Consider the following 55,941-nt stretch of genomic DNA (forward strand, 5'->3'; position numbering starts at 1 on the left):
GTCAGGCCGCCGCGCCGGTCCGCCGTCCAGGTGGGCGCCGTGTCGTGCCGCCGCACGGTCCAGCCGTCGAGCTGTGGTGTGTCCATCGGGGGTCCTTCCCGTTGCTGAACGTGACGGCACCATACGTCCACTTGTACATGCCCGTCCATGGACGAGCGTGTCTATGTAGCGTTATCCCTGGTCACATATGGTCTTGATCATGGAGGAGATCAAGGACGGGCCCGTCCCGAAGTGGCGGCAACTGGCCGACCGCATCGCCGCGCGCATCGAGTCCGGGGAGCTGGCACCCGGCGACCCGATCCCCTCTGAGACCGCGCTCGAAGCTCAGTACGCCCTCGCTCGCGGGACGATCCGGAAGGCCATCGCCGCTCTGCGCGAGGAGGGGGTCATCGTCACCACGCGCGGCAAGGGCTCATACGTCGCCGAGTCCGTCGGCGACGAGCAGGGGTGACCCGGCGGCCTGAGTTGGGTTGGCCCATACGCAGGTCGGGGGTGTCCAGTGGACACCTCCCCGCCCGGCCGGGGTGTCCATGGCCGTGGACGTCCCCGCGGGCTTTCCGTCACGCTCCCTGACGGAAACCGAGGCACCGGGCCTGGCACCTGGGACGGACCGGGCAGTGCCCGGCGCGTCCCCGCGCGCAGGGGCCGGACGACCCCCCAGGGGTGTCGGTATTAACGACCCCCCCGCCACCGTGCGCACGGGCCGGACCCCTGGACCATGTTCGCGACGCCGCGAAAATGGTCCCCGCCCCCGTGCGCACGGGCCGGACAGGGGCGGGGAGCCCGGCTGAAACCATGGTTTCTCCCCGCCCCCGTGCGCACGGGCCGGACGGCCGTCGACCGTTACCGTGGTAACGGTCTGAGTCCCCGCCCCCGTGCGCACGGGCCGGACCCTCGCCGGCCTGCGGACACGAGAGCGCCCCGGCCGCCGCCGTGGGGGCAGCAGTCCGGGGCGCTCCACAGCCCTCCCCGCGGGAGGTCAGTCGACGGCGCGCAGGTGCGGGCGCTGGCGCCGGGGCTCTGGGAGCGTCTCGCCGAGCAGGTCGGCGATCACCTCCGACAGGCGCTCGATGCGCCGCTCGGCGTCCTCCAGGCGCGCGGCCAGCTCCCGCACGTCCGGGGCGGCCGCCGCCGCGCTCACGCCTCCTCCCGCTCGTCCAGCCACGCGCGCACGCGCTTGATGCACGGCTCGGCGGTCCGCAGCGCCTCGCGCAGCGCCCTGGGGTCGTGGGAGTCGATGGCGTCCTGCAGGCGGTTGATCGTCCGCGTGAGGTCCCGCTCGACGGTCTCGGCCGAGATCGCCACCTCCGCCGCCGCGCGCACCGTGGCGGGCTCACCGCCGGGGTAGGCGCCGGGGGTGGGGTCGGTAGGCTTGTTGCCCATGGCAGGAGGCCCTTCCTGTCCTAGGCCCCGGGGTCGGTGTTCGCAGCACCGCCCGGGGCCGTCCTATGTACACCCTTTGGGGTGTCATGACACCCTGGACTATAACCCTCCTGTCATGACACCCGCAAGGGGCGTTCGCGCTCCGTAGGATGCTGCTCGTCATGACACCCCAGAGAGAGGGCTCGGGATGCCAGGCAAGGGCACGCCACGCCGGACGATCCGCGTGAGCGACGAGCAGTGGCGCAAGGCCAAGGAGAAGGCGGAGAAGGAGGGGCGGGACGTCTCCGACGTCGTCCGTGACTGCCTGGACGAGTACACCAAGGATGACCCGAAGAAGTAGCTCCCAGAGCGCCAGAGAGCCCGCCGCCCGGTCGATGCCGGGGGCGGGCTCTCTCAGTTCCGTCTCAGTTCCGCCGGAGGGTGTCTAGCGTCGTCAGACGTTGACAACCGATGACAGGCAGAACCGCAGGTCAGACGACATGTCGCCGGATCGTCCGAGGTCAGGGAACCGCGTCCCGCTGTACCCGGCTTACAGGCCGACTCGTCCGCCTCCTCTCAGCTTTCGAGCCAGGGGAGGGTGGTGCGGGTGAAGACGATGCCGCCCGTGTCGCCTATCTCGTAGAGGGTGCCGACGGAGCCGTCCGCCAGGACGGCCATGGTGGAGTAGCCGGCGGCGCCGGGCTTGATGAGGGCCTGGCGGGGCCAGCTCGCGCCGTCGTCGCGGCTCACGCGGACGGTCAGGTCCGTGCGGGACGTGGCCGCGTTGTTGCTGTGCAGGGCGATGCTCGTCAGGGACGGGTTGCCCGCGGCCGGGCGCAGGTAGGCGATCTCGTCGCCGTTGCAGCCCGGGTCGATGAGGCCGCTGTTCCAGGACGTCCCGAAGGACGAGGTGACGTCGGGCGCGGTGGCGTACCAGCGGTCGCCGCCGGCGTTGGAGCGCATGTTCTGGGCGACGCGGCCGGTGCCGCGCTGGACGACCTTGCTCTCGTTGACGCCGGTTCCGGCGGTGGTGCCGTTGTGCCAGGTCGCGCCGTGGTCGTCGGAGTAGATGTTGGACGCGTGGTCGCCGGACGAGTCGCGGTAGACGATCGGCTGGACGAGGCGTCCCGAGGCGAGCTGGATGCCGTGCCCGGAACTGGCGAACATGCCCGCCCAGGTCGGCTTGCGGACGTGCGGGTTGAGGTCGACCGGGGCGCTCCAGGTGGCGCCGTCGTCGGTGGAGGTGATGTAGCGGATGTGGGTGTTGGTGGTGGAGGTCTCGGAGGTGTCACCGGGGGTGGAGCCCCAGTAGCCGACGCCAGGCTTGGGGGCGTAGGTGAAGAAGCAGAAGATCTTGCCGGTGGCGCGGTCGACGAGCAGGCTCGGGTCGCCGTAGCCCTCGGACGGGGTGGGCGCGTTCGCGATGATCTTCGGGTGGCTGAAGGTGGCGCCGCCGTCGGTGCTGCGGGTCATCGCGATCCGGATGTCGTTGGTGCCGCCGCCGAGGTCGTAGCTGCCGTCCACGCGGGCGTCCATCGTGGCGACGATCGTGCCGCCGTTGGTGACGGCGAGGGCCGGGATCCGGACGGACTTGGCGGCCTTGCCCAGGCCGTCGATGACCGTGGACGTGGTGAGGACGGTCTGCGCGTTCATCCCGGGTCTCCCGGTGCCGACGCCGCAGCCGGACGTGCCCGAGACCGTCTTGCTCCAGGACCCGGACGTGACGTTGAAGGTGTACGGGGTGCCGTCCGGGACCGTCCAGTAGAGGCCGTCGTTGCCGGTCCCGGCGGGGACGGTCACGGTCCAGGGGGAGTAGGGGCGGCCCGGCCAGGCGACGGTGAAGGTGCGGGCCGCGGGGGAGTCGTTGGCCAGGATGAGGCGCAGCCGGTGCGGGCTGCCGCAGTCCATGCTCGCGCGGACGCTGAGCGCGTCGGTGCAGTCGAGCGTGCCGCTGACGGTCTGGTCGAAGCCCTCGGGGGTCGTGGTGCGGAACGTGTAGGCGGAGCCGGACGGCCGGGTGAAGTGGAAGTGGGCGCTGTCGCCCGCGGCGACCTGGGCGGTCCAGGTGCCGTAGCCGGGCCAGGTCAGGGTGAAGGTGGTCGCGGCGGAGGTCCGGTTGACGACGGTCTCCTGGATGCGGCTGGACGTGCAGTCCGTCGTCACGGTGGCGGATTGGGCGACGGCCGCGTGCGCGGCCGGGACGGCGGCGGTCGCGGCGAGGACGGTGAGCGCGGCGGTCAGGCCCGCGGCGGCGCGGGGGGACGGGGGCATGGCCTCAACCCTCTCGGTAGGACATGGGATGTAGGATGTCCTTCACGGAGGGAAGCTAGACGGGGGCGCCGGGGGCGTCAACCCCTCGGGGGCCTCTTCGGCCCGCGTGGTTTCAGCCCGCGTGGTCGAGCCGGTCGCGGATGCCGCGGAAGTGGGCCGCCATGGCCGTCGCGGCGGCCGACCGGTCGCCGGCGCGCAGGGCCTCGTAGATGTCGCGGTGCCGCTGCGCGACGTCGTCGGCCTCCTGCCGGACCGGGGCGAGGTCGTGCTGGAGGGTGCGGTACACGTCCCAGAACGCGCCGAGGAGCTGGTTGACGATCGGGTTGGCGAGCGGCCGGTAGAGCAGCTCGTGGAAGCGGCGGTCGGTCTCGGGCGTGACGAAGCCCGCCGCGGCCTCCTCGTCCATCCGGCGCATGATCTCGTCGAGCTCGGGGTCGCCGTCGGCGAGGCCGCGGTCGATGACCTGCTCGACGAGGCCGCGTTCGAGGACCTCGCGGACGTCCACCAGGTGCGCGAGGTCGTCGCGGCCCTGCCGCTTGGAGATGCGGGCGTGGAAGGTCAGCTCGTCGACCAGCGCGCCCAGCGACATGCTGCCGACGTACATCCCGAAGCCGTGCCGGATCTCGACGATGCCGACGGCCTGCAGCGCCTTGAGCGCCTCGCGCAGCGAGTTGCGGCTGACGTCCAGCTCGTCCACCAGCTCGAACTCGGTGGGCATCGGGTCGCCCACCGCGAGGCCGCGCTCCAGGATCAGCTGCTTGATCCGCTGCTGAACCTCCTCGGTCCGGCTGCTGCGGCCGCGCGTCGCGCGGCCCCGGGCCCGAGCTGTGGTCATCGGCTCCCCCAATCGTCTGCGGCCCGGCACTTGACCTCGCCGGTGCCGACGCCTACGGTACACCGACGAACGACGTTGGATGTCCTACCTCCCCTGCGACCTGCGGGGAACTAGTCTGCAACCCCCACCCCTCCTCCCTCAGGAGACGATGTGACCGATCTCCAGCCAGGCCGCGGCCTGCACCGCCGCGACTTCCTCCGCTACACCGGACTGCTCGGCGCGGCGGCGACGATCAGTGCCGGCCTGGCCGCGTGCGGCGGCCCCTCGTCCACCGGGTCCGGCGGATCCGGCGGGTCCAAGGACACCATCCAGGCCGCCCTGGCCTACGCCCTGTCCGGCGGCTTCGACCCGATGACGGCCTCCAGCGCCGTCGCCGTGGCCGCGAACCTCCACGTGCTGGAGTCGCTGGTCGACCTCGACCCGATCACCCGCAAGCCCTACAACGCGCTCGCCAAGGCCGACCCCGAGAAGGTCGACGACACCACCTACCGGGTCGCGATCCGCGACGGCGCGAAGTTCCACGACGGCTCCGCGGTCACCGCCGACGACGTCGTGTTCAGCTTCGAGCGCGTCCTGGACGAGAAGAACGCCTCGCTGTTCATCCAGTTCCTCCCGTTCCTGGACGGGGTGAAGAAGGTCGACGCGAGCACCGTCGAGTTCAAGCTCAAGTACGCGTTCGCGCTGTTCGCCGAGCGGCTGTCGGTCGTGAAGGTCGTGCCGAAGAAGCTCGTCGAGGCCGACCAGAAGAAGTTCGACTCGCTGCCGGTCGGATCCGGCCCGTACAAGCTGGCCTCGGCGAGCGCGACCGACGGCCTGTCGTTCGCCAAGTTCGACGGCTACAACGGCCCGCGCCCGGCGAAGGTCCAGAAGATGACCTGGCTGCTGCTGGCCGAGCCGTCCACCCGCGTCACCGCGCTCCAGTCGGGCCGCGTCCAGGCGATCGAGGCCGTCCCGTACCTGAACGCCGAGGAGCTCGGGAAGGCCAAGGCCGTCGAGTCGGTACAGAGCTTCGGCCTGCTGTTCCTGATGTTCAACTGCAAGCAGAAGCCGTTCGACGACGTGCGGGTCCGGCAGGCGCTGCACTACGCGCTCGACACCGACAAGCTGATCAAGACGGCGCTGCTCGGCAACGCCGCCGCCGCGACCAGCTTCCTGCCCGCCGGCCACCCCGACTACGCCGAGGCGGCCACCGTCTACAAGTACGACCCCGCCAAGGCCAAGCAGCTGCTGTCGGACGCCGGCGTCAGCGGCCTGAAGGTCGAGCTGATCACCACCGACACCGACTTCGTCAAGGACTGCGCGCCGCTGATCAAGCAGAGCTGGGACGCGATCGGCGTGTCGACCACGCTCAACGTCGGCCAGTCCGGCGGGCAGTACTCCAACCGCGTCGACACCGGCAAGTACCAGGTGATGGCGGCCCCCGGCGACCCGTCGGTGTTCGGCAACGACTGCGACCTGCTGATGCGCTGGTTCTACGTCGGGACGTGGCCCGAGCACCGCAGCTACAACTCCGGCACGCCCGAGGCCAAGAAGGTCGTGAGCCTGCTGGACGAGGCGGCGCGCGAGGCCGACGAGACCGCCCGCCGCGGGCTGTGGAAGCAGGCCATCGACATCGTCGCCGAGCAGGCCGCGCTGTACCCGGTCTTCCACCGCAAGCTCGTCACGGGCTGGGACCGCGAGGGGCTGCCGGGCTTCAAGCCGATGGCCACCACGGGACTGTCGTTCCTGGACGTCGGCCGCGGCTGACCTCCACCCCGCCGGACAGAACGGACGCCGCCCATGGCAACGATCCTGCGCATGACGGCGGGACGGCTGCTGACCCTCATCCCGATGGTGCTGGGGATCACGCTGTTCGTCTTCGTCGTGCTGCGCTTCTCACCGAACGACCCCGCCTACAACGCGCTCGGCGAGGGGGCCACGCCCGAGGCGCGGCACGCGTACGCGGTCGAGCACGGGCTCACCGACCCGCTGCCCGTCCGCTACGTCCGGTTCCTCGGTGACCTGGTGCGCGGTGACCTCGGGGTCACCGCGCCGCCGAGCCGGTCCGTCACGGACGCGATCGGGACGGCGTTCCCGCTGACGCTGCAACTGACCGTGTTCGCGGTGATCCTCGGCGCGCTGTTCGCGGTGCTGCTCGGCGTCACCGCGGCGCTGTTCCGGGACCGCTGGCCGGACCAGGCCATCCGGGTGCTGTCCATGGCGGGCGTCGCGATGCCGTCGTTCTGGCTCGGCATCCTGCTGATCCAGTGGTTCGCGCTGCGGCTCGGCTGGTTCCCGACGGGCGGCTACGTCAACCCGGCCGACTCGGTGAGCGGGTGGCTGCGCAGCCTCGCGCTGCCCGCGGTCGCGATCGCGTTCCCGGTGGGGTCGCTGCTCGCCCGGGTGGTGCGCACGGCGATGGTCGAGGAGCTCGACCGCGACTACGTGCGCACCGCCGTCGGCGGCGGCCTGCCGCGCGTGGTCGTGGTCGGGCGCAACGTCCTGCGCAACGCCCTGATCACCCCGCTGACCGTGCTCGGCCTGCAGATCGGCTACCTGCTGAGCGGCGCCGTCGTGGTCGAGGCGATCTTCGGGCTGCCCGGCCTCGGCACGCTGATCATGCAGGGCGTCACCGCCGGCGACCCCGCCCTCGTGCAGGGCGTCGTGCTCGGCATCGCGCTGACGTTCCTGGTGGTCAACCTGCTGGTGGACGTCCTGTACCTGTTCGCGAACCCGCGGCTGAGGGGAGCCACCCGATGAGCGGAACCCTGCCCGGCGGAAGACTGCTCGGCGGACCGGCCGGCGCGCTGCGGCGGCTGCGCCCGGCGTCCCGCGTCGCGCTCGGCGTGCTGCTGGTGATCGCGGTGGCCGCGCTCGCCGCCCCGCTGATCGCCCGGCACGACCCGCTGACCACCGGCATCGCGAGCCAGGCGCCGTCCGGCGAGCACTGGTTCGGCACCGACCGGGTCGGCCGGGACGTGTTCGCCCGCGTCCTGTACGGGGCGCGCTGGTCCCTGGCGATCGGTCTCGGCGCGACGCTGCTCGCCCTCGCCGTGGGGGCGCTGCTCGGCGCCCTCGCCGCCACGACCCACCGCGTCGTGGACGAGATCATCATGCGCTGCCTGGACGTCGTCATGGCGTTCCCGGCGGTCGCGCTCGCCGCGGTGCTCGTCACCGTGTTCGGCAAGAGCCTGCCCGTGCTGATCTTCACGATCGCGTTCCTGTACGTCCCGCAGATCGCGCGGGTGGTGCGGGCCAACGTGCTCGCGCAGTACGGCGAGGACTACGTCGCCGCCGAGCGGGTCATCGGCGCCGGGCGCGGGCACATCCTGCGCCGCCACGTCGTGGTCAACTGCGCGGCGCCGATCCTGGTGTTCTGCACGATCGTGGTCGCCAACGCGATCGTGTTCGAGGCCAGCCTGTCCTTCATCGGCGCCGGCGTGCAGGACCCCGACCCGTCGTGGGGAAGCGTCATCGCCTACGGCAAGTCGCTCGTCCTCGCGGGCGGCTGGTGGGCCACCTTCTTCCCCGGCCTGTTCATCCTGGTCACGGTGCTGGTGCTGAACGTCCTGTCCGAGGGCGTGTCGGACGCCTGGGCCGCGCCCGCCGCCCGCGCCGCCGCCGACCCGGAGGCGGACGCGGCGCCCGCCGAGCGCCCGGCGGCCGCCGCCGACCCGGACGGCACCGCCGATCGGCACGGCACCGCCGACTCGCACGGCACCGCCGACCTGCGCGAGGCGGGACGGCGGTTCGCCGAACGGGCCCGCCCCCTGCCCGAGGGGGAGCCGCTGCTGCGCGTCGAGGACCTCACCATCGGGTTCCCCGACCGCTACGGCGACCTCAACGTGGTCGACGGGGTGTCGCTGGACGTCCGGCCCGGCGAGGTCGTCGGCCTCGTCGGCGAGAGCGGCTGCGGCAAGAGCCTCACCAGCCTCGCGATCATGGGCCTGGAGCCGCGCGGCGCGCGGATCGGGGGCCGGCTGCTGTTCGACGGCCGCGACCTGCGCGCCCTGCCCGCCCGCGAGCGGCGCCGGCTGCTCGGCCACGACATGGCGATGATCTACCAGGACGCGCTGTCGTCGCTGAACCCGGCGATGACGATCCGCGCCCAGCTCCGCCAGCTCACCCGGCGCGGCGGCACCCGCACCCCCGCCGAGCTGCTCGAGCTCGTCGGCCTCGACCCGGAGCGGACGCTGCGCGCCTACCCGCACGAGCTGTCCGGCGGCCAGCGGCAGCGGGTGCTGATCGCGATGGCGCTGTCGCGGGACCCGCGGCTCGTCGTCGCGGACGAGCCGACCACCGCCCTCGACGTCACCGTCCAGGCCGCGGTCATGCGGCTGCTGCTGCGCCTGCGCGCCGAGCTCGGCTTCGCGCTGATCCTCGTCTCGCACGACCTGGCGCTCGTCGCCGACGTCACCGACCGGACCGTGGTGATGTACGGCGGGCAGGTCGCCGAGGCGGGCACCACGCCGGAACTGGTCGCCGGGGCCCGGCACCACTACGCCCGCGGGCTGCTCGGCGCCGTCCTGTCGCTGGAGGCCGCCGGGGGCCGCCCCGTGCAGATCCCCGGCGTGGTGCCGGCGCCGGCGCACTTCCCGGCGGGCTGCCGGTTCGCCGACCGCTGCGCCGCCGCGACGGACCTGTGCGCGACGACCCGGCCGGAGCCGTCCGGCGACCCGCACCGGCACGCGTTCGCGTGCCACCACCCGATCGGCGCGGTCCCCGGCGCGGGCGACCCGGTCACGGCCAAGGCGGGAGAACCACGATGAGCGCCAGCAACCCAGTGAGTGCCGGGACCGGGCCGAGCTCCAACGTGATGGAGCTGCGCGACGTCCACGTCCGGCTGCCGGTCCGCCAGGGCAACCCGTTCCGCCGCGCCGCCGTGCACGCGCTGACCGGCGCCGACCTCGCGATCGGGCGCGGCGAGACGGTCGGGATCGTCGGCGAGTCCGGCTGCGGCAAGTCCACGCTCGCGAAGGTGCTCGTCGGGCTGACCCGGCCCACGTCCGGCACCGTGCTGTTCGAGGGCGGCGACCTCGGCGCGCTGCCGCGCCGCGAGCGCGCCGCCCGGCTCGGCGCGTCCGTCGGCATGGTCTTCCAGGACCCGTCGACCGCGCTCAACCGGCGCCTCCCCGTCCGGACGATCCTGCGCGACCCCCTGGACGTGCACCGGCGCGGCACCCCCGCCGAGCGGGACGCGCGGGTCCGCGAGCTGATGTCGCTGGTCGGGCTGCCGGCGCACCTCGCCGGGGCGCTGCCCGGCCAGCTGTCGGGCGGGCAGCGGCAGCGCGTCGCGATCGCCCGCGCGCTCGCGCTGGAGCCGGCGCTGCTCGTCGCGGACGAGCCGACCTCCGCCCTCGACGTGTCCGTCCGGGCGCAGATCCTCAACCTGATGCTCGACCTGAAGGACCGGCTCGGGCTGTCCATGGTGTTCGTTTCGCACGACATCCAGACGGTCCGGCGCATGTCCGACCGCGTCGTCACCATGTACCTCGGCCGGATCGTCGAGGAGGCCCCGGCCGCCGTCGTCGCGGCGGCCGAGACCCGCCACCCGTACACGCGCGCGCTGCTGTCGGCGACGCCGAGCCTGCTCGACCCGATGGAGCCGATCCGGCTGGACGGGCCCGTCCCGTCCGCCGTGCACCCGCCGAGCGGATGCCCGTTCCGCACCCGCTGCTGGCGCGCGACCGCGGAATGCGGGGAGGCCATGCCCGAGGTCGCGCCCGGGCCCGCCGCCGGGCACCGCTACCGGTGCCTGCACCCCGTCACCGATCCGTCCGACCTCGCCCTGTCCACCGTTTCCCAGGAGATTCCGTGACCCCCGCTCCCACCGGCCCCCTCACCGGGGTCGTCCCGCCCGTCTGCACCCCGCTGACCCCCGATCTGGAGGTGGACGTCCCGTCGCTGGAGCGGCTCGTCGACCACCTCGTCGGCGCCGGCGTGGACGGGCTCTTCGTGCTCGGCTCCACCAGCGAGGTCGCCTTCCTGCCCGACGCGCACCGGCGCACCGTGCTGGAGACGGTCGTCAAGCACGTCGCCGGCCGGGTGCCCGTCCTCGGCGGCGCCATCGACATGACGACGCTGCGGGTGATCGAGCACGCCCGGGTCGCGGCGGAGGTCGGCTGCGACGGCGTGGTCGCGACCGCGCCGTTCTACACCCGTACCCACCCCGCGGAGATCGAGCGGCACCTGCGCGACGTCGCCGCCGCCGTCCCGGTGCCCGTCTACGCCTACGACCTGCCGGTCTCGGTGCACTCCAAGCTGGACGGGGGCATGCTGCTGCGCCTGGCGTCCGAGGGCGTCCTCGCGGGCGTGAAGGACTCCAGCGGCGACGACGGCGCCATGCGCGCCCTGATGCTCGCCCTCCGCGACGCCGGCGCGGACCGCTTCAGCGTGCTGACCGGCGCCGAGCTGACCGTGGACGCGGCCTTCGCCATGGGCGTGGACGGCGTCGTCCCGGGCCTCGGCAACGTCGACCCGGCGGGCTACGTCCGGCTCCGCCGGCACTGCCTGGACGGCCGCTGGGACGAGGCCCGCGCCGAGCAGGAGCGGCTGCTGCGCCTGTTCGGCATCGTGGACGCGGGCGCACCGGACCGCATGGGGCGCGGCTCCTCCGCGCTCGGCTCGTTCAAGGCGGCCCTGCACCTCCTGGGCATCATCGACCACCCGGTCACGGCCCCGCCCCAGATTCCCCTGAACGAGGCGGAGACGGACCATATCCGCACGCGCCTGACCGACGCCGGACTCCTATGACCGCCCCGCCACGCCCGCCCGCCGCGGCGGAGGGGGTCTACGCGGCGCTCGACATCGGCGGGACGAAGATCGCCGCCGCGCTGGTGGACGCCGGTGGAACGGTCCGCTCACGGGAGCGCGTGGCGACGCCCCGCACGGGAGGGGCCGACGTCCTCGCGGCGGCGGCCCGGCTCCTGGAGGGACTGGGCGACGCTCCCGTGCGGGCGCTCGGCGTCGGCGCGCCCGGCGTCATCGACCCGGAGACCGGGAGCGTCGCGTCCGCCACCGAGGTCCTGCCCGGCTGGGCGGGGACGCCCGTCCGCGACGCCCTCGCCGAACGGACGGGGCTGCCCGTCACCGTGGTGAACGACGTCCGCGCCATGGCCTACGGCGAGGCCGCGGCCGGCGCCGGCGCCGGCTTCCACCGCGTCCTGCACGTGTCCGTGGGGACGGGGGTCGGCGGCGCGCTGACCACCGGCGGGCGGCTGGAGCACGGGGCGCACGGCACCGCAGGGGAACTGGCGCATCTGCTCGTCCCCGAACGGGGGCCGGTGCCGTGCGGCTGCGGCCGGCGCGACCACCTGGAGGCGGTGGTGTCCGGCCCGGCGATCGAGGCCGCCGGGGACGCCCCGCACGCCGGGGCCGTGCTGGGCCGCGCCCTGGCGGGGCTCCTCGCCGTCCTCGACCCGGACGCCGTGGTGGTCGGCGGCGGCGTCGCGCAGCGCGGCGCCCCGTTCCTGGACGCGGTCGCCGCCGCGTTCCGGGCGGAGGCGCTGCCGCCGCTGCGCGAGACGCCGATCGTCCTCGCTGGCCTCGGCACCGACGCACCGCTCGTCGGCGCCGCACTGCTCGCCAAGAACGTGCAAGGGAGTCCGCTTTGACCTCCGAATCCTTCAGCGAAGCCGTCGCCGGGCGGCTGATCGTGTCGTGCCAGGCGGGGGAGGGGCATCCGCTGCGCGACACCGGCGCCATCGTCCGGATGGCCCGTGCCGCCGTGGGCGGGGGCGCCGCCGCGATCCGCTGCGGCGGGGTCGGCGGCGTTCCCGACGTGGCCGGCGTCGCCGCCGCCGTGGACGTCCCCGTCGTCGGCCTCACCAAGGACGGCAAGGACGGGGTGTTCATCACCCCCACGGTCGAGGCGGCCCGCGCGGTCGCGGCGGCCGGCGCGCACGTCGTCGCCGCCGACGCCACGTTCCGGCCGCGCCCGGACGGCCGTCCCCTCGCCGCGTCGATCGAGGCCGTGCACGACGCCGGGGCGCTGTTCATGGCGGACGTGTCATCTCTGGAGGAGGGCGTCGCCGCCGCCGAGGCCGGGGCCGACGCCATCGCGACCACCCTCGCGGGCTACACCGACCCCGGGCCGCCCCCGGACGGGCCGGACGTGGACCTCGTCCGCGCGCTGCGCGCGGCCCTGCCGGACGCCCTGCTCGTCGCCGAGGGCCGCTACCACTCGCCGGCCGCGGCGGCGTCCGCGATCGAGGCGGGCGCCACCTGCGTCGTCGTCGGGACCGCGATCACCGACCCTCAGTGGATCACTTCGCGGTTCGCCGCCGCCGTGTCCGCCCCCTGACCCGCGGTCTCCGCCCGACCCACGGTGAGGAGTCCGCGCAGGTCGGCGGCGGCCTGCCGGGCCGCCTCGTCGGCGGTCGCGGAGACGCCGCCGAGCCCGAAGAACCCGTGGTTCAGCGTCGGCCACTCGCGGTGGACCACCGGCACGCCCGCGTCCCGCAGGGCCGCCGCGTAGGCGTTGCCCTCATCCCGGAGCACGTCGAACCCCGAGGTGTGGACGGCCGCCGGAGCGACCCCGGCCAGGTCGGCCGCGCGCAGTGGCGACACCTCCCAGCCCTCCCCGCCGCCGGGCGGGGCGTACAGCTCGGCGAACCAGCGCATGCCCTCCAGCGTGAGCCCGTACCCCTCCGCCCGCTGCGCCCTCGACGGGTAGCGGGCGTTCACGGCGGCGTCGGCGTACCCGCCGAGGACGTCGGTGACCGGGACGATCAGCAGTTGCGCGGCGAGCGGCACGCCCCGGTCGCGGCAGGCGATCGCGACGGACGCGGCGAGCTGGCCGCCCGCGCTGTCGCCCGCGACGGCCGTCCGCCCGGACCCGGCCGCGGCGACGTGCAGCGTCGCGGCCAGGCAGTCGTCGAAGGCCGCCGGGCACGGGTGCTCGGGCGCCAGCCGGTAGTCGACGCCGACGACGGTCGAGCCCGTCTCCACGGCGAGCCGCCGCATGTGCTGCAGGTGCGTGTCGAGGTCGCCGGCGATCCAGCCGCCGCCGTGGAAGAACAGCACGGTCGCGTCGGTGAACCGGGTCGCGGGCTCGATCACCCGGACGGGCACCGGCCCCGCGGCCGTCTCCAGCACCGTGTCGCGCTCCGCCGCCGGGACGGGCGGGTCCGCGAGCAGCGAGCGCGACCGCTCGTTCACCGCCCGCGCGTGGACGCGGGCGCCCGCCACGGACGGGTCGGCCGCCGTCGGGTCGAGGGCGCGCCGCCGGAGCCACTCGGCGATGTCGGGGTCGAAGCCGGTCTCGTCGGACATGCGCCGCCTTTCCAGGTCGTCGGGACATCGGACATCCTATGTCCTGAGGGACCGATCCGGCGAGCGCGCTGCGCCAGGAGACTCCCGCGAATCAGGTCACCGGACACAGAAAGGATGAAACACGGCGCTTACCGTCCTGGTAAGAGCCGATCGCCGTGGACGGCGACGGCGGCGGGGCCGGTGCTGGGCCCCGTGGAAAGGAGCGCTGATGATCGCCATCGTGTTCGTGGCCCTCGCGTTCGCCGGGCTGCTCGGGGGCCTCGTGTACCTGTGGGACTTCTCCCGCGCCAGCAGGCGCGACGCCCTGTTCCTGCCGGCCCCCGACGGCCGCGCCCGCCGCGCGCGCCGCGTGACCGGGATGTACGTACGCGACTACGCGCGCGGCGACGACGAGCTCGTCGGGCGCTGATCGACGACCGCGGCCGGGCGCAGGCCGCATGGGAAGGACCGCCGGGCCGGTGCGTGCACGGCCCGGCGGGTCCGGCCACGGGCCCGCCCGTCGGGGTGGCGGAGCCGGTGGGCGATGTGCGGGCCGTCCGGACGGGGGCGGCCCGCACACCGTTGGAAGGGACGGGGGCGGCGGGACGGGCGGACCCGCCTCGATCGAGGCCGGAACCTCAGGTGAGGGTCGTGTGCGACCCCGGGACCCCCGGCACCTCGTCCGGGACGCGGGCGAACGTGCCGGTGGCGCGGTCGAGGATCTCGACGTCCGCCGACGCCAGGTCCAGGTACAGGCCGACCAGTTCGATCTCCCCGGCCTCGACCCGCTCCCGCAGCCACGGGTAGGTCAGCAGGTTGTCGAGCTGCTGCATCACGTTGATCTTGCAGAGCCGGGTGAGCGGCGGCTCGTCCCAGCCGTCGGGGTCGGTGGACAGGAAGCGGGCGAGGCTGTGGTTGCCGTGCCGCAGCCAGCGCGACAGCCCGGTCAGGTGCTCCACCTCGGTGCCGCCGGCGAGGAGCGCGGCCATCGCGCCGCAGTTGGAGTGCCCGCAGATCGTGATCGTGCGGATGTCGAGGACGCTGGTGGCGTACTCGACGGTGGCCGCCACCGAGTCGTCGGGCGTCTGCGTCCCGTAGCGGGGCACGAGGGCGCCGACGTTGCGGTTGATGAACAGGTCGCCGGGCCCGCTGGCGGTGATGATGTTGGGCACGACGCGCGAGTCGACGCAGGTGATGAACAGATGCTGCGGCTTCTGCTTCATCGCCAGCTCGGACATGATCGGACGGACGAGCGAGGCGGTGCTGTCGTGGTATTCGCGGATGCCTTCGAGCAGCACCGCCGCGGGGGAGGTCTCCGGCGCGTCGAGTTCGGCCTCCGGGCGGCGCCGCCGGTTGGCCCAGGGCGCCCACCAGCGGGCCTGAGGAGCGGTTTTGCGCGGTTGACTCATATCGCCTGTCACCGCCCTTTCATACCAAGCCTCGTGAATCTCGTCGATATCGACCCTGCCTCCCTGGCGTTCATGCCCGATCCGCCACTGGTGGATCGCGTCGAACGCGGCATGGTCCATGAAGTCGACGTTGAGGTCCAGGTCGACGCTCGAACCGGCCGGGATCGCCCGCAGCGCGCGGGCCACCCGCGGGACGCCGAGGAAGGTGAACGTTCCCTCGACGACGACGTGCCACCGGGGCGGGGCGGGCACGTCGCCGGGCACGGGCACGAGCTCCTCCGTCCGGACCGACAGCCGCGTGAGCCGCCGCAGCGCCAGCACCGCGATGATGCCGACGCCGACGAGGACGCCGTGGCCGAGCCCCAGCAGCACGACGCCGGCCAGGCTGCCGAAGTAGGCGGGCACCTCCCGGTGGTGCCGCAGGTCGCGGACGCGGTCGAGGTCGGTGAGCCGGAGCCCGAGCATGATCAGCAGTGCGGCGAGCGCGGCCAGCGGGACCATCTCGATCAGCGGTGCGCAGCACAGCACGAGGAGGAGCACCCACACGCCGTGCAGCACGGGGGACAGCCGGGTGCGGCCCCCGGCCTCGATGTTGGCCGTGCTGCGGACGATCACCCCGGCCACCGGCAGCCCGCCGAGCAGCCCGGACGCGGCGTTCGCGGCGCCCTGGGCGCGCAGCTCCCGGTCGAGGTCGGCGGGCGGGACGCCCGGCGGCCGGACCCGGTCGACCGCCACGGTGCACAGCAGGGACTCGAGGCCCGCCACGAGCGCGACGGACAGGACGGCTCCGGCGATCCCGATCGGCCCGCCCTCCGGCAGGGCGGGGGCCGCCCATCCGCCGAACGGCGCGTCCGGCAGGTCGACGCGCGGCACCGGCAGCCCCAGGCACCAGGCGGCGGCGGTGGCGGCGGCGACGGCCGGCAGCGGCGCCGGGACCAGCCGCAGCACCCCCCAGCGCGGCATCCGCGACCACAGCACCATGACCAGGACGGTCAGCCCGGCCACCAGCGCGGGCGGCAGGCCCGGCCGCATCAACTGGTCGGGCAGCTCCCGCAGGTTGGCGATCGCGGACTGCTGCGGCCCCCCGCCGAGCACGACGTGGACCTGGCCGAGGACGATCACGATGCCGACCCCGGCGAGCATGCCGTGCACGACGGCGGGGGAGACGGCGAGCGCGGCCCGTGCGAGCCGCCCCGTGCCGAGGACGAGCTGCACCAGCCCGCCCAGGACGGTGATCGTGCAGGTGGCGCGCCACCCGTAGGTCTGCACGAGCTCGGCCACCAGCACGGTGAGACCGGCGGCGGGCCCGCTCACCTGGAGCGGGGCGCCGCCGAGCAGGCCGGCGACGATCCCGCCGGCCGCCGCGGCGATGAGCCCGGCCGCGACGGGCGCGCCGGACGCCACCGCGATGCCCAGCGACAGCGGGACCGCGACGAGGAAGACGACGAACGAGGCGAGCAGATCATGCCGCAGGGCGGACACGTTGCGTGGCTTTGGAGTCACACACCGTATATAAGCACGATTAGCGGGGCCACGGGCGGACACAACGCCCGCGCCGCGATGGCGTGTCCCATCGAGGGTCGCCGGAGTGTCGCGGGAGTGCGGAGGGGGCTTACGCGGTGAGGGCCGCCGGACGGTGTCCGGCGGCCCTCACGGTGCGCGATGTGCGGGTGCGCTCAGCGGCGGTAGTTCTCCCAGTCGTCGGCGGGCTGGCGGTTGCCGTACGGAGGGGCGTCGCTCTGCTGGCCGCCCTGGTAGCCGCCCTGCTGCTGCGAGTTCCCGTAGTAGCCGGGGCCGCCGCCGTACGCCTGGGTGGCGTTCGGGTCGGGGTAGCCGCCCGGCGCGCCCTGGTCGTGCGGCGCGGCGAGCGGGTCGGCGCCGCCGTTGTAGCTGCTGCCGCTGAAGTCGCCGTAGACGCCGCCCTGGGAGCCGCCCGAGCCGAGCGGGTCGTCGTAGCGCGGGGACTCGCCGTAGGCGGGGGCCGTCGGGTAGCCGTCGCTCTGCTGGCCCTGGCCGTAGCCGCCGGGCGCGGCGCCGAGGCCCTGGTCGTAACCGCCGCCGGGGCCGCCGGACGGCCACGGGCCGGTGTTCCCCGTGTTCGCGGGCGGCTGGTTCGTCCCGAAGGAGCCGGTGCCGAGCGGGTCGCCCAGCGGGTCGTTCAGCGAGCCGCCGCCGTAGGAGCCGCCGGGGTCGGACGCGGGCGGCGCGCCCGCCGACCGCTGCCGGTCGGACTGGATGCGCTGGAGCAGTTCGTCCACCGTCGGGAGCTTGTGCCCGTCGGTGTCGGAGCCGCCGTGGGCGGCCGGGGCCGGGGCGGGGGAGGGCGCCGGGACGGGCGGGGCCGCCGGGGGCGGCGGCGGGGCCGCGGGCTCCTCGGGGCGGCCGAGGGGCAGGCCGAGCGGGTCGGACACGCGCGGGTCGGCGCCGCGCGGAGCGCCCGGGCCGAGCGGCATGTCGTAGTCGGTGCGGCCGGGGTCGGTGCGGGAGGGCGGCGGGCCCGCGGCCGGGCGGCCGCCGAGCGGGTCGGAGCCGTACTCGCCGTAGGACGGCTCGCGTGAGCCGTACTGGGGCTGCTCGGGGACGCCGTACTGCTCCTGGCCGCCGTAGGCCGGCTCACCGCCGCCGTAAGACGGTTCGCCGCCGCCGTATGAGGGCTCGCCGCCGCCGTAGGACGGTTCGCCGTACGACGGCTCACCGGGCCCGTAGTCGGCCGCCGCGCCGTACGCGGGCTGCGGTTCCGGCCCGCCGTACACCGGCTGGTCGGGCGCGCCCGGGCCGCCGTAGGGCGGCTGCGCGCCACCGGGGCCGCCGGGACCGGCGAGGTCGGCGGGGAGCGGGTCGAGCGCCGTCGCGCCGGGGTCGCTGCCGAAGGGCGCGCCGGCCGGGAACCCGCCGGGCGCCTGCTGGGGGCCGGTGCCCGGCCCGCCGGAGTGGCCGCCGAGGCCGTTGAGGACGGTGCCGTCGGCGCCCATCGAGACGGGCTGGGTCAGCTGGGGCTGCTCGGCGGGGGGCGGTTCGGGCGGGGAGGCCTGCGCGTTCAGCGGGTCGGCGGCGGGGCCGGGCTCGGGGTGCTCGCCCTGGCCGTCGCGGTCGTGCTGCCAGGGGAACTTGGGCTTGTCGAAGGTGATGGTCGCCCAGTAGTCGTCGTCCTCCATCTCGTCCGACGCCGGGCCGCTCGGGGCGGGGGGCGGCGGGGAGGGGGCGGCGGTGGGCGCGGCGAGCGGCCCGCCGGCGACGCGGCGGTCCGGACCGGGTTCGGGCGCGCGGTCGTACCCGCCGTCGTAGCCCTCGTCGTAGCCGTCGTTGTAGCCGGGCCCGTAGTCGTCCTGGCCGCCCGCCAGCTCGTGCGGCGGGGCGGCGCGGCGGCCCCGCGGCTGCGGCTCGTCGTCCATCCAGTCGTCGTCGTCGCGTCCCGCCCTGCTGGCCCGCAGGCCCAAGGCCACGAGGACGACCACGAGGACCACGACCACAATGAGGCCGAAGACCACGATGTAAGAAGTCATGCCACCACCCAATGCCTTGGCCCAGCGGGAGTCGCCGGCGCGGACCGCGGGTCCGTCCCGATTGTCGCAAGCGTCCGGATCGTCACGGGCGGCCGCCCATGCGGCTCAGCACGATTCTGTCCGACCGCTATGACCGTTGTCACACCCTTCGCGCACATTTACCCTCACACGGCGCGCGCCGATCGGCCAACTCCGCCGATCCCCGCACCCCTGTCGGCTCCGGCCCCCCGAGGGGTCCGCGTTGACCCGGTGCTCGCAGGCTCCACGGTCAACGCGCCTGCTCGCCGCCGAAGTTCCCGATGATCCGCCCGCGGCCGATGGTGTGCTCGGCGATGGCGGGGAGCGAGTCCTTCAGTGCGGCGCCGTTCTGGAACGGTGCCGGATCGTCCAGCGCGTAGATGGTGAACCGGTACCGGTGCTCTTCTCCCTTGGGCGGGCACGGTGGCGCGTAACCCGCCTTCTTGTCCGTGGTCAGCCCTTCGACGGTCCTGTCCAGCCTGGCGCCCTCGACGATCTCGTTCACCGTTCCGTCGATGCCCGCGATGACCCAGTGGACGTAGGCGCCGCCGGAGGCGTCCGGGTCGTCCGCCACGATCGCGAACGACTTGGTTCCGGGCGGGCCCGACCACCGGAGCGGCGGGGTCTTGCCCTGCCCGCCAGGGTACGTGCTGCAGCCGTACCGCGGGGGCAAGTCGCCGCCATCGTGGAAGGCCGGGCTGGTCACGGTGAACCACTCCGACAGTTCGGCGCTCTTGTTCTGCGGCTGGCCGATCAGGCCGCAGCCGCTCAGGGCCGCGCTGAGGGCGAGGGCGCCCGCCGCGGCCGCCGCCGGACGCCGGTGTCTGCTCATCATCGATACGCTCCCGGGCGAGATCGTACGCCGCGCACCGCCGGGCCGCCGTGGTCTCGGTCCCGCATCTCGGCCGTGCGTGTCCCGCCGCCGGCGCCCCCTTCCTCGTCCGCCCCAACCTTAGGGCTTCCGCCGGGGTGGGACGGGCGGTTCGGCGCGCCGTCCGCCGGGTCGTCCGGCCGTCCGCCGGACGACGACGATCATGCGTGTTCTGTCCCGTTCCAGCCCGTTTTTTGCGAAGGAGTGGCGGGTTTCACACCCGAGTTGGGCCCCTGGTTTACCGGAACGGGAAGTTCTCGGGTTCTTTCCTGGTTCTCCATTGGTGCAGGGCACGTTCCATCGGGTAGCTTGTGAATGTCTTCACAAGCCGACCGTGATCATAGGAGGGCCGCAATGGCCAGGACCGCCGAGGAGACCTCTGGCGCTCCCCACATCCTCATCGTGGGTGGCGGCTATGTGGGCATGTACACCGCGCTGCGTCTGCAGAAGAAGCTCAAGCGGGAGCTGAGGCGCGGCGAGGTCAAGGTCACCGTCGTTGACCCCAACTCGTACATGACGTACCAGCCGTTCCTCCCCGAGGCCGCCGCCGGGAACATCTCCCCGCGGCACGTCGTCGTCCCGCTCCGCCGGGTGCTGCCCAAGTGCACCGTCCGCAAGGCGCGCGTCACCGAGTTGAACCACGACGAGCGATGGGCGATCGTCCAGCCGCTGGCCGGGCCGCCGGAGCGCATCTCCTACGACTACCTGGTCATGGCCGCGGGCGCGGTGCCGCGGCTGCTGCCGATCCCGGGGCTCGCCGAGAACGGCATCAGCCTCAAGACCGTCGGCGAGGCCATCCACCTGCGCAACCACGTGCTGGAGCAGCTGGAGATCGCCGAGTCGACCGACGACGTCGAGCTGCGCCGCAAGGCGCTGACCTTCGTGTTCGTCGGCGGCGGGTTCGCCGGCGTCGAGGCCGTCGCCGAGCTGGAGGACATGACCCGCGACGCGACCAAGTACATGCGCAAGGTCACCCCGCAGGACCTGCGGTTCATGCTCGTCGAGGCGGCCGACCGCATCCTGCCCGAGGTCGGCCCCGACATGGGCAAGTGGACCGCCGAGCAGCTGCGCGGCCGCGGCATCGCGGTGAAGATGAACACCTACCTGCAGTCCGCCGTCGACGGCCAGATCGAGCTGTCGGACGGCACCAGCTTCCCCGCCGGGACGCTGGTGTGGAACGCGGGCGTCAAGCCGTCGCCGGTCGTCCGGCACGGCGACCTGCCGCTGGACGAGCGGGGCCGCGTCAAGGGCACCGAGTACCTCACGGTCGAGGGCCTGGTGCGGGCGTTCACCGCCGGCGACAACGCCGCCATCCCGGACCTGACGCAGGAGGGCATGTACTGCCCGCCGAACGCGCAGCACGCCGTCCGCCAGGCCAAGCTGCTCGGCGACAACATCGTCCGGTCGCTGCGCGGCAAGACCCTGAAGCCCTACGTGCACGGCAACCTCGGCGCCGTCGCGGGCCTCGGCCTCCACAAGGGCGTCGCGAACCCGATGGGCTTCAAGCTCAAGGGCTGGCCGGCGTGGTTCTTCCACCGCAGCTACCACGGTGCGATGGTGCCGACCTTCAACCGCAAGATCCGCGTCATCGCGGACTGGACGCTCGCGCTGTTCCTCAAGCGCGAGACCGTCTCCCTCGCCACCATCGAGCAGCCGCGCGCCGACTTCGAGCTCGCGGCCCTCGACGAGGCCAGGGCGAAGGCCAGGGCCGGCGACGGGAAGGCCGGCGACGGCAAGGCCGAGAGCGAGGCCGCCGAGTCCGCGGCCTGAGCCGCGCGCCCCGCGCGCCCCGTAGTGCCCCGGACGCCCCGGCGGTCCCCGCGACCGGCCGGGGCGTCCGGCGTCCTGCGGCAGGACCGGCCTGCGGGAGGACCGGCCTGCGGGAGGACCGGCCTGCGGGAGAATCACCGGGTGCGAATCGGGATCCTGGGGCCGCTGCGGGTGCTGGCGGACGGCGGCGCGCCGGTGCCGGTCGGGGGCGCCCGGCTGCGCGCGCTGCTGACGCTGCTCGCGACCGAGCCCGGCGCGGCCGTCCCGACCGAGCGGCTCATCGACGCGCTGTGGGAGGACGCGGTGCCGGCCGGCGCGCCGAACGCGCTCCAGTCCCTGGTGTCGCGGCTGCGCGCCGCGATCGGCCGGGACGCGGTCGAGTCGCCGCCCGGCGCGTACCGGCTCGCCGTGCCGCCCGATGCCGTCGACGCGTACGAGTTCGAGGCGCGGGTGCGGGCCGCGCGCGGCGCCGCCGGCGCGGCCGACCGCTCGGCCGGGCTCCGCGCGGCGCTGGCCCTGTGGCGCGGCCCGGCGCTCGCGGACGCCGCCGGGCTCCGGTTCGCGGACGCGCCCGCCGCCCGCCTGGACGCGCTGCGCCGCGCCGCGCTGGAAGAGCGGCTGGACGCCGACCTCGCCCTCGGCCGCCACGCCGAGGCGATCCCGGAACTCCAGGCGCTGGCGGCGGACGACCCGCTCCGCGAGCCGGTGACCGCCCTGCTGATGCGCGCCCTCTACGCCTCCGGGCGCCAGGCCGACGCGCTGGCCCGTTACGAGGAGGCCAGGCGCGCCCTCCAGGAGGAGCTCGGCGTCGATCCGTCCCCCGAGCTGGAGGCCGTCCACCTCGCGGTGCTCAGGCAGGACCCGTCCCTGCTCCCGGAGGCGGCCGCGGCCCCGCCGCCCGCGCCCGCCGGGCCGCCGCCCGCCGCCGACGAGGGCGGGCTGCCCGCCCGGCTGACGAGCTTCATCGGCCGCACCGCCGACCTCGCCCGGGTGGACGGCATGCTGGCGCGGGCGCGGCTCGTCACGCTGACCGGGCCCGGCGGGTCCGGCAAGACCCGCCTCGCGCTGGAGGCCGCCGAGCGGGCCGCCGGGCACGCGCCGGGCGGCGTCCGGCTCGCCGCGCTGGCCGCGGTGACGGACCCGGCCGAGGTCCCGGCCGCCGTCGGCACCGCGCTCGGGCTCCGCGAGATGGCGCCGATCGGCGCGCCCGCGCCGGCCCAGGACCCGGTCGGCCGGCTCGTCGCCGCGCTGGCGGAGCGGCGCCTCCTGCTCGTCCTGGACAACTGCGAGCACGTGCTGGACGCCGCCGCGCGGCTCGCCGGGACCCTCCTGGAGCGCTGCCCCGGCGTCCGGATCCTCGCGACGAGCCGGGAGCCGCTCGGCATCACCGGCGAGACGCTCTGGCCGGTCGAGCCGCTGGCGCCGCCACCGCCGGACGCCGGTCCGGAGGAGGCCGCCGCGTCCCCTGCTGTCCGGCTGTTCGCCGACCGCGCCGCCGCCGTCTCGCCGGGCTTCGCGGTCACCGCCGCCACCGCCGCGCCCGTCGTGCGGATCTGCCGGGCCCTGGACGGGATGCCGCTGGCGATCGAGCTGGCCGCCGCGCGGCTGCGCGCGATGACGCCCGAGAAGGTCGCCGACCGGCTGGACGACCGGTTCCGGCTGCTCGCCGCCGGCAGCCGCACCGCCATGCCGCGGCACCGGACGCTCCGCGGCGTCGTCGAGTGGAGCTGGGACCTGCTGGACGGGCCCGAGCGGACGCTGTGGCGGCGCCTGGCCGTCTTCCCCGGCGGCGCGACCGTGGCGAGCGCGGAGGCGGTGTGCGCGGGCCCCGGCCTGGAGCGCGGCGACGTCCTCGACGTCCTCACCGCGCTGGTCGACAAGTCGCTGCTGGCCGTCGCCGGGCCCGAGCCCCGGTACCGGATGCTGGAGACGATCCGCGCCTACGGCCTGGAGCGCCTCGCCGAGTCCGGCGAGGAGGACGCGGTCAGGCGCGCGCACGCCGAGTACTTCACCGCGCTCGCCGAGGAGGCCGAGCCGCACCTGTACCGCGCCGAGCAGCTGCCGTGGCTGCGCCGCCTCACCGCCGAGTCCGGCAACGCCTCCGCCGCGCTGCGGTGGGCGATCGGCAGCGGGGACGCGCCGCTCGCCATGCGGCTCTGCGCGGCGCTCGGTTGGTACCGGTTCCTGCACGGCCGGCTCGGCGACGCCGCCGCCGACCTGGAGGAGATCCTGGCCCTGCCGGGCGTCCCGGAGGACCGGACCACCGCGCGGGCCCTCGCGCTGGGCGCCCTGGTGTCGCTGGACGAGCCGGGCGGCGGCGAACGGGCCTCGGGCTGGATCGCACGCGCCCGGAGCATCTGCGACGGGCTCGACCGCGCGTCCCTGCATCCCGTGCTGCGCCTGATGCTGGAGACGGCCCAGATGTACGTGGCCGGCTGGGACGACGCGCCCAGCCTGGGCAATGACGTCCTGCTGGACGACCCCGACCCGTGGGTGCGGGGCGTCGGGTACTTCGTCCGCGGGCAGATCGCGCAGAACTTCGGCCGGGTCGGGGAGATCGAGGACGACTTCGCGCGGGCGCTCGCCGCGTTCCGCGAGTGCGGCGACCGCTGGGGCCTGTCGTTCACGCTCACCGCGCAGGCGGAGATCCTCGGCCGGCGCGGGGACCACTCCGGCGCCGCCGCGCTCTACGAGGACGCGCTGCGGCTGGACGCGGAGCTGGGCGGCGGCACCGCCGGGCTCCAGCACGTCCGCATCAAGCTGGCGAACGAGCTCGACCTGATGGGGGAGCGGGACCGGGCCGTCGCGCTCCTCCACGACGCGGTGCGCGAGCCGGGCGCCGTCCGCGGGCCGGAGGAGGAGGCCGCGCTGCACTACCGGCTCGGGGAGATCGCCCGCCGCTCCGGCGACACGGAGGAGGCACTGCGCCGCCTGGAGCACGCCGACGCGCTCACCGACGACCTTCCCGGAATGCCGCACTTCCGCGCCATGGTCTTGTGTGCGCGCGGCCAGCTGGACATGGCCCTCGGGTCCACGGAGGAGGCGGCCGCACGCCTGGACGAGGCGTTGCGCTGGGCCGTCCAGGCGCAGGACTACCCGATCGTCTCCCAGGTGCTGACGGGCCAGGCCGAGCGCGCCCGACTCCTGGGCGACCCCGTCCGCGCCGCAGAGCTGCTCGGCACCGCCGACGCCCTGCGCGGGACGCGGGACCTCTCCCTCGCGGACGCCCTCGACGCCGAGGCGGCCGTCCGGGCCGACCTCGGCGCGGAGGCGTTCACCGCCGCCTACGACCGCGGCCGGACCCGCACGTTCCAGGACGTCGTCCGCGACTTCGCCCTCTGACGGCCCCGGCGGGGGCCCGTCAAGCGCGCTTCTTGAACGCGCGGAGCGACAGGGGCGCGAAGACCACGGAGATGGCGACGCCCCACGCCAGCGCGATCAGGGCGTGCTCGAGGACGGGCCCGCCGACCAGCAGCCCGCGCATCGCCTGCACGAGCTGCGTCACCGGGCTGTTGTCCATGACGAACGCCACCGGGCCGGGGATGCCGTCGGTGTTCGGGATGAACGCGGTGCTGAGGAAGCTCAGCGGGAAGATGACCACGAACCCGAAGATCTGCACCTTCTCCGGCTCGTTCACCTTCATCGCGATGTAGACCGACGTCCAGGAGAACAGCACCGCGAACGTCAGCAGCAGCAGGAACGCGGCGAGCAGCGCGATCACGTTCGTCTCGATCCGGAAGCCGATGGCGAAGCCGACCAGCAGGAGGATCAGCATCGACCACGCCTGCTTGGTGGTGTCGGCGATGATCCGCCCGACGAGCGGGGCGCTGCGCGCGATCGGCAGGCTCCGGAAGCGGTCGAACACCCCCTTGGTGATGTCGGTGTTCAGCCCGAACCCGGTGCTCATCCCGGCGAAGAGCGCGTTCTGCGCGATGATGCCGGGGATCACGACCGGCAGGTACGCCTCGACGCTGCCGGCCATCGCGGGGCCGAACACGTAGGCGAACAGCAGCACGAACATGATGGGCTGGATGGACAGGTCCAGCAGCTCCATCGGGTTGTGCTTGATCTGGACCAGGTTGCGCCAGGCCAGAGTGGCGATGTTGCGCAGCGCCGTGCCGGGCGCGACCCGCCTGGACAGCTCCTGCGGCGCGAGCGAGGCGGTGGTCATGCGGACGCACTCTCCTTGTCGGCCGACTGCGCGAGCCGGTCGGCCTCGGCGTCGATGTCGTCGGTGTGGTGGCCGGTGAGGGCGAAGAACACCTCGTCCAGGCTGGACTTGCGCAGCGACAGCTCGCCGACGGCGACGCCGGCGTCGTCGAGGCGGCGGACCACCGCGGGCATGAGCTGCGGGTCGGTGATCGGCGCGCTGATCAGGCCGTCGCGCACCTCCGGGTCGGTCTCGGCCAGTTCCCCGACGATCGCCGCGACGGTGCCGCCGTCGCTCTCCTCGACCGGGCGCACCTCCAGGACCTGGCCGCCGACCTGCGACTTCAGCGTGTCGGAGGTGCCGTGCGCGATGACCTGGCCGCGGTCGACGACGACGATGTCGTCGGCCAGCTGGTCGGCCTCCTCCAGGTACTGGGTGGTCAGCAGCACGGTGACGCCCGTGTCGGTGAGGCCGCGCACGATGTCCCACAGGCCGTTGCGGCTGCGCGGGTCGAGGCCGGTGGTCGGCTCGTCCAGGAACAGGATCTGCGGATCGCCGACGAGGCTCGCCGCCAGGTCGAGGCGGCGGCGCATCCCGCCCGAGTACGTCTTCGCCGCGCGCTCGGCGGCCTCGGTGAGCTGGAACCGCTCCAGCAGCTCGGCGGCCCGCGCGCGGGCCGCCCGGCGCGGGATGCCGAGCAGCCGCCCGATCAGGATCAGGTTCTCGGTGCCGGTGAGCATCTCGTCGACCCCGGCGTACTGGCCGGTCAGGCCGATGAGCTGGCGCACCTTGTGGGCGTCCCGGACGACGTCGAAGCCGCCGACCTCGGCGGTGCCGGCGGTCGGCTCGATCAGCGTGGCGAGGATGCGGGTCATCGTCGTCTTGCCGGCGCCGTTCGGCCCCAGCACCCCGAGGACCGTCCCCGCCTGCGCGGTGAGCGAGACGCCGTCGAGCGCCCGGGTCTCGCCGAACCGCTTCTCCAGGCCCTCTGCCCGGATCGCGTAGGTCATGTGATCTCCTGGAACTCGTCTGCCGGACGTTCCTGCCCGCCGACCGCGAAGCAAGCCAAACTATGCGTTGTCCGGGATGGTGCGCATTCGGTTTTCCGCCGCCCACGGCCTGGTTCCGCCGCCTGCGCGAGATGTGCCCCCAACATCGCACGCGCCACCGACAAAACGCGGGAGACGGCCGGATCGTGCCGACGGTTTCGGTGGTCCGCGGCCGCCGGACCGGCTGGAGGACGCCTCCGGCGTTCTAAACTCGGCGGTGTGACGACGGTGCGGCGCGGTCACCACACGGACGGCGGGGGCCCGCACCCGCCGCGCTTGCGGCCGCCCGAGCACCGGGTCTCGCCCCGCGCCATCGCGCACTGGGCCATCGAGTCGCTGCTGCTGTGGGGGCTGGCGTTCGGCCTCGCCCTCGGCGTGGCCGCCTGGGCCGGCGACTCCGGCTGGGACGGGATGCCCGGCTGGCTGTCCGGCCGCGCCGGCTGGCTGCCCTACATCGTCGGAGCCGCCGGGCTCCTGATGGTGACCGTCGCGCCCGTCTGGCGCTACCGCGTCCACCGCTGGGAGGTCAGCTCCGACGTCGTCTACACCCGCACAGGCTGGTTCAGCCGCGAATGGCTGCTCGTCCCGGTCGGGCGCATCCAGACCGTCGACAGCAAGCAGGGGTTCCTCGAACGGCTGCTGGGGCTCGCCACCATCGAGGTGAACACGGCCTCGCACACCGGCTCGTCCGAGGTGTCGGGGCTGCCGGTGGCCGTGGCGACCCGCCTCGCCGAGGACCTCGCGCACCGCGCGCACGACCTCCGCGACGACGCGACGTGACCGCGCGGCTGCATCCCCTCACGTTCGTCGTCGGCGCCGTCCGCGAGCTCCTCGCGCTCCTCGCCGCCGGCGCGACGGGCCTGCTCGTCGGCGGCCTTTCCACGGCGTTCTACTTCACGCTGGTCGGGCTCCTGCTCGGCCTGCTCTTCCATGTCGCCGACTGGCTGACGTTCACCTACGTCCTGCACGACGACCGGATCGAGCTGCGCCGCACGCTCATCGGGCGGTCGGTCAAGAGCATCCCGCGCGACCGCATCCGCGGCGTCGACATCAGCGCGAACCTCCCGCACCGGCTGCTCGGCCTGGCGATCGTGCACATCGACGCCGGGGCGGACGGCGGCGAGGGCGAGCTCAACGCCGTCTCCCGCCACGAGGCCGAGCGGCTCCGCCGCGTCCTGCTGGCCCGGGACGCCGAGGTGCCGCCGAGCCGGGTCCTGGGCCGGATGCGGCGCCGCTGGTACGTGTACGCCCCGCTCAGCGGCGCCTACCTGCTCACCCCGTTCGCGCTGGCGGGCAGCCTCCTCGGCACCCTCTACAACCTCGGGGACGACCTCGGGCTCATCACGCGGGAGCGGGTCGAGAGCGTCGGCCATGACGTGGTCGGCCTGCCCACCGCCCTCGTGGTCGCGCTGGCCATCCTCGCGCTGGTCGCCATGCCGGTCATGTCGGTGCTCGCCTTCACCCTCTTCAACTGGGACTTCACCGTCCGCGAGCGGGACGGCTCCATCGTGGCCGAGCGCGGCCTCGCGACCCGCCGCAGCGTCTCCCTGGAGCGCCGCCGGCTGCGCGGCGTGGAGCTGACCGACAACCCGTTCGAGCGGCTCGCCGGGGTGACGCGGCTCGGCGCCCTCATCACCGGTCTCGGCGACGCCGCGCACCGGGGGCGGCTGCTGCCGGCGGCGCCCCGCGCGGTCGCCGAGTCGCTCGCCGCCCGCGTCGTCGGCGCCGTCCCGGGGCCGCTGGCCGCGCATCCCCCGGCCGCCCGGGGCCGCCGCGTCGTCCGCGCCGCCGCGCCCCCCGCGGGGTTCGCGGTGCTCGGCGTGCTCGCCGGGCAGCCGTGGGCCGTGTACCTGGGCGCGGTGCTGGCCGTCCTCGCCGTCCCCCTCGGGCTGGACCGGTACCGCCAGCTCGGCCACGCCACGGACGGGGAGCGCCTCACCGTCCGGTCGGGCTCGCTGCGGCGGCGCCAGGTCGTCGTCGAGCACGGCGCCGTCATCGGCTGGCGCGTCCGCCGCACCCTGTTCCAGCGGCGCCTCGGCCTCGCCACGCTCTTCGCCGCCGTCGGCGCGGGCGACGGCGGCTACTCCTCGGCCGACATGCGGGAGGCGGACGCCGTGGCGCTGGCCGCCGCGATCACCCCCGACTGGGTCGTCCCGTTCCTGGCGGCGCCGCCCGCCGCGCCCGCCGCGCCCGCCGCGCGGCCGGCTACTCCGGGCGGCGCGCCCCGAACATGATCTCGTCCCAGGACGGGACGGACGCGCGCTTGCCCTTGGCCTTGCGCCGCCGCGCCGGCCGCTGCGCCGCCGCGCCGTCGGCCGCGGCGGCGGGAGAGCCGGTGGCGGGCTTGTCCTGGGCGGCGGGCATGGTGGGACGGGTCGCCGGCTTCTTCTTGGCCGGCGGCCGGGCCGGCTGCCGCGGCGCCGGGGGCTTCTTCGGCGGGGCGGGCTCGGCGCGCGCGGGCGCGGCCGCCTCCGGCTCGGGGGCCTCCTTCGCCGCGACTTCCTTCGGCGGAGCCTCCTTCGCCAGGGGCTCCGCCGGGCGGCGCTCCGCCTGGGCCTCGGCCGCCTGGGCGGCGGCGACCTGCGGCTCCGGCTCGGGCTCAGGCGCCTTCTCCGGCTCCGCCGCCTGCTCCGGTTCGCGGGCCGCTTCCGGTTCGCCCGCCTCCGCGGCCTCGTCCGACGCGCGAGTCTCGTCGCCGGTCACCTCGGTCTCGTCGGTCTCGCGGACGGGCTCCGGAGCGTCGTCCTCGGTTCGCGCAACGGCCGCGACCGGCTCCGCCTCCGGGGCGGGGGCCGCGGGCGCGGACTCCTCGGCGGCGTCCTCGGCGGTGTCGCTCCCGTCCTCGTGCGGCCGCGACGCCTCGGCGTCGTCCGCCGACGGCGCTTCGGCGGCCTGATCGGCGGGCTCGTGCTCCTCGTCCGGTTCGGCGACCGCGCCGGACGGGCCCGGAGAGCCGGACGCGGCCTCGCCGGTCGCGGGGGCCGCCGTCGCCTGTGCGGTCTCGCTCGCACGCGGCTCGTCGGCCTCGGACTCGGCGGCGGGCTCGTCCTCCAGAGGGGCGGCGGCCGGCAGCGGTGCGGGACGCTGGCCCGCCTCGGGCCGCCGGGGCGGCTCGCCGGGACGTGCGGCGGACGGCGCGCCGGCCTCGCGCAGGGGCGCCTCGGCCGCTTCGCGGAAGGCGGGCCGCGGGTCGATCATGCGGCCGCGCTCGATGATGTACTCGCGGGGCTCGGCGGCGCGCAGCGGCCCGGCGGGGCCGGGCTGCTCGGGCTCGGCGGGCAGGCCGCGCGCGGCGTCGCGGTCGCCGCCGACGACCTTCATCGCCGGACGGCGCGGGACGAGCGGCGTCACGGTGTCGGAGAGGGCGTCGTCGTCCCACTCCATCGAGGTGAGCCGCGCGGCGATGTCGTCCAGCGGCGAGACGTGCCGGCGGCGCGGGTCGAAGGTCCACTCGGCGGCGTGCGGGCGCCCGCCCTCGAAGAAGGACAGCCGGACGCGCCAGGTGCCGTCCTCGCACTTCCAGGAGTCCCACTCGACCTCTTCGAGATCGACGCCGCCGCGGCCGAGCCGCTCCTCGACGGTCTCGCCGAGCGGCGGCCCGGGGGTGGACTCGCCCGGGCGGCGCACGGTGACCCGCTGCGCCTGCTGGGCCATGTACTCGCGTTCCTGCAGGACCGGTCCCTCGAACCAGCGGACGCGCTCGACCGGGATCCCCGCCGACTCGGCGATCTCCTCGGCGGTCTCACCGGACCGGATGCGGGCCTGGATCTCCTTGGGGCGCAAGGGACTCTCCACTTCGATCTCGAACTGGCCGAGGCGGGAGAAGTGCCCACGGACCGCGGCGCGGAGCCGGTCGTCGACGGGCAGGGTGAACCGGGTGCCTCGGCCCGCGGTGGCCAGGACGAGGTACGTACCGTCCTCGCTGACCGCGACGAGGCGCAGCTCCTGCATGCGTGTCCTTCCTGCCCTGTCTTGACGGCACGGAGGACCCCGGACCGGTCGACCGCGCTGTCACGGTCGGCCGCCCGATGCCCACCGAGGGCGCATGCGTGCCCTTTCCCCCGGAAACCCGAGTCTCTCTTCCCGGACACGCCTGCTGCCAGCACCGTACCCGGCATGTCCGAACATCGCCGCTCTCGAAGCCCTCTTCAGGAGGTCGAAGAGGGCACCTGACCAAGCTTGCCGGGGACGCGGCGGGCGGGGGGTCGCCATGCCTGAATCTTGTGCATCCTTTTCCACACTCTGCCTCACGGCACGGTCCGGTTCCAGGGGCGGACGTTGCGAGCGTCACGTATTGGGGAGGAACACGTAGATCGTCCGGATAGTTGGATTCTGGGGGATTCAGGGTGACGGACAGGAGTGAGTGCGAGCATGCCGCGGAAGCTGCCGGATCTCAGCACGACGCAGCTGATCGCGAGCGCGGTGGCGACGGCGGTCGCCGCCTTCGGGGCGTCCTACCTCGGCGTGTACGGGACGATCATCGGCGCGGCGCTGATGAGCGTGATCTCCACGGCCGGGTCGGCCGTCGGCAAGCACTACCTCGACCAGGGGCGCGAGCAGATCAAGGAGCTGACGCACCTGCAGTCGGCCGTCCGGCGCCGGACGGCGGCCGCGGGCGCGGCGGACGAGGCCACGAGCGCGGACCCGACCCGGACGGCGGTGTGGTCCGGGGACCCGAACGCGACGCGGCTCGACCTCCCGGTCACCGGTGACCCGAACGCCACCCGGTTCGACCCGGGCGGCGATCCCAACGCCACGCGCCTGGACGCCGGCGGCGCGCACCCGGATCCCAACGCCACGCGCCTCGACCTCGGCGCCGCGGGCCTGGACCCCGCGCATGCGGTCGCCGGGTCGCTCGCCGCTGAGGCGGGCGAGGACGCCGTGCGCGAGGTCGCGCGCCGCACGGCATGGCAGAGCACGGTCGCGTGGGCCAAGGCGCACTGGGTGAAGCTGGCGGTCTCCTCGGCGGCGGTGTTCGTCGCCGTGATCGGCGTGATCACGGTGGTCGAGGCGTCCACCGGCAAGCCCATCGGCCGCAGCGACAAGGGCCTCACGGTCACCAACGTGCTGCGCGGCGGAGAGGACGGCGGGCAGCCGGACGGCACGCCGTCGGAGGTGCCGTCCGTTCAGCCGACCGAGCCGGGCACGGAGGCGCCGAGCGGCGAGCCGACGGGCGACGCGCCCACCACAGGGCCGAGCACTCCCGGGCCGGAGCCGACCGACGGTCCGACCGAGGAGCGGCCCACCGAGGAGCCGACCACGACCGGGCCGGAGACCCCGGCCCCCACGGCGCCGGACACGCCGGCGCCGACCGAGGGCCGGCCGGACGGCGGCGGTGGCGCGGAGGTACCGCAGACCCCCGCCGAATGAGCTGAGCATGGCGGCTCCGCCGAATGAGCATGGCGGCTCCGCCGAATGAGCACGGCGGGGCCGCCCGTCAGTCCCCGAAGACCTGACGCGTGTAGGGGTTGGCGAAGCGGCGGTCCGGGTCCAGCTCGTCGCGCAGGGCGCGGAAGTCGGCGAACCGCGGGTAGACCTTCTCCAGGTAGGACGCGTCGCGCGTGTGGAGCTTGCCCCAGTGCGGGCGGCCGCCGACCGAGGTCAGCAGCTCCTCGACGCCGCGGAAGTAGTCCTCGTGCGCGTCGCGGTGGTAGACGTGCACGGCGATGAACGCGCTCCGGCGCCCGTGGGCCATCGACAGCCAGGCGTCCTCCTCGGGGAGCAGCCGGACCTCGATGGGGAAGCTGATCCGCCAGTCCCGCCTGGCGAAGAGCGCGCGGAGCTCGCGCAGCGCGGGGACGAGCTCCTCGCGGGGGATCGCGTACTCCTGCTCCTTGAAGCGGACCGTGCGGGGGCTCGTGAAGACCTTGTAGGACGTGTCGCTGTAGGTGCGGGCACCGAGCGCCTTCGCGGAGACCCGGTTCACGACCGGCGTCGTGGCGGGCGCCAGGTGCGTGACCTGGTTGACGGCGCCGAAGACCGTGTTCGACAGGAACTGGTCGTCGAGCCAGTACCGGAACCTGGACACCGGCTTCGGCGGGCCCTCGACGCGGTTGTTGCGCTTGGTCAGGCAGCCCTCGGTGTGGGGGAACCAGTAGAACTCGAAGTGCTCGTTGGCGGCGTCGAACTCGTCCACGCGCGAGAGGACCTCGTCCCACTTCATCGGCTGCTCCTGCGCGCGCAGGACGAACGCCGGGACGGTCCGCCAGGTGATGGCGGTGACGATGCCGAGGGCGCCGAGGCCCGCGCGGGCGGCGTCGAACAGCTCGGGGCGCTCGTCGGGCGAGCACGTCACGGTGGAGCCGTCGGCGAGGACCAGTTCGAGCGCGGCGACCTGGGAGGCGAGCCCGGCGGCGTCGCGGCCGGTGCCGTGCGTGGCGGTCTGGAGGGCGCCGGCGACGGTCTGCTCCTGGATGTCGCCCATGTTCGCCAGCGCGAGACCGTGCTCGTCCAGGAGGCGGTTGAGCGCGTGCAGCGGCAGCCCCGCCTCGACGGTGACGAGCCCGGTGGCGGTGTCGACCGAGCGGACCGCGGTGAGCGCCGTGGGGCGCAGCAGGACGCCCTCGGCGACGGCCGCGCCGGTGAAGGAGTGACCTGTGCCGGTCATGCGGACGGTGAGGCCGTCGTCCGCGGCCGACCGCACCGCGTCGGCCACGTCGGCGGCGGTCCGCGGCGTCACCGCGCGCCGCGGCGTGGCCTGCTGGTTTCCCGCCCAGTTCTGCCATCTACGGGGGTTCTCGGGGGACATGGGGCGACTCTACTCGGCCGAGGATCGTGAGGAAAGTTCATGTTTTTGATCCGGCCGGATGGGGGAACCGGCGATAACGTACGATCCGGTAACCAACAGCGGGCTAACCGTCCGTAGCCAGACTCGTTGGGACATGTTGTGGCTTCTCCACCAGCATCACGCACCGGCGCCGTCCCGGGGCCGTCCGGCGACGGGGGTGGCGATGGTGAGGCGCCCGCCGCCCGCCCGCCGGGCCCCCGGCCGGCCGCGGCGCGCCCCCGTCCGGAGAAGAAGCGCCGCGATCCGCGCGGCGGCGCCCGGCCGCGGCGGGCCCGCCGGTCGCTGCCGTTCCTCATCGGCGGGATCGCCGTGCTCGCCATCGCCAGCACGTCCGGCGGCGTCTACGCGGCGCTGACCACGGACGAGGCGGAGCCCACCGCCGCGGGCACGCCGCAGGAGGGTCCCCCGAGCGCCGCGCCCGGCCCCACCGGCGACCCGGTCAACGTGGCCACCGGCGGCCAGGTCGCCCCGCTGCGCCGGATCGTGCCGCCGGACGTCCTCGCGGTGGGCGGCGGCTCGATCCCCGCCGCCAAGATCAAGCGGATCGCCGAGCTGAGCCGCGTGAAGGACGTGACGGCCGTCGCGGGCGGCGCCGTGCAGCTCCAGGGCCGCCAGGTGAACGCGTTCGCCGTGGACCCGTCCTCGTTCCGGTCGTGGACGCCGCCCGCCACGGCCAAGAAGACCGAGCTGTGGGAGGCCCTCGCCGGCGGCAAGTTCGTGGTGTCGCCGGCCGCCGCGGAGCAGCTCCAGCTGACCAGGGGCTACCAGTACCCGGTGGTGGGGCGGACGATGCCGAACCTCACCATGGGCGGCTCCGGCCCGCTCGGGCTGCCCGGCATCGACCTGCTGGTCGGCAAGAAGGCCGGCGGCGAGATGGGGCTCGTCCCGAACGTGGCGGTCCTCGTCAACGCGCCCGGGGTGGACCCGGCCAAGGTCGTCAGGGCCGTCACCAGGATCCTCGGCTCCGGCACGGACGTGGTCAACCTGCACGAGAGCAAGTACCAGTCGTCCGGCGGAGAGGGCCGCTCGTCCAGCTACCTGGACCTCTACAAGCAGGCGGCCACCACCTGCCCGGGGCTGTCCTGGACGGTGCTCGCCGCGATCGGCCAGGTGGAGAGCGACCACGGCCGCAACGCCGGCCGGTCCAGCGCGGGCGCGCTCGGCCCGATGCAGTTCATGCCGGCGACGTGGAAGGCGTACGGAGTGGACGGCGACGGCGACGGCAAGGCCGACATCATGAACCCGTTCGACGCCATCCCCGGCGCGGCCAAGTACCTGTGCGCCAATGGCGCGGGGCGCGGCGGCAAGCAGCTCTACCGCGCGGTGTGGCACTACAACCACGCCGACTGGTACGTGCAGAAGGTCCTGAACCTCGCCAAGGCGTACGCGGCCAGGTATGACTGACCCCACGTCCGGCACCCCGGCGCGGCTGGTTGGATGGAGGACATGACCTCGTACGACGCGCTGCTTCTGCTGTCCTTCGGCGGCCCCGAGGGTCCCGAGGACGTGATCCCGTTCCTGGAGAACGTGACCCGCGGCCGCAACATCCCGCGCGAGCGCCTGGAAGAGGTGGGGGAGCACTACCACCTGTTCGGCGGGGTCAGCCCGATCAACCGGCTGTGCCGCGAGCTCAAGGCCGCCATCGAGGCCGACTTCGCGGCCAACGGCGTGGACCTGCCCGTCTACTGGGGCAACCGGAACTGGACCCCCTACCTCGCCGACACCGTCCGGCAGATGAAGGCGGACGGGATCCGGCGCGCCGCCGCGTTCGTCACCTCCGCCTACAGCGGCTACTCGACGAACGACCAGTACCTCAACGACATCGCGCGCGCGCGTGAAGAGGTCCCGGACGCCCCTGAGATCGACAAGCTCCCCGTCTACTGCGACAGGCCGGGCTTCGTCGACCCCTTCGTGGACGCGGCCAAGGAGGCCCTGAGCGGCCTCCCCGACGGCGCCCGCCTGGTCTTCACCGCGCACAGCGTCCCCCTGTCCCAGCCCAACCGCGAGCACTACGTCGCCGAACTGGAGCGGGTCTCGCGGACGGTCGCCGACAGGGCGGCGCCGGGCGCCCCCTGGGACCTCGTCTACCAGAGCCGGAGCGGCCCGCCCACCCAGCCGTGGCTGGAGCCGCAGATCACCGACCACCTGGAGAAGCTGCACGGCGAGGGCGTCCGCGCCGTCGCGGTCGTCCCCGTCGGGTTCGTCTCCGACCACATGGAGGTCAAGTACGACCTCGACGTGGAGGCCGCCGACCGGGCCGCCGAACTCGGGCTGGCGTTCGCGCGCGCCGCCACCCCGGGCACCGACCCGCGCTTCGCCGCCCTGCCCCGCCACCTTCTGGGAGAGACCCCGTGAGCCTTGCCGACGAGCTGCTGGAGCTTGCCGCCGCGACCGCGCGCGAGGCCGGCCGGATGCTGGTCGACAAGCGGCCCGCGGACGGCCCCGACGTCGTGCAGACCAAGTCGTCCCCGACCGACGTCGTCACCCAGATGGACCGCGCCGCCGAGCAGCTGATCATCGACCGGATCCGGGCGGGCCGCCCCGACGACGCGTTCCTCGGCGAGGAGGGCGGCACCCGCGCCGGGGGCAGCGGCGTCCGGTGGGTGGTCGACCCGATCGACGGCACCGTGAACTACCTCTACGACCTGCCCGACTGGGCGGTCAGCATCGCCGCCGAGGTGGACGGCGAGGCCGTCGCCGGTGCGGTGGAGATGCCGCGCCGCGGCGAGTCGTACACGGCGGTGCGCGGCGGCGGCGCCTTCCTGCACACCGCGGCCGGGACGCGCGAGCTGCGCGTCAACGAGCGGGTACCCCTCGCGCGGGCGCTGGTCGCGACGGGCTTCGGCTACGACGCCGGGCGGCGGGCCCGGCAGGCGCAGGTCCTCACCGGGGTGCTGCCGAACGTCCGCGACATCCGGCGCGGGGGCTCCTGCTGCGTCGACCTGTGCTCGCTCGCGGCGGGACGGGTCGACGCGTACTACGAGCGCGGCGTCCAGGCGTGGGACATCGCCGCCGGGGCGCTGATCGTCCAGGAGGCGGGCGGGCGCGTCGAGGGGCTGGACGGGGCGCCCGCGGGCCCGGAGCTGACCGTGGCGGCCGGGCCGGGCACGTTTGAGGACCTGCACGCCCTCCTGAAGCCGCTCGACCCCACGCGCGACTGAGCCGCCGGACGGGGCGGGCCGGGGGGAGACGCCGAGCGGAGGACAGGGCGGCGAGAAGCCCGGGACGGCCGGGTCCCGGGCTTCTCGACTACGGGGTCGCGCCGCCTGGCGTGCGGCGGGTCAATCGCAGCGGGGTGCCTCGACGCCGATGTCGTTGTTCGCTGCGATCCGGCGCAGTTCGCTGATCTCCTCCTGACGGATGTCCGCCAGGTAGGTGTCGCCCTCTGCGTGGGCGGTGCGCAGCGACGCGTACGCGTCATCGAGCCGCTGCTGGATCATGCGTGAGAACTCGCCCATGGGCCTCCTCCCGGATCGTTTCCATGCCCTACCCAGACCTAAGCTGAGAACAAACCTGTTCGCGGATGCAATTTTCGCGGAGTCTTGCGCCGGTTCGGCCGCCGGCCGGCATACGCCGAGTTGAACGCCCGTTTACGAGCGTCTTACGGCGTCCGTGGCATATCTGGGAGCCGGAGGCCGGGCCCGCGCCCGGCCAGGAGGGGGACCTGTGCGAGTTCTAGTCGTCGAGGACGAGCGGGTGCTCGCCGACGCGATCGCCACCGGCCTGCGCAGGCAGACGCTGGCCGTGGACGTGGCCTACGACGGCGCGGGCGCGCTGGAGCGGGCCGGAATCAACGAGTACGACGTGATCGTGCTCGACCGCGACCTGCCCAAGGTCCACGGCGACGACGTCTGCAAGCAGCTCGTCGCGCAGCGCTACCCGGCGCGGATCATCATGCTGACCGCGGCGGGCGAGCTGGACGACCGGGTCGAGGGCCTGTCCATCGGCGCCGACGACTACCTGGCCAAGCCGTTCGCGTTCGCCGAGCTGATCGCCCGGGTGCGGGCGCTCGGCCGGCGCGCCGCGGCGCCGCTGCCGCCCGTGCTGGAGCGCGCCGGGATCACCCTCGACCCGGCCCGCCGCGAGGTCTCCCGCGACGGCCGCCCGGTCGAGCTGACCCGCAAGGAGTTCGCCGTCCTGGAGGTGCTGCTCAGCGCGGACGGCGCCGTCGTCAGCTCCGAGCAGCTGCTGGAGAAGGCGTGGGACGAGCACATCGACCCCTTCACCAACGTCGTCCGGGTCACGATGATGACGCTGCGCAAGAAGCTCGGCGACCCGCCGGTGATCGAGACCGTGCCCGGCGTGGGGTACCGGCTGTGACCGGACCGCGTCCCGGCCCGTCCGAGTCCGGAGCGACCGCGGCGTCCTCCGGCGCCGGCGACACGCGCCCCAACGCCGCGCAGGACAGGACCGCGCAGGACAGGACCGCGCAGGACAGGGCCGCGAGAGACAGGGCCGCGCAGGACGAGGCCGCGCAGGACACCGGCGCGCAGGCCACCCAGCCGACCGCCGTCCCTCCCGGCGGGCCGGGCGGTGCGCCCGGCGGCGAGGGCGGGCGGCGCGGCCGGTGGCGGCGCCCCGGCCCGCAGCAGGTCCCGCCGCCGCCCCCGGCCGCGAAGGGCATGTGGCGCGCGGACGGCTCCCCGATGACCGCGCTGCCGAACCGGATGAGCGTGCGGCTGCGCCTCACCCTGCTGTACGGGCTGCTGTTCTTCATGGCCGGCGCGCTGCTGCTGTTCGTCATGTCGTTCCTGATGGCCAACATCCTCAGCAACGTCAAGGTGATCGGCTACGGCCTCACCGACGCCGCGGCCGCCGAGCTGCAGCGCCAGTTCGTCGAGCAGACGATGAAGCAGCTGGTCGGCCGGTCGCTGCTCGCGCTCGGCGGGGTCGGCGTGATCACCCTGGTGCTCGGCTGGTTCGTCGCCGACCGGGCGCTCAGCCCGCTGCAGCGCGTCACCACGACCGCGCGCCGGCTGTCGGAGAGCACGCTGCACGAGCGGATCGCGCTGGAGGGCCCGGAGGACGAGATCAAGGAGCTGGCCGACACGTTCGACGCGATGCTGGAGCGGCTCGGCCAGGCGTTCGACTCCCAGCGCCGGTTCGTCGCGAACGCCTCGCACGAGCTGCGCACCCCGCTCGCGATCAACCGGACGCTGCTGGAGGTGGCGCTCGGCGACCCCGAGGCGTCGGAGGACCTGCGCACCGTCGGCCGGACGCTGCTGGCCACCAACGCCCGGCACGAGCGGCTCATCGAGGGGCTGCTGCTGCTCGCCCGCAGCGAGCGGGAGCTGACCGCGCGGACCCCGGTCGACATGGCCGAGGTGGCGGCGGCCGTGCTGGAGCAGTCGGCCCGCCGCGACCACGACAACGACGTGGCGGTCCACCCGGAGCTGACGCGGGGGACGGCGCTCGGCGACCCGGTGCTGCTGGAGCACCTGGTGTCGAACCTCGTCGAGAACGCGATCAAGCACAACGAGGCCGAGGGCGGCGAGCTGTGGATCCGCACCGGCATGCTCGACGGCTACGCCACCGTCCAGGTGGAGAACACCGGGCCCGTGGTGCCCGCCTACGAGGTGGAGCGGCTCTTCGAGCCGTTCCGGCGGCTGAACGCCGACCGCGTCGAGTCGTCCAAGGGCGCGGGGCTCGGCCTGTCGATCGTCCGGTCGGTGGTGCTCGCGCACCGCGGCGCGGTCTACGCGGCGCCCCGCCCCGGCGGCGGGCTGATCGTCACCGTCCGCCTCCCGCCGGGCTGACACGCGAACGCCCCGGCGGGCCCTCGGGGGGTCCGCCGGGGCGCGCGCTCACTTCGAGACGGTCCCGTACGCGCTGGCGGTGGAGGCGTAGCGGCTCTGCCGCCACTCCCACCGCAGCGTGGTGCCGCTGGAGTTCGGGATGAACGTGACGTACCCGGCGGCGCACTGCTTCTCGTCCATGCCCGCCATCGGGGTCTCCCGGTACTCGACCTTGCCGTCGTCGTCGGACAGCAGGGACAGGCGCGTGTAGCACTTGTCATGCGTCCCGGACGGGTAGGTGTAGGTCGCGACGCCGGTCGAGTAGATCAGCGAGAACTTGGCCTGGAACTCTTCGGCCCCGGAGCCGGCGCCGGGCTGGTGCCCGTCGCCGGTGAAGTTGCCGACCAGTCCGCCCGTCGCCCGCGGCGTCGGGGTGCCGTCGTCGTCCGGCGGCGTGTAGGTGCTCGTCGGGTACGTCGGGAACGGGTCCGGGTCCGGGTCGTCGCTGTTGGCCCCGATGATCGCCAGCACCACGACCACCAGGATCACGATCAGCGCCAGCGCGCCGCATCCGATCGCGATGATCGGCCCGGCCGACGAGGACTGCTTCGGCGGCGGCCCGTACCCGGGCCCCGGCGGCATCGGCGCCTGCATCCGCTGCTGCGGGGGCTGCGGCGGCGCGCCCTGGTACATCGGCATCGGCGGCGGCGTGATCGGCTGCGGCGGCGGCGTGGCCGGGCCCCCCATCGCGCCCTGGTGCATCGGCATCGGCGGCGGGGTGATCTGCGGCTGCGGCCGGTGCTGCGGCGCGGGCGGCACCGGGGGCGGCGGGGGCAGCTGCGAGGCGATCCGGGTGCCCTGGTTGAGCAGGTCCTCCTGCCCGGCGCCCTGCCCCGCGGGGGCCGCGCCGACGGCGCCGAGCAGGTTCAGCAGGAGCTGCGGGGCCGGCGGGCGCAGCCCCGCGTCCTTGGACAGGCAGCGGCCGATGAGGTCCCGCAGCGGGCCCGCGGGCAGCGCCGACAGGTCCGGTTCCTCGTTGAGGATGCGGTTGATGATGACGGGCAGCGTGTCGGCCTCGAACGGCGACTGCCCGGTGGCGGCGAACACCATGGTCGCGCCCCAGGCGAAGATGTCGACCGCCGGGGTGAGCGGCGCGCCGGTCAGCTGCTCGGGCGCCAGGTAGCCGGGCGTGCCGACCACCATGCCCGTCGCGGTGACGGCGCTCTCCTGGGAGTTGACCGTCCGGGCGATGCCGAAGTCGACGACGCGGGGGCCGTCGGACGCCAGCATGACGTTGTTCGGCTTGAAGTCGCGGTGCACGATCCCGGCTTCGTGGATCGCCGCGAGCGCGGTCGCCGTGCCGATCGCGAGCCGTTCCAGCTCGGCGGCGCCGCGCGGCCCGTCGTGCGCGACCACGTCGTGCAGCGACGGCCCGTCGATGAACTCGCTGACGACGTAGGGCTGGTCGCCCTGGACGTCGGCCTCCAGCACTCGGGCCGTGCAGAAGGGCTCGACCTTCTGCGCCGCACTCACCTCGCGGGTGAACCGGGCACGCGCGGCCGGATCGTTGGCCATCTGCGCGTGCAGCAGCTTGACCGCGACGTACTCTCCACCGGGCGCCTTGCCCAGGAAGACGGCGCCCTGGCCCCCGGCGCCCAGCCGTCCGATGACCTCGTACTGTCCGAGTGCCCTAGGATCGCCCGGCTCCAGCGGAGCGGCATCCGGCATCTGACCCTCCATTGACCCGCAGTGATGTCCGCGACATTGTGCGCCGGACCCACCGCGGGCCCCGTTCCGGCGCCCGAACCGCGGCGCCGGGGTGAAACCTCCGCAGGGGGCCCGCCCCCAACCTCAGGCGGGCACGATATCGCGTTAGTTCAGACGTTTCACCGATCAGTCTGGTTCGGTCTCGCGGCGGCCGGGTCAGGCCGTTTCCCCGGACCGTCCCGCCGCGACCTCCGGCACGCCCCCCGGGACGGGCCGCGGGCGCGCCGCGAAGCGCGTTCCGGCGCCGCGCGCCGCGCGGGCCGGTCGGCGCGCGCAACGCCGCCGGGACCGATATGATCCCCGCCGCCGCGGGTACTCCGGCAGGTGCCCCGGCCCGGCAGCGGGACGTCGGCATCCGCCGGTTTTGTGATGGAAGACGCCGGTTATGTGATGGAAGACACAGTACGAGGAAAGATCCGGGTGACCGGTGTCACTCGTGGGAACGGTCGCGCCTTGTGTGTCGCAGGTCACCAACCGTGACAGAATTTCCCGCCCGGATCGGGCACAAGAACGGCCCCTTGAGCGTTAGATCCGCGCGACGGGGCGCATAAAGCACTGAGGGGGATGGAGATAGAAGATGGCGACCGACTACGACAGCCCACGCAAGACCGACGACGATCTCAGCGAGGACAGCCTCCAGGAGCTCCAGGCCCGGCGGGCCGACAAGGCCGCCAGCATCATCGACGAGGACCTGGACGCCGGTGAGGTCGCCGAGCTGCCCGGCGCCGACCTGTCCAACGAGGAGCTCACCTTCCGGGTGGTTCCGCGGCAGGCCGACGAGTTCACCTGCACGCGCTGCTTCCTGGTGCACCACCGCAGCCAGCTGGCCACCGAGAAGAACGGCCAGCCGATCTGCCGCGAGTGCGCCGCCTGACCGGGAGTGGCCGCGGGTGACGGGAGAGATCGAGAGGCGTCATGACGACGTGGAGCCGGCGCGCGGCGACGGCTCCACGGAACTCGGTGAGCTGATCGGACGGCTCACCGCCGACGAGGACATGGACCGCGAGACCCGCGGCCGCCTGCTGGGGCGGCTGGCCGCACTGCTCGGCCAGAGCGCCCGCAAGGTGGGCGCCGCGGGCGCCGCGCGCGGCAAGTGGCTCGGCGACCTGCTCATCGAGGTCGCGCCGCACATCACCATCCGCGACCTGGAGACCCTGCAGGCGCACCACCGCGGGCTGATGGGGGAGGAGCTCGCCGACCGGCTCGTCAAGGTGGCCAGCAACGGCACGACCGCCGTGGGCGCGGCCGGCGGCGCGCTGGCGGCGGTGCAGTTCACCGCCCCGCCGCTGCTGCTGACGGCGCCCGCCCAGCTCGCCGCCGAGGCGCTCGTCGTCGCGGCCATCGAGGTCAAGATGATCGCCGAACTGCACGAGGTGTACGGCGTGCGCGTCCAGGGCACCGGCACCGCCCGCGGCGCGGCGTTCCTCACCTCCTGGGCCCGGCAGCGCGGCGTCAACCCCCTGGAGGCCGGGTCGCTCACCAGCGCCCTCGGCACCGCCGCGAAGTCGGCCCTGCGCAAGCGGATGCTGCGCACCTTCGGCCGCAGCATGAGCACCCTGGGCCCCTTCCTCACCGGCGCCGCGGCGGGCGCCGCGCTCAACCGCTCGGCGACGAAGGCGCTGGCGCTGAAGGTCCGCAACGACCTGCGCGACGCCGCCGGGATCACGCCCCCGCTTCCGGGGGCCCACCACAAGCCGCTGCGCTGAGCGCCGCACGAGCCGCCGCGCCGAGCACCCCACGAGCGGCTGCGCCGAGCGCCGGCGGAGAGACCCCGGCCGGCGGGCCGCCCCAGGGGGTCGCCCCCCTGGAACGGGACGGCGCCGGTCAGACCTCGGTCTTCAGATGGGACGGCAGCTGACCGGTTCCCTTGGCGTACTGGTGCGCCACGGCTCGGGTGGCGAGCAGGCGGGCCACCTCCATGCCGACGCCCATCACCACGGCCCAGCCGATCGCCTCCAGCAGGTCGACGTCCGGGGACTCGGGATTGGTCGGGGGCTCCTTGCCGGTGCTCTTCTTCCAGATCATCGTGATGGTCTTCTTGGCGACGAACCCGCCCGCGAACGCCGCGGCCCCGGCCATCACCCGCCACCCGATGTCGCCCTTATCCGCCATATTCGTCCTCCACTCGTCTGTCGTCTCCGACGCTACCGGAACGGCCCGCCCCGGGCGGCGGAGGCGATCGCCGCGTCGGCGCCGGTCAATTGGCATGCGATTCCGGCCGATGTCAATACCATTGGCCTATGACAGAGCAGCCGCGTACCGCGCACGTCCCCCAGAAGCCCTCCCTGGACGGACTCGAGGACAAGTGGGTACGCGTCTGGGAGGACGAGGGCGTCTACCGCTTCGACCGCACCCGCCCGCGCGCCGAGGTCTACTCGATCGACACCCCGCCGCCCACCGTGAGCGGGTCCCTCCACGTCGGCCACGTCTTCTCCTACACCCACACCGACACCGTCGCGCGATTCCACCGCATGCGCGGTCGCGCGGTCTTCTACCCGATGGGGTGGGACGATAACGGCCTGCCGACCGAGCGCCGGGTGCAGAACCATTTCGGCGTCCGGTGCGATCCGTCGCTGCCCTACGATCCCGATTTCGAGCCGCCGGCCAAGCCCGACCCCAAGCGCCAGCGGCCGGTCTCCCGGCGCAACTTCATCGAGTTGTGCGAACGGCTCACCGAGGTGGACGAGAAGGCGTTCGAGGAGATGTGGCGCCAGGTCGGCCTGTCGGTCGACTGGAACCACCTCTACACCACCATCGGGGACACCGCCCGCACGGCGTCGCAGCGCGCGTTCCTGCGCAACCTGGCGCGCGGTGAGGCGTACGTCTCCGAGGCGCCGACGCTGTGGGACGTGACGTTCCGCACGGCCGTCGCGCAGGCCGAACTGGAGGACCGCGAGCACCCCGGCGCGTTCTACCGCATCCGCTTCCACGGGGACGAGCGCCCGGTCTACATCGAGACGACGCGGCCGGAGCTGCTGCCCGCGTGCGTCGCGCTGGTCGCGCACCCCGACGACGAGCGCTATCAGGAGCTGTTCGGCACGACCGTGCGCACGCCGCTGTTCGGCGTCCGGGTCCCGGTGCTCGCGCACCGCCTCGCCGAGCCCGACAAGGGCTCCGGCATCGCGATGATCTGTACGTTCGGCGATGTCACCGACGTCACCTGGTGGCGCGAGCTCGACCTGCCGACCCGCGCGATCGTCGACTGGGACGGCCGGCTCGCCGCCGACCCGCCCCCCGGCGTCGCCCCGGAGCCGTACGCCGAACTGGCCGGCAAGACCGTGTTCTCCGCCAAGGAGCGCGTCGCCGAGATGCTCCGCGAGTCCGGCGACCTCGACGGCGAGCCGCGCAGGATCAGCCGTCCGGTGAAGTTCTACGAGAAGGGCAGCAAGCCCCTGGAGATCGTCACCACCCGGCAGTGGTACATCCGCAACGGCGGGCGCGACGAGGGCGTCCGGGCGGAGCTGCTGGCGCGGGGGCGCGAGCTGGCGTGGCACCCCGGCTACATGCGGGCCCGGTACGAGAACTGGGTCGAGGGGCTGAACGGCGACTGGCTGATCTCCCGGCAGCGCTTCTTCGGCGTGCCGATCCCCGTCTGGTACCCGCTGGACGCCTCCGGCGAGCCGCGCTACGACGCGCCGATCGTCCCGTCCGAGGGCGCGCTGCCCGTCGACCCGTCCTCCGACGTCCCGCCGGGCTATACCGCCGAGCAGCGCGGGGAGCCGGGCGGTTTCATCGGCGACCCCGACGTGATGGACACCTGGGCGACCTCGTCGCTCACCCCGCAGATCGCGGGCGGCTGGGAGCGCGACGCCGACCTGTTCGGCCGCGTCTTCCCCTACGACCTGCGGCCGCAGGCGCACGACATCATCCGGACATGGCTGTTCTCCACGGTCGTCCGCGCGCACCTGGAGCACGGCTCGCTGCCGTGGAAGGCCACCGCGCTGTCGGGGTGGATCCTCGACCCCGACCGCAAGAAGATGTCGAAGTCCAAGGGCAACGTCGTCACGCCGATCGACCTGCTGCGGGAGTACGGGTCCGACGCCGTCCGCTACTGGGCGGCGAGCGGGCGGCCGGGCACCGACACCGCGTTCGACACCGGCCAGATCAAGGTGGGCCGGCGCCTCGCGATCAAGATCCTGAACGCGTCCAAGTTCGTGCTCGGGCTGGGCGAGGTGGAGGCCGGCGCGCCCGTCACCGAGCCGCTCGACCGGGCGATGCTGGCGGCGCTGTCCGGCGTCGTCAAGGACGCGACGGAGTCGTTCGAGGGCTACGACTACACGCGCGCGCTGGAGCGCACGGAGCGGTTCTTCTGGGAGTTCTGCGACGACTACCTGGAGCTGGTGAAGGCCCGCGCGTACGGGGACGGCCCGGAGGCGCTGTCGGCGCGCGCGGCGCTGCGCACCGCGCTGTCGGTGCTGCTGCGGCTGTTCGCGCCCGTGCTGCCGTTCGTGACCGAGGAGGTGTGGTCGTGGTGGCGCCGGGGGTCGGTGCACACCGCGTCCTGGCCGGCGGCCGCCGAGCTGCCCGCGGGCGGCGACCCGGCGGTGCTCGCCGCGACGGGCGAGGCGCTCCGCCAGGTCCGCAAGGCCAAGTCGGAGGCGAAGGCGTCGATGCGCGCTGACGTGTCCCGCGCCGTCGTGCGGGGCGCGGAGGTGGCGCACATCGCCCGGCCGGACCTGGCGGCGGCGGGCCGGATCGCCGACCTGACGCTGGAGGCCGCCCCCGCCGACCTGACCGTCGACGTCGAACTCGCCCCGGCGACCTAGCCGGCCCGGCCGCGGCCCGCCCGGGCCCGGCCCGCCCGGGCCCGGCCCGCCCGGGCCCGGCCTGCCCTGCTCGTCCCCCGCTGCGACGCAGGTCACTGCGCGGGGGCGCGCATCGCCCTTGACCCGCCCGCGCCCGCTCCCCATATTGGATCGAAATCCAATATGGGGGAGCGGTCATGGACGAGATCGACGAGCGGCACCCGGTCATCGCCCCGCGGCGGGTGGCGTTCGACTGGACGGGCACCCCGCTGCACTGGATCCCCGGCGAGCCGGTCGCGACGCACTTCATCAACGTGCTGCATTTGCTGCTGCCCGCCGGGGAGCGGTGGTTCGTGCGCGTCTACAAGGAGGCGCTCCCGCTCGTCCGCGACGACGAGCGCCTCTACCGCGAGGTCAAGGGCTTCATGGGGCAGGAGGCCGTGCACGCCTACTCCCACCAGGGCGTCCTCGACCGGCAGATGCGGGAGCGCGGCCTGGACCCGGGCCCGCTGACCGACCGCATCGAGTGGCTGTTCACCCGCATCCTCGGTGAGCGGTGCCCGGTGCCGCTGCTGCCGCGCAAGCGGTGGCTGTTCGTCCGGATCGGCGTCATCGCCGGCATCGAGCACTACACCGCCGTGCTCGGCCAGTGGATCCTGGACGCCCGCGAGCTCGACGAGGCCGGCGCCGACCCGACGATGCTGGACCTGCTGCGCTGGCACGGTGCCGAGGAGGTCGAGCACCGCTCGGTCGCCTTCGACGTCTACCAGCACGTGGCCGGGCGGTACTGGATGCGGTTCATCGCGTTCTTCCTCGGCGTCCTCGCGCTGCCGCTGACCGTCTACGCCGGCGCCGTGTTCCTGTGCCGGGCCGACCCGACGCTGTCGGGCGTCCGCCCCCGGATCCGCGACTACCGGCGCGCCGTGCGGCGCGGGCTGTTCCCGAGCAACCGGTTCATGCTGGCCGCCGGGCGCGCCTACCTGCGGCGCGACTACCACCCGTCCCGGGAGTGCTCGACCCGGCGCGCCCTCGACTACCTCGCGGTCTCGCCCGCCGCGCGGGCCGCCGCCGAGCGCGCCGCGGGCTGACCCGCCTCAGAACGAGCAGGGCAGGTGCTTGATCCCGTTGATGAAGCTGGAGAAGAGCCGGTCCGGCTCGCCGGTGGCGCGGATGTCCGGGACGCGGGTGAACAGCTCGCGGAACATGACCGTGATCTCGCGGCGGGCGAGGTTCGCGCCGAGGCAGAAGTGCGGGCCGGGGCCGCCGAACCCGACGTGCGGGTTGGGGGAGCGCGTGATGTCGAAGACGTCCGGGTCGTCGAAGACCGTCTCGTCGCGGTTGGCCGAGTTGTAGAAGAGCAGGACCTTGTCGCCCTTGCGGTACTCGTGGCCGTTCATCTCGTGGTCGCGGGTGAGCGTCCGGCGGAACTGGATCACCGGCGTCGCCATCCGGACGATCTCCTCGACCGCGCCCGGCATGTGCGCGTCGAAGTCCTCCAGCAGCAGCGCGCGCTGCTCGGGGTTGTCGGTGAACAGCTTGAGGCCGTGCGACATCGCGTTGCGCGTCGTCTCGTTCCCGGCCACCACGAGCAGGATGAAGAACGAGCCGATCTCCTGGTCGGTGAGGCGCTCCCCGTCCACCTCGGCCGCGATCAGCGCGGACACCAGGTCGTCGCCGGGGCGGCGGCGCCGCAGCCGGGCCAGCTTCATCGCCAGGTGGTTCAGCTCGAACCCGGCCGTCAGCACCCGGAGCAGCCCGTACAGCGCGCCGAGCCGGGTGATGCCGTCGCGGCTGTAGTCCCGGCCGCCGCTGTACTCGGGGTCGCCGAGACCGAGGATGATGTTCGTCCGCTCGTACACCATCGGCCGGACGTGCTGGGGGATGCCCATCATGTCGCAGATGACCTGGAGCGGGAGCCGCGCCGCGACGTCGGTGACGAAGTCCGCCGAGCCCTTGGCGACCAGGTCGTCCACGATGCGGGTCGCGGCGGCCTGGAGGTCGGCCTCCATCTTCTCCAGCACCCGGGGGGTGAACGCCCGCGACACGATCTTGCGGATCTTGGCGTGCCGCGGGTCGTCCATGTTGATCATCGACCCGAAGTAGCGGGCCAGGTAGCCGGGCATGTCGGCGATGCTGTTGGAGCACGGCTCGCTGCTGAAGACCTGCGGCGACCGGCTGGCCTCCACGACGTCGGCGTGCCTGGTCAGCGCGTAGAAGCCGGGCCCCTGCTTGACGAACGGCAGCTTCAGCTCCTGGAAGAACGCCGGATGCTCGCGCTGGCGGAGCCTCGCGAACTCCGCCATCCGCTGCTCCGGAGGCAGCGACCAGAAGGGCAGGTCGGCAACGCTCAGCCGGTCGGCGTCCGGCACCGTCGTCGTCACTGCGCACCGTCCTCGCACTCGTCCAGAACCTGATTCGGTTCACATCGAACCGAGTCGCCGGCGCCCCCGTCAAGGGCCCTCAGGCGACAGCGATGATCTTCCGCTGGAGCACCGCGCGCTCCGCCGCCGTCCACGCGCCCGACACGAGCAGGTACAGCCCCGCCGCGAGCGGTGCGAACGCCGCGAAGACCACGGTCCCGAACGGCAGCACCCGCGCCACGTTGCCCATCGGCCCGTCGGCGGTCACCCGGCGCGACGACCACACCGCGACCGCGCCCAGCAGGACGAACAGCCCGACGAACACCAGCGAGGGCGGCGACAGCAGCCCGCCGCCGAGGAGCCCGACGAAGTTCTGCCCCAGCGGGGCGGAGAGAAGCGTGTGCGCCAGCAGCGCGTTCTGGTGCCCCGCCACGGTCGCCGACGTGAACAGCCGGTACATGACCATGAAGAACGGGATCTGCGCGAACATCGGCAGGCATCCGGCGACGGGCGAGGCGCCCTCGGCCTCGTACAGCGCCGCCATCTCCCGGCGCAGGCGCTCGGGGTTCTTCTTGTGCTTCTTCTGCAGCGCCTGGATCTCGGGCATCAGCCGCGCCCGGGTGCGCTCGCCCTTGGCGGCCGCGACGGCCAGCGGGACGAGCAGCACCCGCAGGGCCAGGGTGAAGAGGACGATCGCCAGCGCCGTGGCGAACCCGCCGCTGAACGGCTCCAGGCCGTCCGCCAGTCCGGAGACGAGGGCATGGGCGATCGAGACGGGAACATCGAACATGAGAGGACCTTCCGGAACGAGAGGGAGAAGGGATGCGTTCCGGCCGCGCTCAGGCGGCCGCGATCCCCGTTCCGGGTGCTCTCGGACGCGGGCGTCCCGCGGCGTCGGGGTCGCGCTGCGGCAGGAAGGCCGTGCGCAGCGTCCGCTCGCGCAGCGTCGTGCGCACCCGGGCGAGCACCGCCCGGTGCCCCCGCCGTGCCGTGCGGAACCGCACGGCCGCCAGCACCAGCAGCCCCACGACGGTCAGCGAGCCCAGCGCCACCAGCACCGACTGGCCCGGCGCCATCCCCGCCCACTCGGCCACGGCGAAGCCCCGCAACGCGAGGAACACCAGCAGTGACCAGAGCATGCACGGACCTTTCAATCGGACGTTCGGCTCAGTTTCTCACATAGCCGACCTGTGCAGCGCCTCGGCCGCGTGGGCTGCAAGCGAGGGGGTCTCATAGAAGCAGCAGCGCGAGAGCGGACAGGAGCACCACGGCCGCGGTGGTCTTCGTCAGGGGCATCCGGGCGGCCATCACGGCGTCGCGGTGGTCGTCTCGGGCCAGGTAGGTAAGGGCGGCGCTCAGTGCGCGGCCCAGCCCGAAGCCCGCGCCGGTGAGGAGGGTCAGGGGAAGGGACAGGCCCGCCAGGAGCAGGGCCAGCGCCAGGACGTACGGGGACGTAGCGGAAACGTAGGTGCGGACGCCGGTGCCCAGTTCGAAACCGAACTGGAGGGCGCCCCGGCGCAGGCGGGTCTGGAGGACGTCCGGCGGGATCTGGCGGGCGTTCTGCGGGAGGGGGAGGCTGACCAGGCCGAACTCGCGGGCGGCGCCGACCGTGGCGGCGGCCAGGATCGCGGCCGTCCGGACGGGGTCCGGGAGCGGCGCGGCGAGACCGGTCAGCAGGTAGACCACCGCGGCGGTCAGGGTGCCCCCGAGCAGGAGCCCGAGGGTGAAGACGGCCAGGACCTCGCCCTGCCGTACGGGGGCCCGCCAACCTGGCGAGAACAGCACCGATTCGCTGTTGCGCGTTCAAACGCTGCCGGACAGCGAGAACCCGGCGAGGGCGCCGATCGACGACCAGCACAGGACGGCGGCGTCCAGGGCGGCGGCCGCCACCGCGAGGAGGGCGAGGGCGGCGACGGGCAGCAGCGGGTCGGTCAGGCCCCGCCGCAGCCGCCCCGCACTCAGTTCCTGCACGCCGTCAGTTCCTGCACGCCGTCAGTTCTTGCACGCCGTCGCCTTCCGGCAGATGGTCTTGTACCAGTTGCCCTTCTTCGACTTCTTCCAGCCGTCGTGGCAGCGCCAGGTGACGCCCTTCTTGCACTTGCCGCAGCTCTTGGCGTAGGCCCAGAGCCAGCCGTCGTAGCCGCCGCCGTAGCACTGGTTGGGCCGCAGCTTGTACCGGCCGGGGTGGGAGGCGCCCGACTTGTGGAAGCCCTTGTACTTGCCGCTCGTCCGGCAGCACCAGCTGCACACGTAGCTCGGCCCGCAGCCGGGGGAGCAGTTGTGGTTCGCCGCGTACGACGGGCAGCGCGGGTAGATGTCGTAGTAGCCGACCAGCTGGAAGCCGGAGGAGAGCGCCTCCCGGGCGGGCGGGAAGACGCCGAGCGCCTTCAGCCCGGCGGTGGCGCCCGCGGCCGCGAGGCCGGTCAGGAGGCTGCGCCGGGCGGGGCGGAACCTCGGCTCGTCCCGGGGGACGGGCCGCCTGCGCACGCGCTCGGCCCCGGCGGGGCGCGGGCCGCGCAGCGGCGGGACGTCTTCGAGCTCGATCATCGTGCGGCCTCCAGTGCCAGCTCCCGGAGGGCCTCGGGGGAGCCCACCGGCTCGGCGGCCCGCACCCGGCCGTCCGCGCCGACGAGCACGGCGAACGGGGTGGCGGGCACGCGGTAGTCGGCGAACAGGCCGTCCCGCTCGCCGGTGACGACGGTCGCGCCCGGCGGCGGACCGGAGTCCGGCGGCGGGCCCGCGAAGATCGCGTGCAGGGGCCGGTCCAGCGCCCCGGCGGCGGCGAGCACGTCGGTGCAGACGCCGCAGTCGCGGTCCAGGAACAGCAGCAGCCCCGGCCCGAGGCGCTCGAAGGCGGGCGCGGGCGCGCCCGGCGCGGGGCCGAGCGCGGCCGAGGGCGCGCCCTGGCCGAGCGCGTGGACCTGCCGGACGAGACCGGCGACGACCAGGGCGAGCAGCAGGATCGCGACCCACGACAGCAGCAGCGCGCTGCTCTGGAAGCTCATCCGGCCGTCCTCCTCTCCGTGCGCATCGCGCGGGGCAGCGTCCACAGGAGCACCGCGAACGCCGGCCCCGCCGTGACCGTGATGGACAACTCGTAGGCGGTGGCCTCGGCCGGGAGGCCGAGCAGGGCGCCGGCGAGGGCGAGCAGGGAGAGCGCGGCGGCGCGCGCGGCGACCCAGCCGGTCATCGGCGTGCCGTCGCCCGCGCACCCGCACGGCACGCCCTGGCGGGTGCGCGACACGTGCGCCGCGTAGAGCGCGTACGCGGCGAGCAGGACGGCCGCCGCCCCGCAGGACGCCCGGAGCGGGCCGTCCAGCCAGAGCAGTAGCGCCACCGCGCCGACCGCGCCGGCCAGCGCCTCGGTGGCGATCACCGCGGCCGCGACCGGAGCGGCCGCGGCGCGGGGAAGGACCCGGTGCGCGCGCAGCGCGGCGGCGAGCGCACGGGGACGGGCAGCCTGGCCGGACGCCGAGGCCAGGAGCACGAGCGAGACCGCGACCCCGGCGAGCGGGCCGGTCACCGGACCGCCTCGACCGCCAGCCCGGAGAGCCGCCGAGGGACCTCGCGGACCCGGTCCTCCTCGGGCAGGACGGTCACCAGCAGCGATCTCAGCGCCAGCAGGAAGTAGGGGCCCTGGCCCTCGACGGTGTCCTGGAACAGCTCGCCGCCCGCCACCCGGGCGCCGCGCCAGGGCGGCAGCCGCCGGCGCGTGCCCGCGGTCAGCGGAGTGATCTCCAGCAGCCCGAGGCCGGGGACCTCCTTGACCATCTCGGCCGGTTCGGGGCGCCGCGCGCGGCCCCGGGGGACGGCGACGATCCCGTCCTCGTGCTCGGTGAGGCGGACGGTGCCGAAGAACGCCACCGCGTCCGCCGGGCGCCCGTGGTAGAGGTGGGTGAACACCGCGTGCCGGCGGCCCTCCCACACGGCGGCGAGGACGGGGTCGCGCTGCCCGGTGTCGGGGTCGCGGGTCTCGGCGCGGCCGACCCGCAGCCGACCGCCCTGCAGCCGGAACTCCTGCTCGAAGCGCTCGACGCCGATGTCCTCGGCCCAGCCGAGCGCGTCCGCGCGGGTGCCGCCGGACAGCTCGTGGAGCCGGCCGCGGTCGGCGATCCGCGCCACCGACGTGCACGGGCGCCCGAGGTCGTGGGCGCCGCCGAGCCGGACGCGCACGCCGTCCAGCGAACGGTGGGTGACTTCGCGCCGAGAGACCATGCCGCCCCCTCCCTGCGGGACGCACGCCCCACAGAAACACCGCGGGTAACAGGTGTGACGCTACGCGTGATCCGCCGCTTCGGGGATAAACCTTCCGGAAGTGGTCACGTCCGGGAACGGGTAGGGTCAACTGCCGGACTCGCGCGGCGGCGGCGTCCCACGGCGGCGTTTCGGCCGCGGCAGGGCACGGCTCCGTCGGTAGGGTCGGGTGGTCCTCCGGCAGGTACGCGTTGAGGTGGAGCCCGTGAGCAAGGTCGATGTGCTGATCAAACGGCTGGATCCCGAGCTGCCCCTGCCGGCCTACGCGCATCCGGGCGACGCGGGCGCGGATCTGGTCGCGGCCGAGGACGTCGAGCTGGCCCCCGGGGAGCGCGCGTCCGTCCCGACGGGGGTCGCGATCGCGCTGCCGGACGGCTACGCCGCTTTCATTCACCCCAGGTCCGGATTGGGCGCTAGGTTGGGAGTGACCATTGTCAACGCACCCGGTACGGTCGACGCCGGCTATCGGGGTGAGATCAAGGTGACCCTGCTGAACACCGACCCCCGCGCCGCCGTGACGCTGCGGCGCGGAGACCGCATCGCGCAGATGGTCGTGCAGCGGGTGGAGCGGGCGGTGTTCCACGAGGTCGCCGACCTTCCCGGGGCGGCGCGCGGAACCGGCGGATTCGGGTCCACGGGCGGATTCGGTGACACGCGCGTTTCCGGGAACAATGAGCACAGTCGAGAAGGAGCGTGAGTCGTGGCTTTTGGACGTCGCCGGCAGGCCGAGGAGCCCGCGAAGGGACCCGAGGCGACCGAGGAGCCGGTGGAGACCGCCGAGGAGGCCCCGGCCGAGGCGGAGCAGGCCGAGGGCGGCCCGTGGGACTCCGAGGACTCCTTCCCCGAGCTGCAGCGGCTCGACTTCGGCTCCCTGCAGATCCCGGTCGCGCCGGGGCTGGGCTTCCAGGTGAACTTCGAGGCCACCCAGGTGGACGAGGAGGGCAACCCCCTGGACGGGCGCCCCGTCGCCGTGCTGGTGCAGTACGAGGAGAGCGCCATGCAGCTCCAGGTGTTCGCGGCGCCGAAGCGCAGCGGCATCTGGGACGACGTCCGGCGTGAGACCGCCAAGGACATCACCGAGGAGGCCCAGGGCCAGATCCAGGAGGGCGAGGGGCCGTTCGGTCCCGAGCTGCTGGCGATGGTCCCGGCGGCGCTGACCGAGGAGGTCCTCGCGGAGATGCCGCAGGAGGTCCGCGAGCAGATCCCGGCCGAGTTCATCGAGCAGGGCTGGGCGCCGCAGATCATCCGCTTCCTCGGCGTGGACGGCCCCCGCTGGTTCCTGCAGGCCGTGGTGCAGGGCGCCGCGATCGAGGACGAGGAGCAGTGGCAGGTGCTGGAGGACGTGCTGCGCGGCGTGGTGGTGGTCCGGGGCGACGCCCCGATGCCGCCCCGCGACCTGCTGGAGCTGCGCATCCCCAAGGAGTTCAGCGAGGCCGGGCAGGACGGCGAGGAGGAGGCCGTGGAGACCTTCGACCCGTTCGAGCGCGGCCCCGAGATCACCGAGGTGCGCTGACCCGCGGCATCCGCCGCGTCCCGCGAACGCCGGCCCGCCCGCGCCGCAGTCCTTTTCGGACGTGCCACCGGGCGGGTTTCGCCTTCCCGGGCCCCGCCGATCCCTTGCCTTGCGGGCCGTGCGGGTGGTCAATCGGGGCATGTCGAAGAGGACGCGCAAGCGCAGGGCACGCAAGCGGAGCAAGCACAACAAGGGCAAGCGGCCCAACGCCCGCCACTGACCCCGGCACGGACCCCCGAAAACCGAAGGGGTCCGGCCCTGGGCGAGGTCAGAGCATCTCGAACGTCATCGCGTGCTCGACGCCGGCCTCCCGCCCGGCCGGCTCGGCGATGCCGGTGAGGAACTCCGCGGCGTCGAAGTCCGCGCCGAGGTTGGCGAAGTACACCTCGTGCGCGCGCAGGGAGTCGATCCCTGCGTTCAGATGCCCGGTGACGTCCACGTAGTGCGTGGGCCGCGGCGACCCGCCGAACAGCGTGAACCGGACGCCCTGCCACGGCTCCAGCCCGAGGTCGCGGAACACCCACCGGTTGGCGGCGTCGCGGACGGCGTCCGCGACGGCCAGCCCGAGCACCCGGTGGTCGGCCATGTTGAACCCGCCCTCCGGGAAGCTCTCCCGGAAGTTGATCGACAGCACCACCTCGGGCCGGTGCCGGCGGATCGCGCTCGCGAGCGTCCGCCGCAGCGGCAGCCCGTACTCCAGCATGCCGTCCGGCAGGTCGAGGAACTCGACGGTGCCGACGCCGACCCGCCGCGCCGCCTCGATCTGCTCCGCGGTGCGGACGCGCCGGACCTCCTCGGGGTCCATCGCGTCGATCCCGGCCTCGCCGCGGGTGGCGAGCACCTCCGTCACCGTCTTGCCCTGCGCGGTCCACTTGGCGATCGCCGTCGAGCACCCGTACTCCAGGTCGTCCGGATGGGCGACGATCGCCAGGGCCCGCTCCCAGTCCTCAGGTACCACGTCCATCTCCCCATCCTCGCCGATCATGTCTCCACCCTCGGACGGGCATCATGGTCATATCGGACAGAGAGGGGTACGGCACCTTGACCATCACCGGGATCGTTCTCATCGCGGCGGGCGTGCTCGTCGCCGTGGTCGGCAGGCTCGGCGCCACGGGCCGGATCCGGCGCAACGGCTTCATCGGGATCCGGACGGGACGGAGCATGGCCGACGACGAGTCGTGGCTGATCGTGCACCGCCGCGCCCAGCCGTGGATGCACGCGTCCGGGGCGTCCCTGATCGCCGCCGGCGCCGCCGCGATCGCCGCCGGTGCCAACGAGACGGCGGCCGGCGTGACGACCCTGGTCGGCGCGCTCGCCTGCGGGGCCTTCGGGGTGATGGGCGTCATCGCCGGCCACCGGGAACTCACCCGCCGCAAGCTGCCGAGGTAGCGCCCGTAGGCGTCACCTATAGGTAGCGGAGCCACAGGTAGGGGGTGGCGAGCGCGACCGTGATGAGGGTGACGATGAGGCCGTACCGGGTGAACCGCCAGAAGCTGATCGGGGTGCCGTTGCGGGCGGCGATGCCCAGCACGACGACGTTGGCGCTGGCGCCGATGGCGGTGGCGTTGCCGCCGAGGTCGGAGCCGAGGGCGAGCGCCCACCACAGGACGTGCCCCTGCTCGCCCGGGTGCTGCTGGACGAGGTCGGCGACGATCGGGCTCATCGTGGCGACGTAGGGGATGTTGTCCACGATCGCCGACAGCACCGCCGACGCCCACAGCAGCAGCATCGCGGCGGCCCCGAGGCGGCCCTCGGTGGCGTCGGCGGCGGCCTCGGAGACGTTGGCGATGACGCCGGTCTCGACCAGCCCGCCGACCATCACGAACAGCCCGGCGAAGAACACCAGCGTGGGCCATTCGACCTCGCTGAGCGCCTCCTCCGTCGTCACCCGGGTCGCGGCGACGAGCAGGCCCGCGCCGAGCAGCGCCACCACCGACGGCTCGTAGTGCAGGACGGGGTGCAGCACGAACGCGGCGATCACGATCGCGAGGACGGTGAGCCCCTGCGCGAGCAGCCGCCGGTCGGTGATGGCCTCCCGCTCCTCCAGCGCCATGACCTCGGCGGCGAGGTCGGGGTCGTAGCGGAACTCCGCGCGGAACAGCCACCGGGCCAGCCCGCAGAACACGATGAGGAGCAGCACCACCAGCGGGGCCAGGTGGACGAGGAAGTCGTTGAACGACAGCCCGCCCCGGCTGGCGATGATGATGTTGGGCGGGTCGCCGACGAGGGTCGCGGTGCCGCCGATGTTGGACGCCAGGACCTCGGCGATCAGGTACGGCTCGGGCCGCAGCGCGAGCCGCTCGCAGACGAG

53 protein-coding genes (1 of these 53 only partly in view) are annotated in these 55,941 nt (G+C 74.1%); 27 read left to right on the forward strand and 26 right to left on the reverse strand.

The window, feature by feature from the left end; translation table 11 throughout:
* Window positions 1-199 precede the first annotated feature (199 nt).
* Window positions 200-451, forward strand: a complete 252-nt coding sequence (locus CHF16_RS09660; protein WP_245868320.1) for a GntR family transcriptional regulator — start codon at window positions 200-202, stop codon at window positions 449-451.
* Window positions 452-979: 528 nt separating this feature from the next.
* Here the strand turns inward: CHF16_RS09660 and CHF16_RS40165 are convergent.
* The 4 genes from CHF16_RS40165 to CHF16_RS09675 form a co-directional block, all read right to left on the reverse strand.
* The gene (locus CHF16_RS40165; protein ID WP_179271457.1) at window positions 980-1,141 is read right to left on the reverse strand and encodes a hypothetical protein; all 162 of its coding nucleotides are present in this window, start codon (window positions 1,139-1,141) and stop codon (window positions 980-982) included.
* Window positions 1,138-1,383, reverse strand: coding sequence for a hypothetical protein (locus tag CHF16_RS09665; protein ID WP_089325616.1), 246 nt, complete (start codon window positions 1,381-1,383; stop codon window positions 1,138-1,140). Before CHF16_RS09665 ends, CHF16_RS40165 begins: the two co-directional genes overlap by 4 nt.
* Before the next feature lie 555 nt (window positions 1,384-1,938).
* On the reverse strand, window positions 1,939-3,633 hold the full coding sequence (locus tag CHF16_RS09670; RefSeq protein WP_089325617.1) for a sialidase family protein: 1,695 nt from the start codon (window positions 3,631-3,633) through the stop codon (window positions 1,939-1,941).
* 112 nt (window positions 3,634-3,745) lie between these two features.
* Entirely contained in the window at window positions 3,746-4,468 is a 723-nt protein-coding gene (locus CHF16_RS09675; RefSeq protein WP_089325618.1) for a FadR/GntR family transcriptional regulator, read from the reverse strand.
* A 150-nt stretch (window positions 4,469-4,618) separates the two neighbouring features.
* Between CHF16_RS09675 and CHF16_RS09680 the strand changes: the two genes are divergently transcribed.
* Genes CHF16_RS09680 through CHF16_RS09710 form a run of 7 tightly spaced genes read left to right on the forward strand, consistent with a single transcriptional unit; the run spans window position 4,619 to window position 12,749 of the window.
* Window positions 4,619-6,214, forward strand: coding sequence for an ABC transporter substrate-binding protein (locus CHF16_RS09680; RefSeq protein WP_089325619.1), 1,596 nt, complete (start codon window positions 4,619-4,621; stop codon window positions 6,212-6,214).
* A gap of 33 nt (window positions 6,215-6,247) precedes the next feature.
* Window positions 6,248-7,207 carry an ABC transporter permease gene (locus CHF16_RS09685; protein WP_089325620.1) on the forward strand — a complete coding sequence of 320 codons (960 nt, stop codon included), beginning with the start codon at window positions 6,248-6,250 and terminating at the stop codon, window positions 7,205-7,207.
* Entirely contained in the window at window positions 7,204-9,216 is a 2,013-nt protein-coding gene (locus CHF16_RS09690; protein ID WP_089325621.1) for a dipeptide/oligopeptide/nickel ABC transporter permease/ATP-binding protein, read from the forward strand. Before CHF16_RS09685 ends, CHF16_RS09690 begins: the two co-directional genes overlap by 4 nt.
* A complete protein-coding gene (locus CHF16_RS09695) occupies window positions 9,213-10,265 on the forward strand; it encodes an oligopeptide/dipeptide ABC transporter ATP-binding protein (RefSeq protein ID WP_245868321.1) in 1,053 nt (350 codons plus the stop codon). The genes CHF16_RS09690 and CHF16_RS09695 overlap by 4 nt, the downstream gene beginning before the upstream one ends.
* A complete protein-coding gene (locus CHF16_RS09700) occupies window positions 10,262-11,200 on the forward strand; it encodes a dihydrodipicolinate synthase family protein (RefSeq protein WP_179271456.1) in 939 nt (312 codons plus the stop codon). Before CHF16_RS09695 ends, CHF16_RS09700 begins: the two co-directional genes overlap by 4 nt.
* Window positions 11,197-12,060: an ROK family protein gene (locus CHF16_RS09705; protein ID WP_089325623.1), complete on the forward strand. Its 864-nt coding sequence runs from the start codon at window positions 11,197-11,199 to the stop codon at window positions 12,058-12,060. The genes CHF16_RS09700 and CHF16_RS09705 overlap by 4 nt, the downstream gene beginning before the upstream one ends.
* A complete protein-coding gene (locus CHF16_RS09710; protein WP_089325624.1) occupies window positions 12,057-12,749 on the forward strand; it encodes a putative N-acetylmannosamine-6-phosphate 2-epimerase in 693 nt (230 codons plus the stop codon). Before CHF16_RS09705 ends, CHF16_RS09710 begins: the two co-directional genes overlap by 4 nt.
* On the opposite strand, the gene CHF16_RS09715 is transcribed toward CHF16_RS09710, so the two are convergent.
* Window positions 12,704-13,720: an alpha/beta hydrolase gene (locus CHF16_RS09715; protein WP_218826608.1), complete on the reverse strand. Its 1,017-nt coding sequence runs from the start codon at window positions 13,718-13,720 to the stop codon at window positions 12,704-12,706. The two genes, CHF16_RS09710 and CHF16_RS09715, sit on opposite strands and share 46 nt — an antisense overlap.
* A 208-nt stretch (window positions 13,721-13,928) precedes the next feature.
* Between CHF16_RS09715 and CHF16_RS09720 the strand changes: the two genes are divergently transcribed.
* Window positions 13,929-14,129: a hypothetical protein gene (locus tag CHF16_RS09720; protein ID WP_089325625.1), complete on the forward strand. Its 201-nt coding sequence runs from the start codon at window positions 13,929-13,931 to the stop codon at window positions 14,127-14,129.
* Window positions 14,130-14,337: 208 nt separating this feature from the next.
* On the opposite strand, the gene CHF16_RS09725 is transcribed toward CHF16_RS09720, so the two are convergent.
* The 3 genes from CHF16_RS09725 to CHF16_RS09735 form a co-directional block, all read right to left on the reverse strand.
* On the reverse strand, window positions 14,338-16,611 hold the full coding sequence (locus CHF16_RS09725) for a SulP family inorganic anion transporter (protein ID WP_089325626.1): 2,274 nt from the start codon (window positions 16,609-16,611) through the stop codon (window positions 14,338-14,340).
* 173 nt (window positions 16,612-16,784) lie between these two features.
* Window positions 16,785-18,611 (reverse strand): hypothetical protein, encoded by a 1,827-nt coding sequence (locus CHF16_RS09730; RefSeq protein ID WP_143227934.1) that lies wholly within the window; start codon window positions 18,609-18,611, stop codon window positions 16,785-16,787.
* Window positions 18,612-18,879: 268 nt separating this feature from the next.
* Window positions 18,880-19,461: a YbhB/YbcL family Raf kinase inhibitor-like protein gene (locus CHF16_RS09735; RefSeq protein ID WP_089325784.1), complete on the reverse strand. Its 582-nt coding sequence runs from the start codon at window positions 19,459-19,461 to the stop codon at window positions 18,880-18,882.
* A 462-nt stretch (window positions 19,462-19,923) separates the two neighbouring features.
* Between CHF16_RS09735 and CHF16_RS09740 the strand changes: the two genes are divergently transcribed.
* Both CHF16_RS09740 and CHF16_RS09745 read left to right on the forward strand, forming a co-directional pair.
* The gene (locus CHF16_RS09740; protein WP_245868343.1) at window positions 19,924-21,270 is read left to right on the forward strand and encodes an NAD(P)/FAD-dependent oxidoreductase; all 1,347 of its coding nucleotides are present in this window, start codon (window positions 19,924-19,926) and stop codon (window positions 21,268-21,270) included.
* 141 nt (window positions 21,271-21,411) lie between these two features.
* Window positions 21,412-24,612: an ATP-binding protein gene (locus CHF16_RS09745; RefSeq protein WP_089325629.1), complete on the forward strand. Its 3,201-nt coding sequence runs from the start codon at window positions 21,412-21,414 to the stop codon at window positions 24,610-24,612.
* A 19-nt stretch (window positions 24,613-24,631) separates the two neighbouring features.
* Here CHF16_RS09745 and CHF16_RS09750 read toward each other — a convergent pair whose 3' ends face one another.
* A complete protein-coding gene (locus CHF16_RS09750) occupies window positions 24,632-25,441 on the reverse strand; it encodes an ABC transporter permease (protein ID WP_089325630.1) in 810 nt (269 codons plus the stop codon).
* Window positions 25,438-26,430 (reverse strand): ATP-binding cassette domain-containing protein, encoded by a 993-nt coding sequence (locus CHF16_RS09755; RefSeq protein WP_089325631.1) that lies wholly within the window; start codon window positions 26,428-26,430, stop codon window positions 25,438-25,440. Before CHF16_RS09755 ends, CHF16_RS09750 begins: the two co-directional genes overlap by 4 nt.
* Window positions 26,431-26,688: 258 nt before the next feature.
* Between CHF16_RS09755 and CHF16_RS09760 the strand changes: the two genes are divergently transcribed.
* Window positions 26,689-27,249 (forward strand): PH domain-containing protein, encoded by a 561-nt coding sequence (locus CHF16_RS09760; protein ID WP_245868322.1) that lies wholly within the window; start codon window positions 26,689-26,691, stop codon window positions 27,247-27,249.
* Window positions 27,246-28,703: a PH domain-containing protein gene (locus tag CHF16_RS09765; RefSeq protein ID WP_089325632.1), complete on the forward strand. Its 1,458-nt coding sequence runs from the start codon at window positions 27,246-27,248 to the stop codon at window positions 28,701-28,703. The genes CHF16_RS09760 and CHF16_RS09765 overlap by 4 nt, the downstream gene beginning before the upstream one ends.
* Here CHF16_RS09765 and sepH read toward each other — a convergent pair.
* On the reverse strand, window positions 28,675-30,420 hold the full coding sequence (gene sepH / locus CHF16_RS09770) for a septation protein SepH (protein WP_089325633.1): 1,746 nt from the start codon (window positions 30,418-30,420) through the stop codon (window positions 28,675-28,677). The two genes, CHF16_RS09765 and sepH, sit on opposite strands and share 29 nt — an antisense overlap.
* 420 nt (window positions 30,421-30,840) lie before the next feature.
* Between sepH and CHF16_RS09775 the strand changes: the two genes are divergently transcribed.
* A complete protein-coding gene (locus tag CHF16_RS09775; RefSeq protein WP_089325634.1) occupies window positions 30,841-31,839 on the forward strand; it encodes a hypothetical protein in 999 nt (332 codons plus the stop codon).
* Between the two features lie 67 nt (window positions 31,840-31,906).
* Here the strand turns inward: CHF16_RS09775 and CHF16_RS09780 are convergent, their stop codons facing one another.
* Window positions 31,907-33,217, reverse strand: coding sequence for a D-arabinono-1,4-lactone oxidase (locus CHF16_RS09780; protein WP_089325635.1), 1,311 nt, complete (start codon window positions 33,215-33,217; stop codon window positions 31,907-31,909).
* A gap of 138 nt (window positions 33,218-33,355) precedes the next feature.
* Here CHF16_RS09780 and CHF16_RS41825 point away from each other — a divergent pair, with 138 nt between their 5' ends.
* From CHF16_RS41825 to CHF16_RS09795, 3 genes are read left to right on the forward strand one after another with little or no spacing between them, the layout of a single operon-like run.
* Window positions 33,356-34,660 carry a lytic transglycosylase domain-containing protein gene (locus tag CHF16_RS41825; protein ID WP_089325636.1) on the forward strand — a complete coding sequence of 435 codons (1,305 nt, stop codon included), beginning with the start codon at window positions 33,356-33,358 and terminating at the stop codon, window positions 34,658-34,660.
* A 42-nt stretch (window positions 34,661-34,702) separates the two neighbouring features.
* Window positions 34,703-35,611 (forward strand): ferrochelatase, encoded by a 909-nt coding sequence (locus CHF16_RS09790; RefSeq protein WP_089325637.1) that lies wholly within the window; start codon window positions 34,703-34,705, stop codon window positions 35,609-35,611.
* The gene (locus CHF16_RS09795) at window positions 35,608-36,417 is read left to right on the forward strand and encodes an inositol monophosphatase family protein (protein WP_089325638.1); all 810 of its coding nucleotides are present in this window, start codon (window positions 35,608-35,610) and stop codon (window positions 36,415-36,417) included. The genes CHF16_RS09790 and CHF16_RS09795 overlap by 4 nt, the downstream gene beginning before the upstream one ends.
* 120 nt (window positions 36,418-36,537) lie before the next feature.
* Here the strand turns inward: CHF16_RS09795 and CHF16_RS40175 are convergent, their stop codons facing one another.
* Window positions 36,538-36,714, reverse strand: a complete 177-nt coding sequence (locus CHF16_RS40175; protein ID WP_179271458.1) for a hypothetical protein — start codon at window positions 36,712-36,714, stop codon at window positions 36,538-36,540.
* 208 nt (window positions 36,715-36,922) lie between these two features.
* On the opposite strand from CHF16_RS40175, the gene CHF16_RS09800 reads away from it, so the two are divergent.
* Together CHF16_RS09800 and CHF16_RS09805 are read left to right on the forward strand one after the other, a co-directional pair.
* The gene (locus CHF16_RS09800; protein WP_089325639.1) at window positions 36,923-37,576 is read left to right on the forward strand and encodes a response regulator transcription factor; all 654 of its coding nucleotides are present in this window, start codon (window positions 36,923-36,925) and stop codon (window positions 37,574-37,576) included.
* Complete coding sequence (locus CHF16_RS09805; RefSeq protein ID WP_245868323.1) at window positions 37,573-39,012, forward strand: sensor histidine kinase; 1,440 nt, start codon at window positions 37,573-37,575, stop codon at window positions 39,010-39,012. Before CHF16_RS09800 ends, CHF16_RS09805 begins: the two co-directional genes overlap by 4 nt.
* Before the next feature lie 48 nt (window positions 39,013-39,060).
* On the opposite strand, the gene CHF16_RS09810 is transcribed toward CHF16_RS09805, so the two are convergent.
* Entirely contained in the window at window positions 39,061-40,719 is a 1,659-nt protein-coding gene (locus tag CHF16_RS09810; protein WP_089325640.1) for a serine/threonine-protein kinase, read from the reverse strand.
* 616 nt (window positions 40,720-41,335) lie between these two features.
* Between CHF16_RS09810 and CHF16_RS09815 the strand changes: the two genes are divergently transcribed.
* Together CHF16_RS09815 and CHF16_RS09820 are read left to right on the forward strand one after the other, a co-directional pair.
* Window positions 41,336-41,632 carry a DUF4193 domain-containing protein gene (locus CHF16_RS09815; RefSeq protein ID WP_067893074.1) on the forward strand — a complete coding sequence of 99 codons (297 nt, stop codon included), beginning with the start codon at window positions 41,336-41,338 and terminating at the stop codon, window positions 41,630-41,632.
* A gap of 16 nt (window positions 41,633-41,648) precedes the next feature.
* A complete protein-coding gene (locus CHF16_RS09820) occupies window positions 41,649-42,464 on the forward strand; it encodes a hypothetical protein (RefSeq protein WP_245868324.1) in 816 nt (271 codons plus the stop codon).
* Between the two features lie 118 nt (window positions 42,465-42,582).
* Here the strand turns inward: CHF16_RS09820 and CHF16_RS09825 are convergent, their stop codons facing one another.
* Window positions 42,583-42,870 carry a DUF4235 domain-containing protein gene (locus CHF16_RS09825; protein ID WP_089325642.1) on the reverse strand — a complete coding sequence of 96 codons (288 nt, stop codon included), beginning with the start codon at window positions 42,868-42,870 and terminating at the stop codon, window positions 42,583-42,585.
* Between the two features lie 128 nt (window positions 42,871-42,998).
* On the opposite strand from CHF16_RS09825, the gene valS reads away from it, so the two are divergent.
* Both valS and CHF16_RS09835 read left to right on the forward strand, forming a co-directional pair.
* A complete protein-coding gene (gene valS / locus CHF16_RS09830) occupies window positions 42,999-45,524 on the forward strand; it encodes a valine--tRNA ligase (RefSeq protein WP_089325643.1) in 2,526 nt (841 codons plus the stop codon).
* Window positions 45,525-45,700: 176 nt separating this feature from the next.
* Window positions 45,701-46,591 (forward strand): metal-dependent hydrolase, encoded by an 891-nt coding sequence (locus CHF16_RS09835; protein ID WP_089325644.1) that lies wholly within the window; start codon window positions 45,701-45,703, stop codon window positions 46,589-46,591.
* 6 nt (window positions 46,592-46,597) lie between these two features.
* Here CHF16_RS09835 and CHF16_RS09840 read toward each other — a convergent pair whose 3' ends face one another.
* The 9 genes from CHF16_RS09840 to CHF16_RS09875 form a co-directional block, all read right to left on the reverse strand.
* The gene (locus tag CHF16_RS09840) at window positions 46,598-47,884 is read right to left on the reverse strand and encodes a cytochrome P450 (RefSeq protein WP_245868325.1); all 1,287 of its coding nucleotides are present in this window, start codon (window positions 47,882-47,884) and stop codon (window positions 46,598-46,600) included.
* Between the two features lie 79 nt (window positions 47,885-47,963).
* Window positions 47,964-48,653 (reverse strand): YidC/Oxa1 family membrane protein insertase, encoded by a 690-nt coding sequence (locus CHF16_RS09845; RefSeq protein ID WP_089325645.1) that lies wholly within the window; start codon window positions 48,651-48,653, stop codon window positions 47,964-47,966.
* A gap of 49 nt (window positions 48,654-48,702) precedes the next feature.
* The gene (locus CHF16_RS09850) at window positions 48,703-49,002 is read right to left on the reverse strand and encodes a DUF6412 domain-containing protein (RefSeq protein WP_089325646.1); all 300 of its coding nucleotides are present in this window, start codon (window positions 49,000-49,002) and stop codon (window positions 48,703-48,705) included.
* 91 nt (window positions 49,003-49,093) lie between these two features.
* On the reverse strand, window positions 49,094-49,648 hold the full coding sequence (locus tag CHF16_RS09855) for a hypothetical protein (protein ID WP_218826609.1): 555 nt from the start codon (window positions 49,646-49,648) through the stop codon (window positions 49,094-49,096).
* An 18-nt stretch (window positions 49,649-49,666) separates the two neighbouring features.
* Complete coding sequence (locus CHF16_RS40180) at window positions 49,667-49,834, reverse strand: hypothetical protein (RefSeq protein WP_179271459.1); 168 nt, start codon at window positions 49,832-49,834, stop codon at window positions 49,667-49,669.
* Between the two features lie 21 nt (window positions 49,835-49,855).
* Window positions 49,856-50,410, reverse strand: a complete 555-nt coding sequence (locus CHF16_RS09860) for a hypothetical protein (protein ID WP_089325647.1) — start codon at window positions 50,408-50,410, stop codon at window positions 49,856-49,858.
* A complete protein-coding gene (locus CHF16_RS09865) occupies window positions 50,407-50,868 on the reverse strand; it encodes a hypothetical protein (RefSeq protein WP_089325648.1) in 462 nt (153 codons plus the stop codon). Before CHF16_RS09865 ends, CHF16_RS09860 begins: the two co-directional genes overlap by 4 nt.
* Window positions 50,865-51,386, reverse strand: coding sequence for a MauE/DoxX family redox-associated membrane protein (locus CHF16_RS09870; RefSeq protein ID WP_089325649.1), 522 nt, complete (start codon window positions 51,384-51,386; stop codon window positions 50,865-50,867). Before CHF16_RS09870 ends, CHF16_RS09865 begins: the two co-directional genes overlap by 4 nt.
* Window positions 51,383-52,078 (reverse strand): hypothetical protein, encoded by a 696-nt coding sequence (locus CHF16_RS09875; RefSeq protein ID WP_089325650.1) that lies wholly within the window; start codon window positions 52,076-52,078, stop codon window positions 51,383-51,385. Before CHF16_RS09875 ends, CHF16_RS09870 begins: the two co-directional genes overlap by 4 nt.
* Before the next feature lie 244 nt (window positions 52,079-52,322).
* Here CHF16_RS09875 and dut point away from each other — a divergent pair, with 244 nt between their 5' ends.
* The 3 genes from dut to CHF16_RS42290 all read left to right on the forward strand — a co-directional run bounded on the left by dut (window position 52,323) and on the right by CHF16_RS42290 (window position 53,850).
* Complete coding sequence (dut, locus tag CHF16_RS09880; RefSeq protein WP_425427482.1) at window positions 52,323-52,814, forward strand: dUTP diphosphatase; 492 nt, start codon at window positions 52,323-52,325, stop codon at window positions 52,812-52,814.
* A 3-nt stretch (window positions 52,815-52,817) separates the two neighbouring features.
* Complete coding sequence (locus CHF16_RS09885) at window positions 52,818-53,630, forward strand: DUF3710 domain-containing protein (protein WP_089325651.1); 813 nt, start codon at window positions 52,818-52,820, stop codon at window positions 53,628-53,630.
* 139 nt (window positions 53,631-53,769) lie between these two features.
* Window positions 53,770-53,850, forward strand: coding sequence for a 50S ribosomal protein bL37 (locus CHF16_RS42290; RefSeq protein WP_483860509.1), 81 nt, complete (start codon window positions 53,770-53,772; stop codon window positions 53,848-53,850).
* Between the two features lie 48 nt (window positions 53,851-53,898).
* Here the strand turns inward: CHF16_RS42290 and CHF16_RS09890 are convergent, their stop codons facing one another.
* Window positions 53,899-54,594 carry a PIG-L deacetylase family protein gene (locus tag CHF16_RS09890; protein ID WP_089325790.1) on the reverse strand — a complete coding sequence of 232 codons (696 nt, stop codon included), beginning with the start codon at window positions 54,592-54,594 and terminating at the stop codon, window positions 53,899-53,901.
* A gap of 77 nt (window positions 54,595-54,671) precedes the next feature.
* Between CHF16_RS09890 and CHF16_RS09895 the strand changes: the two genes are divergently transcribed.
* Window positions 54,672-55,019 carry an SdpI family protein gene (locus CHF16_RS09895; RefSeq protein WP_179271461.1) on the forward strand — a complete coding sequence of 116 codons (348 nt, stop codon included), beginning with the start codon at window positions 54,672-54,674 and terminating at the stop codon, window positions 55,017-55,019.
* Between the two features lie 16 nt (window positions 55,020-55,035).
* On the opposite strand, the gene CHF16_RS09900 is transcribed toward CHF16_RS09895, so the two are convergent.
* Window positions 55,036-55,941 carry the 3' portion of an ArsB/NhaD family transporter gene (locus CHF16_RS09900; protein ID WP_089325653.1) on the reverse strand. Its footprint extends 375 nt past the window's final position, so only the last 906 of its 1,281 coding nucleotides appear in the window; its start codon lies beyond the right edge, outside the window; its stop codon occupies window positions 55,036-55,038.

It is taken from the genome of Actinomadura meyerae (assembly GCF_900188445.1).
GTDB classification, from domain to species: domain Bacteria; phylum Actinomycetota; class Actinomycetes; order Streptosporangiales; family Streptosporangiaceae; genus Spirillospora; species Spirillospora meyerae.

Bases quoted from the DNA above. Each gene is read 5' to 3' on its own strand.
- CHF16_RS09875 (WP_089325650.1), bottom strand. From the start codon at position 52,078: ATGGTCTCTCGGCGCGAAGTCACCCACCGTTCGCTGGACGGCGTGCGC.
- CHF16_RS09845 (WP_089325645.1), bottom strand. From the start codon at position 48,653: ATGTTCGATGTTCCCGTCTCGATCGCCCATGCCCTCGTCTCCGGACTG.
- CHF16_RS09860 (WP_089325647.1), bottom strand. From the start codon at position 50,410: ATGATCGAGCTCGAAGACGTCCCGCCGCTGCGCGGCCCGCGCCCCGCC.
- sepH (WP_089325633.1), bottom strand. From the start codon at position 30,420: ATGCAGGAGCTGCGCCTCGTCGCGGTCAGCGAGGACGGTACGTACCTC.
- CHF16_RS09690 (WP_089325621.1), top strand. From the start codon at position 7,204: ATGAGCGGAACCCTGCCCGGCGGAAGACTGCTCGGCGGACCGGCCGGC.
- CHF16_RS09670 (WP_089325617.1), bottom strand. From the start codon at position 3,633: ATGCCCCCGTCCCCCCGCGCCGCCGCGGGCCTGACCGCCGCGCTCACC.
- CHF16_RS09705 (WP_089325623.1), top strand. From the start codon at position 11,197: ATGACCGCCCCGCCACGCCCGCCCGCCGCGGCGGAGGGGGTCTACGCG.
- CHF16_RS09685 (WP_089325620.1), top strand. From the start codon at position 6,248: ATGGCAACGATCCTGCGCATGACGGCGGGACGGCTGCTGACCCTCATC.
- CHF16_RS09810 (WP_089325640.1), bottom strand. From the start codon at position 40,719: ATGCCGGATGCCGCTCCGCTGGAGCCGGGCGATCCTAGGGCACTCGGA.
- CHF16_RS09740 (WP_245868343.1), top strand. From the start codon at position 19,924: ATGTACACCGCGCTGCGTCTGCAGAAGAAGCTCAAGCGGGAGCTGAGG.
- CHF16_RS09825 (WP_089325642.1), bottom strand. From the start codon at position 42,870: ATGGCGGATAAGGGCGACATCGGGTGGCGGGTGATGGCCGGGGCCGCG.
- CHF16_RS09850 (WP_089325646.1), bottom strand. From the start codon at position 49,002: ATGCTCTGGTCACTGCTGGTGTTCCTCGCGTTGCGGGGCTTCGCCGTG.
- CHF16_RS09665 (WP_089325616.1), bottom strand. From the start codon at position 1,383: ATGGGCAACAAGCCTACCGACCCCACCCCCGGCGCCTACCCCGGCGGT.
- CHF16_RS42290 (WP_483860509.1), top strand. From the start codon at position 53,770: ATGTCGAAGAGGACGCGCAAGCGCAGGGCACGCAAGCGGAGCAAGCAC.
- CHF16_RS09730 (WP_143227934.1), bottom strand. From the start codon at position 18,611: ATGACTTCTTACATCGTGGTCTTCGGCCTCATTGTGGTCGTGGTCCTC.
- valS (WP_089325643.1), top strand. From the start codon at position 42,999: ATGACAGAGCAGCCGCGTACCGCGCACGTCCCCCAGAAGCCCTCCCTG.
- CHF16_RS09775 (WP_089325634.1), top strand. From the start codon at position 30,841: ATGCCGCGGAAGCTGCCGGATCTCAGCACGACGCAGCTGATCGCGAGC.
- CHF16_RS09790 (WP_089325637.1), top strand. From the start codon at position 34,703: ATGACCTCGTACGACGCGCTGCTTCTGCTGTCCTTCGGCGGCCCCGAG.
- CHF16_RS09720 (WP_089325625.1), top strand. From the start codon at position 13,929: ATGATCGCCATCGTGTTCGTGGCCCTCGCGTTCGCCGGGCTGCTCGGG.
- CHF16_RS09865 (WP_089325648.1), bottom strand. From the start codon at position 50,868: ATGAGCTTCCAGAGCAGCGCGCTGCTGCTGTCGTGGGTCGCGATCCTG.
- CHF16_RS09890 (WP_089325790.1), bottom strand. From the start codon at position 54,594: ATGGACGTGGTACCTGAGGACTGGGAGCGGGCCCTGGCGATCGTCGCC.
- CHF16_RS40175 (WP_179271458.1), bottom strand. From the start codon at position 36,714: ATGGGCGAGTTCTCACGCATGATCCAGCAGCGGCTCGATGACGCGTAC.
- CHF16_RS09815 (WP_067893074.1), top strand. From the start codon at position 41,336: ATGGCGACCGACTACGACAGCCCACGCAAGACCGACGACGATCTCAGC.
- CHF16_RS09750 (WP_089325630.1), bottom strand. From the start codon at position 25,441: ATGACCACCGCCTCGCTCGCGCCGCAGGAGCTGTCCAGGCGGGTCGCG.
- CHF16_RS09660 (WP_245868320.1), top strand. From the start codon at position 200: ATGGAGGAGATCAAGGACGGGCCCGTCCCGAAGTGGCGGCAACTGGCC.
- CHF16_RS09715 (WP_218826608.1), bottom strand. From the start codon at position 13,720: ATGTCCGACGAGACCGGCTTCGACCCCGACATCGCCGAGTGGCTCCGG.
- CHF16_RS09735 (WP_089325784.1), bottom strand. From the start codon at position 19,461: ATGAGCAGACACCGGCGTCCGGCGGCGGCCGCGGCGGGCGCCCTCGCC.
- CHF16_RS09780 (WP_089325635.1), bottom strand. From the start codon at position 33,217: ATGTCCCCCGAGAACCCCCGTAGATGGCAGAACTGGGCGGGAAACCAG.
- CHF16_RS09835 (WP_089325644.1), top strand. From the start codon at position 45,701: ATGGACGAGATCGACGAGCGGCACCCGGTCATCGCCCCGCGGCGGGTG.
- CHF16_RS09755 (WP_089325631.1), bottom strand. From the start codon at position 26,430: ATGACCTACGCGATCCGGGCAGAGGGCCTGGAGAAGCGGTTCGGCGAG.
- CHF16_RS09675 (WP_089325618.1), bottom strand. From the start codon at position 4,468: ATGACCACAGCTCGGGCCCGGGGCCGCGCGACGCGCGGCCGCAGCAGC.
- CHF16_RS09695 (WP_245868321.1), top strand. From the start codon at position 9,213: ATGAGCGCCAGCAACCCAGTGAGTGCCGGGACCGGGCCGAGCTCCAAC.